The 44,388-nt window shown below is 57.6% G+C and carries 45 protein-coding genes and 1 pseudogene; 10 read left to right on the forward strand and 36 right to left on the reverse strand.

Annotated features, from left to right (window positions below):
• Positions 1-126 precede the first annotated feature (126 nt).
• The 7 genes from HB376_RS36775 to HB376_RS36805 form a co-directional block, all read right to left on the reverse strand.
• Positions 127-1,143: an alpha/beta fold hydrolase gene (locus HB376_RS36775; protein ID WP_213768607.1), complete on the reverse strand. Its 1,017-nt coding sequence runs from the start codon at positions 1,141-1,143 to the stop codon at positions 127-129.
• Between the two features lie 14 nt (positions 1,144-1,157).
• Entirely contained in the window at positions 1,158-2,861 is a 1,704-nt protein-coding gene (locus tag HB376_RS41660) for an amino acid ABC transporter permease/ATP-binding protein (protein ID WP_213768608.1), read from the reverse strand.
• Positions 2,862-2,920: 59 nt separating this feature from the next.
• Positions 2,921-3,772, reverse strand: coding sequence for an ABC transporter substrate-binding protein (locus HB376_RS36785; protein ID WP_255631785.1), 852 nt, complete (start codon positions 3,770-3,772; stop codon positions 2,921-2,923).
• A gap of 76 nt (positions 3,773-3,848) precedes the next feature.
• Complete coding sequence (locus tag HB376_RS36790) at positions 3,849-4,751, reverse strand: polysaccharide deacetylase family protein (RefSeq protein WP_213768610.1); 903 nt, start codon at positions 4,749-4,751, stop codon at positions 3,849-3,851.
• A 139-nt stretch (positions 4,752-4,890) separates the two neighbouring features.
• Positions 4,891-7,269, reverse strand: coding sequence for an acetamidase/formamidase family protein (locus HB376_RS36795; RefSeq protein ID WP_213768611.1), 2,379 nt, complete (start codon positions 7,267-7,269; stop codon positions 4,891-4,893).
• A gap of 140 nt (positions 7,270-7,409) precedes the next feature.
• A complete protein-coding gene (locus tag HB376_RS36800; RefSeq protein WP_213768612.1) occupies positions 7,410-8,441 on the reverse strand; it encodes an acetamidase/formamidase family protein in 1,032 nt (343 codons plus the stop codon).
• Positions 8,442-9,631: 1,190 nt separating this feature from the next.
• Complete coding sequence (locus HB376_RS36805; RefSeq protein ID WP_213768613.1) at positions 9,632-10,396, reverse strand: HNH endonuclease signature motif containing protein; 765 nt, start codon at positions 10,394-10,396, stop codon at positions 9,632-9,634.
• Positions 10,397-10,510: 114 nt separating this feature from the next.
• Here HB376_RS36805 and HB376_RS36810 point away from each other — a divergent pair, with 114 nt between their 5' ends.
• The 5 genes from HB376_RS36810 to HB376_RS41510 all read left to right on the forward strand — a co-directional run bounded on the left by HB376_RS36810 (position 10,511) and on the right by HB376_RS41510 (position 13,716).
• Entirely contained in the window at positions 10,511-10,903 is a 393-nt protein-coding gene (locus tag HB376_RS36810; protein WP_213768614.1) for a hypothetical protein, read from the forward strand.
• Between the two features lie 255 nt (positions 10,904-11,158).
• A complete protein-coding gene (locus tag HB376_RS36815; protein ID WP_213768615.1) occupies positions 11,159-11,893 on the forward strand; it encodes a nucleoside 2-deoxyribosyltransferase in 735 nt (244 codons plus the stop codon).
• Positions 11,894-11,956: 63 nt separating this feature from the next.
• The gene (locus tag HB376_RS36820) at positions 11,957-12,880 is read left to right on the forward strand and encodes a site-specific integrase (protein ID WP_255631786.1); all 924 of its coding nucleotides are present in this window, start codon (positions 11,957-11,959) and stop codon (positions 12,878-12,880) included.
• A 71-nt stretch (positions 12,881-12,951) separates the two neighbouring features.
• A complete protein-coding gene (locus HB376_RS36825; RefSeq protein WP_213768617.1) occupies positions 12,952-13,413 on the forward strand; it encodes a hypothetical protein in 462 nt (153 codons plus the stop codon).
• Between the two features lie 171 nt (positions 13,414-13,584).
• Positions 13,585-13,716: a hypothetical protein gene (locus HB376_RS41510; protein WP_255631787.1), complete on the forward strand. Its 132-nt coding sequence runs from the start codon at positions 13,585-13,587 to the stop codon at positions 13,714-13,716.
• Positions 13,717-13,798: 82 nt separating this feature from the next.
• Here HB376_RS41510 and HB376_RS36830 read toward each other — a convergent pair whose 3' ends face one another.
• The 11 genes from HB376_RS36830 to HB376_RS36880 all read right to left on the reverse strand — a co-directional run bounded on the left by HB376_RS36830 (position 13,799) and on the right by HB376_RS36880 (position 21,865).
• A complete protein-coding gene (locus HB376_RS36830; protein WP_213768618.1) occupies positions 13,799-14,077 on the reverse strand; it encodes a hypothetical protein in 279 nt (92 codons plus the stop codon).
• Positions 14,078-14,437: 360 nt separating this feature from the next.
• Complete coding sequence (locus HB376_RS36835; protein ID WP_213768619.1) at positions 14,438-14,827, reverse strand: hypothetical protein; 390 nt, start codon at positions 14,825-14,827, stop codon at positions 14,438-14,440.
• A 114-nt stretch (positions 14,828-14,941) separates the two neighbouring features.
• Positions 14,942-15,364: a hypothetical protein gene (locus HB376_RS36840; RefSeq protein WP_213768620.1), complete on the reverse strand. Its 423-nt coding sequence runs from the start codon at positions 15,362-15,364 to the stop codon at positions 14,942-14,944.
• Positions 15,365-15,684: 320 nt separating this feature from the next.
• The gene (locus HB376_RS36845) at positions 15,685-15,882 is read right to left on the reverse strand and encodes a hypothetical protein (protein ID WP_213768621.1); all 198 of its coding nucleotides are present in this window, start codon (positions 15,880-15,882) and stop codon (positions 15,685-15,687) included.
• Between the two features lie 240 nt (positions 15,883-16,122).
• Positions 16,123-16,692, reverse strand: a complete 570-nt coding sequence (locus tag HB376_RS36850; protein WP_213768622.1) for a hypothetical protein — start codon at positions 16,690-16,692, stop codon at positions 16,123-16,125.
• A 16-nt stretch (positions 16,693-16,708) separates the two neighbouring features.
• Positions 16,709-16,999 (reverse strand): DUF2471 family protein, encoded by a 291-nt coding sequence (locus HB376_RS36855; protein ID WP_213768623.1) that lies wholly within the window; start codon positions 16,997-16,999, stop codon positions 16,709-16,711.
• 17 nt (positions 17,000-17,016) lie between these two features.
• The gene (locus HB376_RS36860) at positions 17,017-17,304 is read right to left on the reverse strand and encodes an H-NS histone family protein (RefSeq protein WP_218627486.1); all 288 of its coding nucleotides are present in this window, start codon (positions 17,302-17,304) and stop codon (positions 17,017-17,019) included.
• Positions 17,305-18,035: 731 nt separating this feature from the next.
• Positions 18,036-18,260, reverse strand: coding sequence for a hypothetical protein (locus tag HB376_RS36865; protein ID WP_213768624.1), 225 nt, complete (start codon positions 18,258-18,260; stop codon positions 18,036-18,038).
• 11 nt (positions 18,261-18,271) lie between these two features.
• On the reverse strand, positions 18,272-18,448 hold the full coding sequence (locus HB376_RS36870) for a hypothetical protein (RefSeq protein WP_213768625.1): 177 nt from the start codon (positions 18,446-18,448) through the stop codon (positions 18,272-18,274).
• A 547-nt stretch (positions 18,449-18,995) separates the two neighbouring features.
• Complete coding sequence (locus tag HB376_RS36875; RefSeq protein ID WP_213768626.1) at positions 18,996-20,594, reverse strand: carboxylesterase/lipase family protein; 1,599 nt, start codon at positions 20,592-20,594, stop codon at positions 18,996-18,998.
• 371 nt (positions 20,595-20,965) lie between these two features.
• Positions 20,966-21,865 (reverse strand): alpha/beta fold hydrolase, encoded by a 900-nt coding sequence (locus HB376_RS36880; protein WP_213768627.1) that lies wholly within the window; start codon positions 21,863-21,865, stop codon positions 20,966-20,968.
• 444 nt (positions 21,866-22,309) lie between these two features.
• Between HB376_RS36880 and HB376_RS36885 the strand changes: the two genes are divergently transcribed.
• The gene (locus HB376_RS36885) at positions 22,310-23,272 is read left to right on the forward strand and encodes a prolyl oligopeptidase family serine peptidase (RefSeq protein WP_213768628.1); all 963 of its coding nucleotides are present in this window, start codon (positions 22,310-22,312) and stop codon (positions 23,270-23,272) included.
• Positions 23,273-23,405: 133 nt separating this feature from the next.
• Here the strand turns inward: HB376_RS36885 and HB376_RS36890 are convergent, their stop codons facing one another.
• Together HB376_RS36890 and HB376_RS36895 are read right to left on the reverse strand one after the other, a co-directional pair.
• The gene (locus HB376_RS36890; protein ID WP_213768629.1) at positions 23,406-23,930 is read right to left on the reverse strand and encodes an AAA family ATPase; all 525 of its coding nucleotides are present in this window, start codon (positions 23,928-23,930) and stop codon (positions 23,406-23,408) included.
• Between the two features lie 319 nt (positions 23,931-24,249).
• On the reverse strand, positions 24,250-25,125 hold the full coding sequence (locus tag HB376_RS36895) for a LysR substrate-binding domain-containing protein (RefSeq protein WP_213768630.1): 876 nt from the start codon (positions 25,123-25,125) through the stop codon (positions 24,250-24,252).
• A 102-nt stretch (positions 25,126-25,227) separates the two neighbouring features.
• Between HB376_RS36895 and HB376_RS36900 the strand changes: the two genes are divergently transcribed.
• Positions 25,228-25,800 carry a lipocalin-like domain-containing protein gene (locus HB376_RS36900; RefSeq protein ID WP_255631788.1) on the forward strand — a complete coding sequence of 191 codons (573 nt, stop codon included), beginning with the start codon at positions 25,228-25,230 and terminating at the stop codon, positions 25,798-25,800.
• A gap of 952 nt (positions 25,801-26,752) precedes the next feature.
• On the opposite strand, the gene HB376_RS36905 is transcribed toward HB376_RS36900, so the two are convergent.
• The 11 genes from HB376_RS36905 to HB376_RS36955 all read right to left on the reverse strand — a co-directional run bounded on the left by HB376_RS36905 (position 26,753) and on the right by HB376_RS36955 (position 38,788).
• The gene (locus HB376_RS36905) at positions 26,753-27,814 is read right to left on the reverse strand and encodes a maleylacetate reductase (RefSeq protein WP_213768631.1); all 1,062 of its coding nucleotides are present in this window, start codon (positions 27,812-27,814) and stop codon (positions 26,753-26,755) included.
• A 41-nt stretch (positions 27,815-27,855) separates the two neighbouring features.
• Positions 27,856-28,152, reverse strand: coding sequence for a Dabb family protein (locus HB376_RS36910; protein WP_213768632.1), 297 nt, complete (start codon positions 28,150-28,152; stop codon positions 27,856-27,858).
• A gap of 93 nt (positions 28,153-28,245) precedes the next feature.
• Entirely contained in the window at positions 28,246-29,454 is a 1,209-nt protein-coding gene (mmsB, locus tag HB376_RS36915) for a multiple monosaccharide ABC transporter permease (RefSeq protein WP_213768633.1), read from the reverse strand.
• On the reverse strand, positions 29,455-30,984 hold the full coding sequence (mmsA, locus tag HB376_RS36920; RefSeq protein ID WP_213768634.1) for a multiple monosaccharide ABC transporter ATP-binding protein: 1,530 nt from the start codon (positions 30,982-30,984) through the stop codon (positions 29,455-29,457).
• An 89-nt stretch (positions 30,985-31,073) separates the two neighbouring features.
• Positions 31,074-32,147: a multiple monosaccharide ABC transporter substrate-binding protein gene (gene chvE, locus HB376_RS36925; protein WP_213768635.1), complete on the reverse strand. Its 1,074-nt coding sequence runs from the start codon at positions 32,145-32,147 to the stop codon at positions 31,074-31,076.
• Positions 32,148-32,244: 97 nt separating this feature from the next.
• Positions 32,245-33,333: a Gfo/Idh/MocA family oxidoreductase gene (locus HB376_RS36930; protein ID WP_213768636.1), complete on the reverse strand. Its 1,089-nt coding sequence runs from the start codon at positions 33,331-33,333 to the stop codon at positions 32,245-32,247.
• Positions 33,334-33,357: 24 nt separating this feature from the next.
• A complete protein-coding gene (iolG, locus tag HB376_RS36935; protein ID WP_346730652.1) occupies positions 33,358-34,362 on the reverse strand; it encodes an inositol 2-dehydrogenase in 1,005 nt (334 codons plus the stop codon).
• A 14-nt stretch (positions 34,363-34,376) separates the two neighbouring features.
• Entirely contained in the window at positions 34,377-35,270 is an 894-nt protein-coding gene (locus tag HB376_RS36940; protein WP_213768638.1) for a sugar phosphate isomerase/epimerase, read from the reverse strand.
• An 81-nt stretch (positions 35,271-35,351) separates the two neighbouring features.
• On the reverse strand, positions 35,352-36,260 hold the full coding sequence (locus HB376_RS36945; protein ID WP_213768639.1) for an intradiol ring-cleavage dioxygenase: 909 nt from the start codon (positions 36,258-36,260) through the stop codon (positions 35,352-35,354).
• 198 nt (positions 36,261-36,458) lie between these two features.
• Positions 36,459-37,373: a LysR family transcriptional regulator gene (locus tag HB376_RS36950; protein ID WP_213768640.1), complete on the reverse strand. Its 915-nt coding sequence runs from the start codon at positions 37,371-37,373 to the stop codon at positions 36,459-36,461.
• A 221-nt stretch (positions 37,374-37,594) separates the two neighbouring features.
• Positions 37,595-38,788, reverse strand: a complete 1,194-nt coding sequence (locus HB376_RS36955) for a phytanoyl-CoA dioxygenase family protein (protein ID WP_213768641.1) — start codon at positions 38,786-38,788, stop codon at positions 37,595-37,597.
• A 113-nt stretch (positions 38,789-38,901) separates the two neighbouring features.
• Here HB376_RS36955 and HB376_RS36960 point away from each other — a divergent pair, with 113 nt between their 5' ends.
• The gene (locus HB376_RS36960; protein WP_218627487.1) at positions 38,902-39,942 is read left to right on the forward strand and encodes a LacI family DNA-binding transcriptional regulator; all 1,041 of its coding nucleotides are present in this window, start codon (positions 38,902-38,904) and stop codon (positions 39,940-39,942) included.
• 143 nt (positions 39,943-40,085) lie between these two features.
• Here the strand turns inward: HB376_RS36960 and HB376_RS36965 are convergent, their stop codons facing one another.
• The 3 genes and pseudogenes from HB376_RS36965 to HB376_RS36975 all read right to left on the reverse strand — a co-directional run bounded on the left by HB376_RS36965 (position 40,086) and on the right by HB376_RS36975 (position 41,940).
• On the reverse strand, positions 40,086-40,376 hold the full coding sequence (locus tag HB376_RS36965) for a hypothetical protein (protein ID WP_213768643.1): 291 nt from the start codon (positions 40,374-40,376) through the stop codon (positions 40,086-40,088).
• 301 nt (positions 40,377-40,677) lie between these two features.
• A pseudogene (locus HB376_RS36970) lies at positions 40,678-41,128 on the reverse strand (GNAT family N-acetyltransferase).
• A gap of 116 nt (positions 41,129-41,244) precedes the next feature.
• Positions 41,245-41,940 (reverse strand): hypothetical protein, encoded by a 696-nt coding sequence (locus tag HB376_RS36975; protein WP_213768644.1) that lies wholly within the window; start codon positions 41,938-41,940, stop codon positions 41,245-41,247.
• Positions 41,941-42,185: 245 nt separating this feature from the next.
• Here HB376_RS36975 and HB376_RS36980 point away from each other — a divergent pair, with 245 nt between their 5' ends.
• Positions 42,186-42,617, forward strand: a complete 432-nt coding sequence (locus HB376_RS36980; RefSeq protein ID WP_213768645.1) for a RidA family protein — start codon at positions 42,186-42,188, stop codon at positions 42,615-42,617.
• On the forward strand, positions 42,614-43,183 hold the full coding sequence (locus HB376_RS36985; RefSeq protein WP_213768646.1) for a hypothetical protein: 570 nt from the start codon (positions 42,614-42,616) through the stop codon (positions 43,181-43,183). Before HB376_RS36980 ends, HB376_RS36985 begins: the two co-directional genes overlap by 4 nt.
• A gap of 183 nt (positions 43,184-43,366) precedes the next feature.
• Here HB376_RS36985 and HB376_RS36990 read toward each other — a convergent pair whose 3' ends face one another.
• Together HB376_RS36990 and HB376_RS36995 are read right to left on the reverse strand one after the other, a co-directional pair.
• On the reverse strand, positions 43,367-43,957 hold the full coding sequence (locus HB376_RS36990; RefSeq protein ID WP_213768647.1) for a hypothetical protein: 591 nt from the start codon (positions 43,955-43,957) through the stop codon (positions 43,367-43,369).
• Positions 43,958-43,977: 20 nt separating this feature from the next.
• Positions 43,978-44,232, reverse strand: coding sequence for a hypothetical protein (locus tag HB376_RS36995; RefSeq protein ID WP_213768648.1), 255 nt, complete (start codon positions 44,230-44,232; stop codon positions 43,978-43,980).
• Positions 44,233-44,388 lie beyond the last annotated feature (156 nt).

Consider the following 44,388-nt stretch of genomic DNA (forward strand, 5'->3'; position numbering starts at 1 on the left):
TGAACGGTCTCTCAGAATCGATTCGGGAACGTCCGTTCATGAGAGGCGATCCGCCTTTCGCAAACTCGCGCCAAACCATGCCAAACGAATCTGGCGCAAGTAGGACCGAGCGCAAAAAACTGACCCTTACATAGCCAGAATTTCCCTCACCGCACTATCGATAAACTTGACGTCGACAGCGTTAGCCGCAGGCCCGCCCGCAAAATGCCCCCACACCGACTCGATAGGCCGCAACTGCGCATTAGGCATCTTGGAAACCTCATACTCGCTATCTTCCGGCGGAAAATACAGATCCGTGCGCCCTGGCATCACAATAGCCTTTGCAGTGATACTGTCCAACGCCCGATTGAAATCTCCCTCATAAAGCGAATTCGAGGAAATATCACCGTACTGCCAGCTCCACATCATCGACAAAATATTGTTCGCGTCCTTCTTCAGGAAATCGCCCTCCCAGAACTGGGTAATAAAGTCCTCAAGCGAGCCATATCCCATCGCTTCCATGTCCAGCCGTTGACGCAGAAACGCCTGCGAAAATCCCCACCCGGCAAACACGCGCGCAGCAGCGCGCATGCCGCGCGTCGGAGGTGTATCGTAGAAACCGTCCTTGAACGCGGGGTCCAGCAGCAACGGCGCCTTCAGGCCTTCGATAAACACAAAGTTGTGCCGCGAGCACCGAGCCGCCCCGCAAAACGGCAGAATGCGCTCGACCATCCCCGGATACATCGCGGCCCAATGGAACGCCTGCATCGCGCCCATCGACCAGCCCGTGACGAGTCTGAGCGACTCGACGCCGAACTTCTCGGTCACAAGGCGATACTGCATCGCGACGTTGTCGTAGAGCGTTACGTGCGGAAAGCGGCCACGATCATAGGGCGGCGGATTGTTGCTCGGCGAACTCGATACACCGTTGCCAAACATATTCGGCACGATGATGAAGTACTCACGCGGATCAAGCCCCATGTGCTCGCCAATCAGCCACTCATTGTCGACATGGCTGCCGCTATAGAACGTCGGATAGACAATCACGTTGTCGCGCGCCGCGTTCAGCCGGCCATACGTCTTGTAGCTGAGCCACATGTCAGGCAGCGTTGCGCCGGACTGCAGCACGACGCGGCCGAGATCGAAAGTTTCGAAGTCCGTCACTTGGAGCCTCACATTTAATTGATGACGACGTTAAGGAATTTTCGGGTGCGTTCGTGCGTCGGGTTGTCGATGACCTGCTCAGGCGGCCCTTGCTCGATCACTTCACCTTCATCCATGAAGACGACGCGGTCCGCGACATCGCGGGCAAAGCGGATCTCGTGCGTGACCACGATCATCGTCATGCCGGCATCGGCTAGCCCGCGCATCACGCCAAGCACTTCACCGACGAGTTCGGGATCGAGCGCGGAAGTAGGTTCGTCGAAGAGCATCAACTTGGGCTTGATCGCGAGCGCACGTGCAATCGCCACGCGCTGCTGCTGTCCGCCCGATAACCGATGCGGCAGAAAATCCGCATGCGCGGCCAGGCCCACGCTTTTCAATAGCTCGCGGCCGAGCGCTTGCGCCTCGGCGCGGGGCACGTCATAGACCTGTCGCTGCGCTTCAACGATATTGTCCAGCGCACTCAAATGACTGAAGAGATTGAAATGCTGGAACACCATCCCCACGCGCGCTTCGGCGCGGGCACGCGCGAGGTTATGCAGGGGGCGCACCGTGCCGCCGCCACCTGGTATCTCGCGATAACCAACATACTGCGAATCGACCTTTATCGTTCCCCAGTCGAGCGGTTCGAGATGGTTGATGAGCTTGAGCAGCGTGCTTTTACCGGAACCGCTCGGGCCCAGGATCACGACCACTTCGCCATGCGCGATCGACAGGTCGACGCCGCGCAGAATCTCGCGCTTGCCATACGATTTCCAGACGTTCTTGCACGCGACAAACGGTTCATCGGAATGTCGCGGCGTGCGGCTCCCGATGGGCAGAAGCGTCCCTATCCACGTATGATCGTTCGCGAGCGGCGGCTCTTTGACGGTGGCCGGCGAAACAACCGACGCTTCCGGTTTCGAATCGCGCGTCGATGCGCGCAGCCCGAACCATGAGAACGTGATCTTCTGTTCGCGCTCGTGATCGAAGAGACGTTCGAGCCACACCTGGACCAGCGAGATCCCGCTCGTCAGTAACAGATAAATAACCGCAGCCGCGCCGAACACGGTAAAGAACTTGAAGTTTTGCCCGACGATCTGTTGTGAGCGAAACGTCAGTTCGTTGACGAAGATCACCGATGCGATCGAGGTCAGCTTCAACATGCCGATGGTGTCGTTGGCGAGACCCGGGATCACCGCTCGCATCGATTGCGGCAGGATGATGCGACGTAACGTGAGCAACGGTCCCATGCCGAGCGCGGCGGCCGCGGTCGATTGTGAACGGTTCACTGACAGGATTCCGGCACGAAAAAGTTCAGCGCTGAACGCAGCTTCGTTCAATGCAAAGCCGATAACCGCGGTCGTGATCTCATCGAAACGCAAACCGATCAGCGGCAACGCGTCGAAGATGAACACGAGTTGCAGCAGTTGCGGTGTGCCGCGCACGAACCAGATATAACCCCACGCAACTGAGTTCAAGCTCTTGAACCGCGACAGCCGCATCAACGCGAGACCGAGCCCAAGCACCAGCCCGGTCGACATAGCAATCAGCGTGATCTTCACCGCGACCCATGCGCCGCCGAGCAGGAACGGCGAACCGACATAACCGGCCAACTCCCTGAAACCGTCGAGCACCTCAACGCCCGCGAGACCGGCAGCCCTGGCGGGGTGCCATACGAGCATGGCGAGCATGCCGATGGCACCGGCAATTTTATGTTTGATACGCAATCCATTCATTTCCGAACCCGATCCATGACGCTACCGGCACACCGGGCGGTGTGCCGCGCAGGCAGCCTTTATTGAGTAAGCAGCGTGGTCGGGGTTTCCAGCGAAGGATCGACTCCGTACTGTTGGAAGGTCTTCTTTTGCGTCTGGTTGGTCTGCATGATCTTGAGTCCATCGGATACGGCGGCGATCATATCGGTGTTACCTTTTTTCACGCCCACGCCGATCTTCATGCCGCTCGTTATCATGAAGCCGCGCATGTAAAGCTGCGGGTTCTGCTTTGCGAGACCATCGACGAGCGCGAGGTCGTACATCATGACGTCGGCGCGATGGCTTGCAACAAGGCGCGCGCCAGACGCGATATCGGCGGACGTCATGATGGTCACATCAGGCTTGCCTTCGGCCTTGCACTTGGCGGCTTGCGCTTGCGCCATCGTCAGTTCGACGGTGCCGATGCCTGCCGTGACCGTGAGGCCGCAGAGCTTGGAGATGTCATCGATCTTCTTGGGGTTGCCGGCTGTCACCAGACCGCCCGTGCCGGCCTGCATATACGTGAGGAAGCTCGTCTCCTTCGCGCGTTCCGGCGTGTAGTACAGCAGGTCCCACATCACATCGATCTGTCCGGCACGCAATGCGGGCAGCAAGCCCGGCCAGCCGGCGGTGAAGAATTCCGTCTTCACGCCCGCGCAGTCGAACACGGCACGGGCCATGTCGGCATCGGCGCCGATGATCTTGTTGAAGTCCTTGCTGTCACGAAACGCATAGGGCGGGGACTCCGGGTCCACGCCGATCCTGATGGTCTTGCCCGCAAGCGATGGATATTTCTGCGCTACCTTGGACGGTTCGCACGATTGCGCCGACGCGCCTTGTGCGAGGAGGAGGCCGGCGACTAAGCATAGCAACAGCTTGACTGTCTTTGACATGAACATGGCGAATCCTAATCAGGTTGAACGATGTAAAAACGAAAGAGCCGGTACAGGGAAACGGGAATGAAGTGAGCTAACGGCCGAGCAAGTCCATGTGGCTTGCAATCGAACCCGGCGTGGTAATGCAGATGCGGCCTTCGTCGCGTGCGCGGGCAATATGTTCAAGCACCCGCCGCAAATGGCACAAACGATGCGGCTGTCCCATCAGGTACGCATGCAACGCAATGCCCATCACCAGCGGCTGACACGCGGATTGCCGCAACATTTCGTCGAAGTGATCGATCACCAGATCGGCGAACGACTTCGCGTCCATCTGGCGCGCAAGTATCATCGGGATATCGTTGACTTCTTCCGGATACGGAATCGACCACAGCGGCTGACCGTTGCGCGTATGCATGCGCGTGGGCTGGTCGTCGTGACACCAGTTGAGCGTGTACTGGTAACCAGCTTCGGCTACCAGATCGCTGGTGACACGACTCTCCGAGAGCCACGGCGATAACCAGCCCGCGGGCTGCTGCGCGCTCTCCGCCGCAATCCGCTCGCGGCATGCCACGATCAGCGCGCGCTCGTCGTCTTCAGTGAGTGTTCCTTGCCGCTGCGAATTCGTATGGCCGTGCGCGACCAGTTCGTCGCCGCGCTGAGCGAACGCGGCGACCAGCTCTGGGCAGTGATCGTAGAGCGCAGTATTGATGATGGCCGCGGTCGGCAGCGCGAGTTCATCGAAGAGATCGAGACAGCGCCACGCGCCCACGCGCAATGCATACTCGCGCCACGCGTGATTCAGCACATCGGGCTCGGGCATCACCGGACCGATCGTCGGCCCCAGTCCTTCGCCGAACGCAAAGTGCTCGATGTTGAACCCGATGTAGACCGCGAGCCGCGAACCGTCAGGCCAGCGATAAACAGGGCGGCCGTTGATCGGCGAATATTGAAAGCGCCCGTGGCCGGGCAGCGCGCGATGTGCGGGGGAATTCATGGTTCAGTGAGTCCTGTCGAGCGGCGCGTACGCCTGTGTTCACGTCAGGAGTCATGGTAGGGACGCAAAAATAGCCGGATCGCGCTTGCTGCGAACAAACTCTTGTCCGCAGGCGCATCGACGGTCGTAATTCGCGGCTTCACGCGGTGAAGAGCGCCTTGCGGATGATCGCGTGCACCCCCCAGTTGCCGTCCACGACCTGCGTCACGCCGAAGTCGACCGCGACCGAGATCAGCGAGATCGCTTCATCTTCGGATAGACCCTTGGTCGTCATCAGGAAGCGCCGCGTTTTGATAAACGCATCGCGCATCGCGAGATCGAGCGTCGATTTTTCATACACGGCGCTTTGCGCGCTCGTGCCGAACTCGGCCAGATAGTTTGGATAACTGAAGCCCTGAAGGACCCATTCCTCGGCGGTTTCGACCAGCGGGTAGGTGAGATCCGCAAACGGCTGGCCGCTGAGCGTTTCTTTCTTATGAATCACCAGTTGGAAGTCACCGGTGAGCGAACACTCGATCGCGGTGCCGCACAATTCAGAGTCGCCTTGCGACGCATGCGGGTCGCCAATGGAGAGCAGTGCGCCGGCCACCCCGACCGGCAGGAACACGCTCGCGCCGCGCGTCACGCGCCAGTTGTCGAGATTGCCGCCGAAGGTGGATGGCGGGATCGAATCGATCAGACCGTCCTGCTGCGGCGCGACGGTGACCACTCCGAAGTGCGGACGCACCGGGATTTTGACGTTCTTCAGGATGTCGTGATTCTCGACCACGGTCGAATGATCGACTGGCACGCCGGGATAATCGATCGTCGGATGCATCACGCCGAAGGGGTCCCGCTGAGGTGTCCAGCGGAAATTATAGACGGCGCGCGCGCAGGCGGTTTCGCCCGCGGTGGCGTCGGCGTCGAGTTCATAGATGGTCACGACCTCGCGCGGTTTCGGCTCGGTCAATAACTCGCGATAGTGAAAGCCCCACCACGCAGCGGCATTGCTGCCGAACGCGCGTCCGGCGAATTTCGGATTGGCGCAAGCGCGCGGATGAATATCGACGATACGCACTTCCAGCACGTCGCCGGGTTCCGCGCCGTGTACAGCAATCGGTCCGGTGCAGATATGCACGCCGAAGCCTTCTCCCGCACCACGTCCGTAGATGGACGCGTCCATGGGGCCCGCGCCGCGGCGGTTGACGTTCTTGCGCTCGGCCGTCCAATGGAACACGCTCTCGGCGCCAGGATCGCCTTGCACCATGCGCTCCCAGTCATCCGCCGCGTGTTGTGTAAGCGTTTCGATAGTCACCGTGTCGCCGCTATTCACTTCGAGCACGGGCTTCAGGTCATGACTGAAGTAACCCCAATGAACCGTGTTGGCCGTTGCACGCAACAGATGATGACGCGGCTTGCCGGACTCGCGCGGCGGCGGTTGTGACAAGGGCGCTTCAGGCTGCCCGGCAGGATCGATCTCGTCCGTCATTTCATGAATCGCGCCCTGCTCGGCGAGCTGCGCATGCACGAGCAAACTCCCGGCATTGACAGGCAAGCCGCGCGAGATTCGCCGCACGAGATGGCGCGCCAGTTCGAGGCCCGCTTCATGCCGGAAGGTGCGCGGCGACGCGCCATATTGCTCGCGGAACGCACGGCTGAAATACGCGGGATCGTTGAAACCCCAGCGGAAGCAGACATCGGCGATCGAAACCCTTTCGTACAACGGATTAACCAGCTCCGCGCGGCAGCGTTCCAGCCTGCGCGAGCGCAAGTAGGTCGAGAAATTCTGTCCAACCGCTTCAAACAGCTTCTGCAGATAACGCGGCGAGACGCGCTCTTCCTTCGCTATCGATGTCAGCCCGAGATCGGGGTCAGCGAGATTGGCTTCGATGGTTCGACATACGCGCGAAAAGATCGCCGCCTGAGACGGCGTGAGGCCGCTGAAGCTGCCTTCCTTGTCGTGACCGGCGAGACTCGCGACCAGAAACTCCGCAAGCGCAAGTTCGAGGGGGCGCAACTCGTCCAGTGACAGCGTCTCCACGCTTTCGGCAATCGAGCGCAGAAAGCCGGAGAACACGTGACCGATACCGGTGTCTCCCGGCAAACGCCCGGCACGCAGCGAGAACGGTGTAAGAAGTCGTGCGTTGATGGCAGCGCGGGGCACGCGGATCACAAACGCACGGAAGTCGGACGTGAACGCCAGGTGCGCTTCCTCGCGCGACGACGCATAGACAATATCGCCAGTCGCAACCCGCGCGCGCACGCCGTCGGCGACAAGCGTCACGTCGCCGTCGAGATGCAGCACGATCACGAGACTGTCGGCGCCATCGACCTTGAGCTCGATGGTTTGCATGAACGCGGCCAGCGCGATCAGCTCGAAGCCGTTGCTGGACTTGTGCGACTTGATGGTTCCATGCAAATGGCGCGCGGCTGTCTGAGAGGGGCCGCAGCGCAGGCCGAGCCGGGCGAGCGCTTCGTTCCATGCGCGCATGCGATCGACTTCGGCATACGATTCGGTGGTAAAACGCAGTAATTCCAACCTAGGCTCCCGGACCCTGACGAACGTCAGTCGAGTAAGTCAAAGGCAATGTCCGTGCCATTGATAACAACGCCGTCGGCGCCGCCGTGCCGCGCTACAACGGTGCCTGGACGCACCGCTATAGCGCGCGCACACTCAACTCACACGCGAGGCTTTTTCCTCGGAGGAAAGATGCTGCGGGGGATCTTGCAGTGAATGCCCTGACGGCCATCCACGACTTGAGTCACGGAGAAATCCGCGGCGACGCTCATTAGCGAATACGCGTCGTCGCGCGACAGGCCTTGCTGCTCGGTAAGCAACAACAACATATCGCGTGAAGCATTTTTCGTCGCGATGTCGAGGTCTTCATCGAAGCCATGGACGATCCAGTAGTCTGGCGTTTCCAGCAACGGCGAGGGAAATGCGAAGTCGCGCCGCAGTACGATCTGGAACATCACATTGAGTGACGCCTCGATCGCGGTGCCGCTGATCTCGCCATCGCCTTGCGATACATGCGGGTCACCGATCGAGAACAGCCCGCCGTCCACGGCGACCGGGTAATACATGGTCGAGCCCGCGCCGATGCGCCAGTTATCGATATTGCCACCATGCGCGCCCGGCGGAACGGTGCTCACGCGGCCCGCCACATCAGGCGCGACGCCGGCTGTACCCAGATGCGGACGCACCGGCACGCGAATGCCTTCGAGAGCGAGTTCGCGGCAGCAGTCGCGAATCTCCGAGCGCTTGCCCGGCACGAGATACTTGCCGGGATAGTCATACGCATACAGCGCGTGAGCCGTGTTCGATGCCTGATCGAGTTCGTAGATAGTGACGCGTTCCTTCTCGAAATCGGAGAACAAATGACCCCAGTGCGCCGCGAGATTCGAGCCGTAGTTGAAGCGCGGAATCATTTGCAGGTAACGCACCTCAAGCAGGTCGCCGGGTTTCGCGTCCTTCACAAAGATCGGTCCCGTCATCAGATGCACGCCGGGCTGGCGATCGGATTCGGGAATCGTCTCGTAGAGCGCGCGCACCTGGTCATCCATCATGAGTTCCGGGGCGTCGCCTGCGTGATGCGTTATTGCTTCGGCGCGAACGAAGTCGCCGCTCTCGACAATCAGCGCGGGCGCTAGCGCCGCGTCGAAATATCCCCAATGAACATTTTTTCGGATGGCAGGCAGGTCGTGAAGCATGCTTTCTAAAGCTCCGTAAGAGTGTGCGATCGGCAACGCGACCGAAGACAGATCGTACGAGCGACAGAATAGAAGCAGTTGGGTGACTGCGTACAAAAGCTTGTACGTGGGCGAATTGGGTCGCAGCGTCACCCCGCTCGGCGAGGGTCTCGAGATGTCGGGGCTTAAGCGCAGCCAGTCAATTTCCCCGCGCACCACAAGACAGGCTTTCGTTCGCGTTTCAATCGGCCTCTCCGACGGTAGGAAGACGAGTGGCCGGCATTTGCGAACGTCAGATTTGCGTCGTCGCGCGGACGCTCGCTACTGCGGCTCGACAGTCCGTTCGGGGTCGGGAGCGGTCCCCAGTTGCTGAACGGTGACCGCATACGGTAGACAGACCAATTTCGCAGATCAGGACTAACGCAATGCGCGTACGCTCATATCCGTGCTTGCCAAGGCCGCTCACGTGGCATCGACTTTCTCGCGATGGATCGTACCGTGCGGCATCAGCCCCGATACGCATAGCCGTTACCACGAGATTCAAGGTTTCGGCGGCGCCTGTCGAATTGCCGAGTGCTCACGACGCGAATGCCTAACCGACCGCGTGCGGAAGACGTAGAGCCCACCCAGTTTCCGCGGTAGCGCATAGAACCGCTCTGGGCATTCTGCTCAGTCGCCAACCCAGCGAAGGAGCATCAAGCAAGGCTTCGTAGATTGAATTGCGCACGGCGCGATTCACCGATGGCATCAGCTGATCTGGAATGTGTTTCGTGTGCAGATCTTCAAGCGCGTTTCGAACCGAGTATGCAACGATGGTCGCCGTCCACCTGTACGCTTGCAACTGATGATGTGGCCAGGGAGGTTCGGATCTCGCCACAGGTGGCTCCCAATATGAAGGGAGCCCGAACAAGACTCTCCACAGGGTTTCATCGCGAATATCATCCGGATGTCTCAACAGAAATCGGCATGCACTGAGGAGGCCTGATTTGACCGCAGGAGCGATTTCTCCACGCATATGCAAAGGCAGGTGATCCGAGCAAACGTCGCTGACGATGGCGCTCAAGATTTCGACCAGGTCCGTCCTTGCAAGCTGTAGAACGCCGCTCGCGGTCATACCATCGATTTCCACCCATTCCATTTCCGCCTCCAAGCAAGGGACGGTTTAATCACTATCGACGTGATGGCTGTCCGTTCGCTAATTCAGCACATATCTATCGCGATTCGGTGCCAGTTGGTAGGAGGTCGCCGTACGCATCAACCAGTCTTTCATCCATCCAGCATAGGCGATAATTTTCATCCAAGGCAATCAAACCGGCATCGAGCGCACGATGCAAATCTGCCCGCAGAGGGATGCCGTCGGCCGCGGTGTTATGCCCGAGCTTCCAATCTCGACCCGGTAAATGGGCGGCATCCAGCAAGGCTGGTTCGACGCACCCGCTGATTTTGCAACGGACCCCGTGCCTTCCGAAAACGGCCTTCCTAAACGCGATCTGGTCAGGTCGAAGTCGGATTTCACCGAAGCGTGGATCTTGCAGAATGGGGTCAGTCGATGCGGCGATCGCAGCAGCCGGGAGCGGATCACCGAGGAAGGCAACAATACCGCCGCCCCGCACTTCAAAGCGAAAGATCGGATACAGATCCAGGCCTTCCGCCGGAGCAAGGTTCGCGTGTTTCGGACCCTCCTCTCCGAGCGCCATAAACATTCCGCCCGGATAGCTTTCTTTCTCAGCGATGATGCTCAGCACCCGCGAGCGCGCAGCCTTCAAATTGACGGGGTCGCGCTTGCTAGGTGGCTGGCTAACGTTAATAAACTGTACCTCCGTGCGCGCTGCATTAGCCTTCTTCACCCAAGACGTGAAAACGATGGTTTGCTTGCCCGCGTCCAATGCGTACCAAAACTGTGAACGTGTCCCCCCAGGGCGTACGAAGCCAATGTCCTCTAGAACACGCTTGGTCGAAGTACGGCTTTCGGGCATGAGATAACCTTGGTTGGTGACGCGGACGGCGAGACTGAGGCGGTCCGTCTTCGTTTCGCCTTCGTTTAATGATAGCGTGCATAGCTGCGTCTATTACACATCTCAGGACACGCCATGCCGACCACGCACACCCTGCGGCTGACTCTGGTCCGCGCATCAGACGACGACGCTTCCTTTAGTCCGAGCTATCAGCGCGAGTTGCGGCAGTTCTATCATCTCGCGCGCGCTGAGGGCGGCAAGATTGATTCGATCACGTTCCCGATGGTTAGTGCCGATGGAGTCGACAGGTTGGCGGGTGAATTCATCGTCCCGTTCACACCCGTCGCCGGCGCCATGCTCAGCGCGGCGGCCAGCGCCTGGTTGCAAGGGCGAGCTGGCCGTCGGCTGCGCCTAAAAATCGGCGATACCGAGGTCGAGGCAGACAGTCCGGGTGAACTGTACGGCCTTTTAAATTTGACGATAATGCTGGCCGAACGGGTCGGAAAACCCGCTACTGAACATGCCTGAGGCTTGGTTATTCAATCGTCGTTGCCCGCTCTAGTGACTCGCCATCGGCCAAATCGTGCCACACGAGCGCGCCGCGTCCCTGTGAGATCCGAGTCACACCGCGCGCCGATGCAAGACACCCGCGCTCGATCCGACTGAAGCTCGACAGTATCGGCACCTGGTCGAACGGCGTTGCCTTGACTTCGCCGCCGACTCGCTATGCTTCTCATAACGCTGTCCGGGAATTTGCACCGGCTGCGGCATCCGAGGAGAGCAATGCGCGAGCCAACGAAGAAACAATTATTGCTCGTCGAACTTGTCGACCAAGGATTGAGTGTCGAAGAGATCGCGAGCCGAACGGGAACGCTTGTGCCATCCGTCAAGAAGCAATTGGCCCGTATTCGACGCAAAGTGCGCGAGGGCCACTTTGCGCCCTCCCCGCTTCCTATCGAGCGAGCCGCGACGACGCCACGCGTGTATCTCGCTGGCTTCGACGTATTCAGGACGGACGCGGTGGCTCACGGCGAGCATCTGAAATTGCAATGCCGTATGCGTGGAATGGTCAGGTTATATCCGTTGGATGGTCAGGTGCCTGACGAGCTCGACCCGTCGGCCAAGGCGCAGTGGATTTGCAGGGCCAACATGGACCTGATCCGCTCGGCTGACGTCGTGATGGCCAATCTCAACGACTTTCGTGGTGTGGGCGAACCGGATAGCGGCACGGCGTTCGAGGTGGGCTTTGCCGTCGCACTCGGCAAGCGTGTCTGGGGTTATGTGAATGACGGCCACGCAGTGATCGACCGGATCGCCGTTCGCCGTGACGTAACGGCTTCCTATTGCGATCGGGGCTATATCGTCGAAGATTTTGGATTAGGCGTGAACCTGATGATCGCTTGCACCACTCGGATCGTCGTTGGCGATGCGAGTGAATGCCTTGACGCGATAAAAGACAGGCTTGCGTCCCTGAATGAGACAACCCCATCTCCCTATAGACTGGTGCGCGAAGCGTAGCTTCGCGTAGGATGGGAAATTCCGCCATTCCAGTATATCGATTTTATGCAAATCAGCCCTTGGTTGACCGACCCCGAAGCAGCCTATGCTGACTGGCAATCTCAGGAGGCCGCCGGCGCGGATCGCCGGCCCTTCGCCGAGCAGTCGATCATTCAGCACCGCGCGATGTTCGCCCGGTTTCTTCGCTATCTCAGCGCGCATCGACACACGGTGGCCACCTTTGGCGCCGAGCACATCGAAGGGTTCTTCACCCACATTGCGCCCGACTGCGCCGAAGGGACCACAACCGAGATTCGCTACCTGAAGCTCATTGCCCGACTCACGCGCCACCTGGTGGACGTCGACGCACGCAAGGACAACCCGGCCGACACGATGCTATCGACGCAAACGTGGCCGGAGGATGAGCCAACCCCGATCTATCTATCGCAGCACGACGACAAGCGCCTGCAACGGGCTCTCGCCGTCTCGGCGGATGCATCCTTCAAGCAAGCCCGCAACAAGGCCGTGGTGGCCCTCCTCCTGGCCACTGGCATCACGGCGGCCGAACTGAGACGGCTCAGGCGACCAGATCTCGTCACGGACGGCATTCGGCCCGATGTGTTCGTGGCGAAGAACGGCCCACGTCTCGCGCGAAAAGTTCCGATCGACGCGTTTGCCCTGGAGACACTGACCGCGTACCTCGACATGCGCGACGAGATGGTGTGCGAGACGGACTGGCTCTTTGTGGCCACCGCCGCCGGCAAGCCGTTGAAGGACGATACCTTGGGCCAATCGGTGCGGGCAGCACTTCTTGAAATCGACGTCGCGGCCGCCGACATGAGTCCTCGCCTGCTGCGCAACACGTATTGCCGCAGGCACCTGGCCACCGGTCAAACCAACGAGGAAGTGAGTACGCTCTTGGGGCTGTCGAGTCATCGCACCGCTGTGCGCATCAGACAGACGCTGGAACTCGAGGATGAATCGCCGGAGCCGTCTGCACTGAATTGACTTCTCTTAGGTCTCCGTAGGGTGGGTCGTGCGTTGAGCGCTTTGCTTATCGCACAACCCAAAGGTGACCTATGAGCTATAAAGGCAACTTCAAAGACATCTACTTTCCCGGCGTCGATCGGCAGCCCAGCGTCGCGCGTTATCGCATTGTCGTAGCGTGGGACCTCGCGAATCCGATCCCGCAAGCGATTCTTCAGCTCGTGCAACTCGACGCCGACCCCGAAGAAACCATCAACTTCCTCTCGGCACTCGACGTCATGCTGAACAAAATTGTCTCGACGGATCTCGCCGGCGTGCGCATCGATCACATGCGCCTCGTGGTCGAGTCGCTGGGGGCGAGCGTGGAGGTGCCGTTTGACTTCAGCACCGAGGACTTCGTGCATCGTGGCAATCCGGTGGTGATCACCGGCACGGGGAAGTTTGCCTCGGTTCACATCGAGGCGAACGACGTCATCGGCGGTTCGGCGGTGTTATTCGCACATTTTGAGAATCGCGAACCGTTGAGCCAATTTGTCGCGGCCGCGTTGACCTAATGCGGTCCTGGCTGCGGTAAGTCCGGGGTCAGGCCGGCTCTCTTAGTTTGTCGGCGCTTTGCGGAACCAGCAGACCACAAGATGGATTGCTGCAACGAGACCCAGGAGCAATACTCCACTCGGCAGTGTCACCAGCGCATACCAATGCGCGAGCGCGCCGATATAAAGCCTATGAGTGATGTCGACGCCGAACAGTATGCACGGCGCGGCAGCACCCTCACTGAGTTTGCAGTGAAGGGCATGCCCAAGACCGTTGGCGAGCAACGCACTGGCTATCGGCCAGAGGGTCCATACACCGAGTAGCGCATACAGTACGCGGAACAGCCGCCGCCTGATGAGCGCTCGTCTAAGCAGTATTGCCCAACGCATCGCAGTAGGTGCAGGGCTATTCGAACAACTCGTTGACCTCTAGATGTGCGTGGATTTCTGCCGCCCACTGCCGCTCATGGCCACCGAGGTTTTCAAGAAGTTCGGCGAAGTACATTTTATGTCCGGCTTCTGGCAATTGCTTTAAAACATCTCGCACTAGCTTGTGTCCGGTTCGCTGATGCCCCGTCATATGCAGCCAACAACCGAGCGCAAACAAGTCCTTGAATGCGCTCGCGTTCGCTCCATGGGTCGTTTCAATAACTTCTTTCAATTTAATGGCATCAATCGCTTTCATGATTCTCGCTCTTTTCCGATAGTTAGTCTGAGAACAAAGGAGAGCCAACGTCCCATGCCTTCTGGTATGACGGCTCATCGTAGTCTCTCACCCAAGGGTTGGTCCCGACACGATACGCTTCGGGCCGTAGGGCCTCGCTCAACAACTCTGCACCGCGTCAGTCAGGAAACCTGACTAGGGCGCCGCCGAGAACCTCTGGCACTTCATACCGTTTCTGTATTGCATGTCCGTGACCGAGCAATGCATCGAATTCGTGCCCGGGCATGCCGCACGCGACGATCCCTAGGGCCAAAGCGCACTCCGGATGTTTCACCGTGTTCTCAAACCATATGGCTAACGTACGCATCGTGCTTTCCCTTCTTATGCCGCGCGGGCAGTCTTCCGTTGTGTGCTTTCATCCAGCTCGATCATCGCTGCAATGAACTCAATGAATTCGACCTGCGGCAAAGCATCGAGCCAGTCACCGTATTCGTCCTCGGACATTCCGAAGAACGCCTCACCCATTCCCTTGATCTTAGCCATCACACGATCCTGCGCGTCTCGATCTAAGTGTGCTGCTGGGAGCGCACGCCGACGATGCAACAGTGACGCATGCGACCGGCGCAGACGAAATCCAGTGATACCCTTCATCGCAATGTTTTCCCGTAGTGGCTGGCGTATTCGATTGTAGAGGCACAGCACGCCGTACATCACACCGACCGCAACCCACGGGACAGCGACGTACAACGTTCCGACCTGGTCGTAGCTCATCTGCTTTTCCGTGCTATGCCAAATGCGCGCGTATCGCGTTGCGAACTAACGCGAAGATCATCGCGGCAATCCCACTGCGTAATCCGATTCTCATACTTGTCCTTCGCTGTTTTCCTACTTGCGCTGTCTGAATTCTTTGGGGTTATAAACCGCTTTCCGCCAATCACCGTCGCGCAGCAAGAACTGGCGTGGACCAATTTCAACCAAGCGACTTGCAGCAAAAAGGGCCATCCCAACGGTTGCGGCCAAGATGACGCAGACGCCAGCGCCAGTGAAGTAATACAAACCCGTGCCGATCATGTGCATAAAGCTGCCATCGGCCGCTACATTCGTTCCCGAAACCAAATTGCTTACGAACCCTCCACCTACCCTCGCGATCAAGCAAGCGCCGGCGTCGATCGTGTTCACGATCGGGGAGCTTGTTTGGCCACTGATGAAGAGAACAAATTGATAGAGCACGTATAGAACAGCCAAGGGCGATGCGAGGCGTAGTAGACTCGCAAGCAATCCCCGTGTTGCCGATGTTTGATTTGTCATGTTTGTTTTCCTATGCCGTTGGGATCGGCCGATTCTTACGCGTCAGGCGGTCATAACGAGAGGCCGAGAACGCGATATAAACGCGGCCCACGGCGCGGCCGATGAACGTGTTCGAACGCAAAGCCGTGAAAGAATAGTGATCGTGCTCCTGACCATCCGCTTCCAGAACCTTTCTGCACTCGACAGCCGTAGAAAAATGCACCCCATACCAACGATTCAGTAGCCCAACGCTCAGCGCGGCCAGTGACGTAAGTAACGCTGCTATCGATATAACCGTTGTCATTGTCGTCATCTCGTTATCCCTCTCTTTTCCGATTCAATTAGCGCTGCCATGGAAGCGACCGACCACCCATTAGAAAATGGATGCCCAAAGCTATCAAGAGGAGCATTCCACCCGCAAATGCCTGCTTGTCCAGAGGGATGCCCATTTGCTCGATAACGGTCAAATGGGCGATCAGTCCGGATGCAAAAAGGACGCCACCTATGAGCGATAAAACCGAGACAATCACTTTGTTCATGGTGTTTTCCGTGGTCCGAGTTGAGTCAGTCAACAAGCCCGAGTTCGCGACACTCTTCCTTCACATCCGCCCACATCTCGCGCTCGATCAGCCGGTACGTGTCGTCAATGTCGCGGGCGTCTGGATAAGACCGCAAGACGTGATGTCGTCACAACTCACGTTGACGTTTTGAAACGTCGACTCTGATGAACCCGACAATTCTAGGACGGATTGATACGTCACTTACCAGCGAAAGAGATACTAAAAACAACCTCTTTCGAGAGATTGTTGATCGATCGGATGCATGGTTTCGCGCAATGCGTGTCCATGCGCCGTTCGATGCGAATCGGTTTGATAGCCGCGATTTCGACCGACAACACACGGAAGGCATAGACGTCGGACGCCGGCGAATCGGTCAAAGGGCCGGTCAGTTTGCTCGGATAATTGGGGACCGGCCGTGCGGGGCGCTTGCGCCAATAGGAACGCCATTGCAACACCTGTCGCGAATGCCGCAAGCGTCAGAACTACTTCCACCGTCATCACCTGAAAGCCAAATGGATTGGTTTCCGAAGAAATCCAGGCAAAGAGCCAAAGCACGCTCCAGCGCAGCGCAAAGACTTTCGCCTGCGGCCGCAGACACTCGCGGTTATTCGCTCGCTTCATGTTGTCGGAATGACGCACCCACACATCGACAGCATTCCGGTTGGTTTGGCCGATCTGCTTGCGCCAAACGCCAGCGGCTTTCCGATCTGCACGCAGAGCGTCCGCCGATTCCTCAGAGAGTTGCGCCGGGAGCGACGGCCAAAAAAGCCTTTGCGGTCCTTGAAACATGGTCGCTCGATGTTTCTTAGTTGACTCGACGCCAAGCGTCCTCGATCGCACCAAATACGATAGGGACGAAGTCGTGTCCGACAAACGATGCCGGCCGGTCGTCCTTCGGGTAACCCAGCGCTTCGGGAGCGCGGATCATGCCCAGTATCCGCTTGCTGTGGTTACCGGTCGCCGCGACTTCGGCCAGGACTTCGCCCTCGATCTTGTGAAGCAAGGCCCAGGTCAGCACGCCAGCCGAACGGTGTCGCTGTACAACGCCCGGCACGGCTTCACAAACAGCCGCATCGGCGGCAAATAACACGTCCATATATTTCCCAATTTCGCTCAGTTATCGCCGGCAATGAACGTTGCGCGATCCTTGCCCTTGATCCAGCCAGGTTCCCGCCCCATTCCGCTCCAAGTAGCGCCCGACGCCGGGTCTCGATACGTCGGGCCGCTACGCTCGCGTTGCTTTCTTGCCTTTTTGGTTGAAAACACATCTTCGACTGTAAAACCGAACTCGGCGATTTTTGCCTTAATCTCGGCTATAGCGTCCGCTGCTTCGACTGCGCGGGCCGAGACAATCTGGCGATCCAGTTCGGCGGCCTGAGCCAATAAATCTCGATAATTCAAAACTATTTTCCCTTATGTAAGTGCTGCGATTGCTCGCGTGTTTTCCTAGTTACGTTCCGCCCCGAAGTGAGCAGGAGTAACCAACTCGGTCGGCCAGCTTAAAGGTAACGCCGCTCATTATCGCCCCAGTAGTTAACAAGGATGCGCCGTGTGCCATTCTCTCGATCCTCTATTTCGAAGTCGTCGACTTCCTTAAGACGAACGACGTGCATCAGTCGATCGATTCCTTGGACGCCCGTGAATGATTTGTCATTAACTCTCGCCGACACGGTCCATCCGGGGTCGGCGAGCACCCGCTTGCGCAGCAACGCTAGCAATGCGCTAGCCGATCTGCGCGTGACTACGAAAATTTGCACCAAAGATACCGTATTAAAGAGGATTTGCTGGGGCACAAACCGGCGCTAAACCCGGGGATTGGCAAAGCACCGGTCTGAATGAAACCGCGCGGATTGTCCGGTGTTACCGTGCAGCTTTCTACTTAGCCCCAGCTTGCAAGTCGGACGTGCGCTTCGTAGTCGCCGCTTCGTTCAATATCTTCTTGTGTGCTTCGACACACACTTGATAGGCCGGCGACGTCCGCGATGTCCCTGCGCACTCCGACGCGGCGACCAATAAAGCGATATCGACCGTTCCCCGAACGACTGAGGTTTGCGCGTTGGCGCCACTGTGGACGGATGCAGCGGCCAAGGCACAGACCCAGATTGTGAAACGTAGTGTCATGTGTTTTCCGGTTAATGATCGTGTGCATCGAGCGCGTCATTCCAGAGCTTCATCATTCGAGCAGCGTCCGCGCGAGACTCGGGGCTATCCGGTCCCATAAGGGCGACAGTTAGCCCGCTGCCGTCTTCAGCCTCCAGCATCACCCAAGGCGTCGCAGGGTCAGCAACCGGAAACCGCGGAAGCCTTGCCGTGACGATTACGCGCGTGCGGGTGAACTTCGATTCGTCAATCTGCATGGCCGCTTTTCCTACTCGTGATCACCAAGGTTCGACAGGAACTCTTCAAGGGTCTCCGCAGCGTCGAGGTGCAGTTGCACGCTGGCGGCATCCAAAGGCTCGCCTGACGGCATCCTGCGCGATTCGGCCGAATCACGCAGCACGTTAATCGCAGCCCGCAGCGCGAGCGATGTGGTCAATGCAGACATTGTCTTTTCCGTGGGTTAAACGTTAAGGGCTTCGACCCGACGCGGGTCGGTCCCAACCGAGCGAACCAGAATCCAAACCTGCCTGCGATCATCCCGGTCAAAGTCTGAGCCGGCCAAATCCACCGAAGGGCTGTACAAGCGCCCATACGCCAGGCGCAACAGGCAGCGCACCCTTTCTCCTCGGATTCGCCCTCAACGTCGCGGTAAGCGTGTCCAGAAAGCGCTTGCGCGACCACTCGACGGGCATCGACGCGGTAGCCGAATGCGGCAGCTCGCGCAGATGCGCTACAGCGGCATCATGTGAACGAACAATAGAGTTTGACACAACGAACACCATAAAATCAGACGCCTAGCGACGCGCTTGATCAACCCCGACGAAATAGAGATTGACACAAACACAACCCAACTCAATTCGCATAGGCATCTTGCGACAAAAGAGTTTGACACAAGTGGTAGCGCTACAACGGCCCCGCTCATGTCGCACCGATGTCGGATGGCCGTTCCCGACCCGCAAGCGACATTCAACAAACTCCGAAGCGGACCACTGCTACTGCAATCCCAACCGCTGTAACTCGCTACAATCGCGAGCCTCTGGATTCGTTACTTGTTTTTCCTGAAGTCCGATTTCCTGGACTTTATCCGACGCCGGATCGTAGCTATCCCATTGGGTCGAACCGGGTGTATTGGGATTGCCGGTCGCAGCGAAACGGCTCCAGATGCCGATCAGCTCGTCTGAAAGCCGAACGTCATCAGGACCATAGCCCGGACTGTTCGTTTGATTGAGATTCCCAAAAACATAGGGGAGCTCCACCGCGTGGAATGAGCCGATCTTCAGTTCCTTTCCGCGCTCCGGAACATAGGTAAACAGGTAAAGATAGACAGGTGCACCGTTCGTTGCGATAGCCTGAGCGGTGCTTACAGCTGAACAACCGAATACCATTTCAGTGGATGCACGCACGACTGCTGTGTATGCACCCGCGTCAGTAGTCGCGGGATAAAGAGCAAGGATCTCGGTGGCACGTTTCGGCCAACGCTTGCGCACGTAGTCAATCCAACCTTGGCTCGTGGAAGTCGGCGGCACGAAACGGCTGGCGTCGTCGAGCGTTGAGCCAATCATGACAGGTATTTTGTTTGCCTTGCCGTCAACGATCAATTGCCGTGCAGAGCCGGGTAACACATAACCATCTTGATCCGGCCGATAGTTCACAGATGATCGAAGATTTGCCGAATTGGGAAGCGCAGAAAGTACATCCGCAGTGGATTTTTGCCTCAGACAAGCTAATACGTCGGGCACTTCTTCGCAGTGGACTTTTTGGGATAGCTGAACACCCTGTTGCTCCGCGCGCTGCGCCAGAGGCGGCCCTCCAAGGTCACAACTTCCCGACTGCATGATTGCCGCTTGGAACAACCCTTTCGTAAGCGGCGACGCAAGAAGATAGCAGACACTGTAGCCGCCAGCGGATTGGCCGAAGACGGTCACTCGATCCGGGTCGCCGCCGAACGCCTTGATATTATTTTGTACCCATCGAAGGGCCGCGATCTGATCGAGTAACCCGTAGTTGCCAGAACTGTGGTGCGGTGATTCGGCTGTCAAGAGTGGATGCGCGAGGAAACCAAATGGACCCAGCCGATAATCGATCGTTACAACGAGGACGTTTCCCTTTTTGGCGAGCTGACCACTTGGATATTGCCTAGAGAAGCCCCGCGAAAACCATCCACCGTGTATCCAGACCATGACAGGAAGCTTTGCATTCGCGGCATGCGCTGGAGACCAAACGTTAAGCCTCAGGCAATCCTCGCTCTGGTCCTTTGGAGCAGCTATGTTCAACGCATCGCCGCCCAGCGCATTTTGTGCACAGGCCGATCCATATCTAGTAGCGTCAACGATACCGGCAATTCTCTCCGGCGAAATTGGCGGTTTCCAGCGCAGATCACCGATTGGCGGACGCGCATATCGAATGCCTTTGAACACGGAAAGACCCGGTTCGACGGTTCCCTGATAGACAGCGTCGGGAGCATAAATGAGCGCTTGAGAAAAGCCGCTTGTGTGAGCGTCGATTTCATCGGTGCGGTTCTCCGACGGAAAAGCAGCGTTAGCGAAGAACAGGCTTAGGAGCAGCGGCACAAGTAAGCGAAACGCATGCATTGGACTCTCCATCACACACTCACAGATGTAGTTCTCAAGCTCATAAAGCTTGTGTCTTCGAGGAAGTCGCGGGTCGGTTAGCTGAACTTTGCGTCGTACGAGTCCGCGTCTTTGACACTGTTGGTCTCGCTGGCGATCGTGACCTCTCTTTAACGCCGCTCAACGGTAAATCCGTCGCCGATTTCCGAACTTTTGCAATATAGACACGAAATGAGTGATCTTGCGCGGCGGGGCGAAGTCGCGACGAGGTCCGATTGTCAACGAGTTGGGTTTCGCCCTTGAACGTCTCAAATTGGCCGTCGCCAGCCTAAAGGCCGAATGGCGGGATGCATCAGCATACCCGTCCCGCGACTGGCTTCTTAAGCGTCAAATCACAAGAGATTTTCGGCCGGACGTATCTGTTTCATCGGCACCAGCGGAGTGAGGAATTGCTCGAAGTGTGGCAACCAGATTGGAATTGAGTCCTTGACGGCGAACATGCCATGGCCGTTTCTGCCGAAGGGCGGTTCGACGATCATTTGACCCTGACCGCCTGCCGCCTGAAACGCCGCAAACCATGTCGCTACGACTTCGGGCTCAAAGAACATATCGTTTTGAACGTAGTGCCAGAGCACTGGAACTCGTGTTGTCGACGCGAAATGTGCGATCGTGTTAGCCATTTGCTGCGGGCCGCAGGGCATGCCCGGATGTTTCGACGGGTTTCCGCCTCGACCACCCGAAAAGTTGACGACCGCGACTAGCCCCTTCGGCGCAAAGCTTGCCGCTGCAAGAGACGCGAATCCACCTGCTGACTGTCCCACCAGGACGACGTGATCCGGATCAACCTGGGGCAATGTCTGGGCATAGGCGAGGGCTGCGAGCACATCTAGCGCCGCCTGCTTGCCTGCGGCCGTATAGTCAGGAGTCTTGCATGAACCGGCGTCCTCCTCGTAGGTGCCTCCCGTGGCGCCGAAGCCCCGGCGGATCGGCACGATTACTGCGAAGCCGAGTTGGACGAATGTTCTGATCTGCGGCAATTCGCGGTAGCGGCCGACCTTCGGACGATCCTTTGAATCAGGCGGGCTGCCATGACTCAAAACGATCAACGGAAACGGTCCGGGGCCATCAGGCATATAGGTGGTCGCGACTATGTCACGTTCGTGATCGCCAAATAATCCGTGCTCGTCCATTGGCACTTTGACGATAGTTTCGTGAAGGTCAGCTGCAATAGGCTCCGCATCGTCGGCTGCCAGTGCGACTCCGGTGATAGAAGCGATCAATGCGGCTGACATCACCAGCCTCGTCAGGTGGACGAAAATCCGTTTTCGGCGAGTAATCGATCTCATGCGTGATTTCTAATTTATCTTGCGCCAGGATCGTTGCTCAAGCGACATATGAGTGATTAGCGGTGGCTGGATCACCGGTTCTTATCGGACCGCTGGCACCTCGATATTAACCTATGCGCGGGGATGTCGATACCGCGCAGATCGTCAATTATCTAGTCGAGGATGTCGATTAACCGTTCATGACGGGCTTTTGTCTGTCAGCTATCGGCTGAAGTCGACCCACAACGGCCCTTCGATGGCCCGCGAAGGAGACATTGGAGACAAGCCCGTACTCCATAGTTTCTCCCCCCTAGCGTTCTCGGCTCAGGGGGATCAAACTGTCGTCCGCAATCACTTATGTAACATTAAGGCTAAAGTCGAGCGAGTTGTATTTTAAAATCAGGAAGAAAAATGATCCGTTTCGGCTTTCTTGCCGCTGCCTTAGGTCTCGGGACTTCGTTGGCCCATGCGGCCGGTTTTCAATTTATCGAGATCCCGGGCAATGGGCTTCAGGCTCTCAAAGGAGCCGTTTGGTATCCGTGTAATCAACCGCCGAGCAAGGAGAAATTGGGCCCGTTCGTGCTATCTGTTGCCAAGGATTGCCCAGTTACGGGCGAGAAACTATCACTTGTCGTTATATCCCATGGTAGGGGCGGCACTTTCCTCGACCATAATGACACGGCCGAAGCTTTAGCAAATGCGGGTTTCGTGGTCGCTGCGATAAACCATCCTGGTGACAATGCGATGGATAAGTCCCACACCGATGATTTCTCGGTATTCGTTGAGCGGCCAGTGGATATCAAGCGTCTGATCGACTTCATGCTCGGCTCATGGACCGCCGCAGCCAGAATCGACGCGAGCGAAATCGGCATCTTTGGTTTCTCCCGCGGCGGATACACTGGCCTGGTCGCCGCCGGTGCTAACCCTTACTTTAAAAGAAGTTTGCCTTTATGCGACGGGGTGAAGACTCCGCTTTGCGAACAGGTGCACAAAGGAGAGCTCCCTGAACTCGTTCATGACACGCGTATCAAGGCGGCGGTGATTGCCGATCCTGTCAGCATCTTCTTCACGAGAGACAGCTTTTCCAATGTGAAGATATCTTTGCAACTTTGGAGGTCCGAGTTTGGCGGGGGCGGTGTGACGCCAGAGAGCGTGGCGAACATCATCGGCGACATACCGACGAAACCGGATGTTCACTTCGTGCCCAAATCTCAGCATTTTTCCTTCATGGCGCCCTGCTCGGCCGATTTCATGCAGTCTGCACGCGAAATTTGTATTGATGGACCGGACTTCGACCGTATCTCGTTTCACAGAGAATTCAACGCTGAAGTGGTCGCGTTCTTCCGTAAGCACCTGACAGACGAATTGCCGTGAGTACAACACTTACCGCGCGGCCACGATGAAGCCGCGTCAGGTGTTGATTGTCAGCGAATTCGGTGCCGATGCCGAACGTCCCAAATTGGCCGAACGCCGTCTCATGCAATCGGCATGTTCGGCGTGTCGTACGCTAAACTATTCCATTCTCCGGAGGTGCCGGCGACAGGCGCTGCATGATTGCTTCGACGGCCTGATCGACCGAAACCTTTGCGGTGTCGACGACGAGGTGCACTGATTCCCATGGTTCGTATTGACGTTCAAGCACGCTCTTCCATGTCGGCAACTGAAAGCCTAGGATGTCGGCCTTTCGCCCCTCGACCCTCTGACGGTGCATCGCGGCGTCCGAACAAACCAACTCGATCTCGAAAATCTGCACACCTGCATCGAATGCCACATTTCTCCAGGCGCTACGTGTAATGTGCAACGAATTGACCGAGTCCGCGACGACGGTCAACCCAAGCCTTAAGTTATCGCCCGCAACTGCATATGCGGCCAAGTAGCCGGCAGGTCCGATATCCGCCTGGCCGCTCTTGCACGCCATGAGTGCCTGTTCCAACGTATCTATGCGCAGATAAACGGCAGCGAGCTTGCGTGCGAGCGTTTGCGCTACTGTTGTCTTTCCGGTGCCCGGTAGTCCGCCGAAGGCAATCAACATTTACGATGCTCCCTGTATAGCAAGGTCTGTTTAATTCTCTCCGAATTCCCGAGGCGACCTTAATGGGTCAGTGTTGGTCTGCCACTGGCTCATTCGTTAGGCATGGCTGACCATGAACTGCGACGAAAGTCTTGCGCCCTATTTCAGCCATTTAAGGATCACTTGCGGGTGCTGAATCGGAGCAGTAGACGCAGGCGCGCGCGAGAGATTGTTACCGATCTACGCAGCAACGTCGACTGTCTCCTTGTGGCCGGGTTGGGTCTGATGGCGGCCTTTCTTGCGAAAAAACGACACATCTGCGGACATTAATTCTAATGTTTCACGACGCCAGATTGCTTCGCGCAGTCTCAGTCACGACCCGCTTAAGTTGAGCCAACGCCGAGGGCGTGCCGACATCTGCGGCATGCAGACATAGCTCGACCGACGGAAGCGAAGGAAGACCCTCTCTCGCGCCGAGTCTTCTCAGCGTAGAGGGCAAGCCCGCGGCAGTCCTCAGTGTGATCCCGAGACCTGCTTCCACCCCGGCCCATAAACTTTGGAGGCTGGAAGTTGTGTAAGCAAGCCGCCATGGAATGTTTGCACTGTCGAGCGCATTGACGCCTGCCCGACGAAAGAAGCAAGGTGCGTTATAAAGCGCCAAGTCCAGGGGTGCGCCGACCATGAAATGAAGATCGATTCCACTCGGCCCGATCCAGGTCATAGGGAGAGTCGCGAGATGTTCCGCGTCCGGACGGCTTTCATAGCCCATGACGAGAGCAAGATCTAGCTCTCCGCGGTCCAGTCGCTCTAGCAGAACACCGTTGCGCTCTACTGTGACTTCAACTCGAACTGCCGGATGGGTTCTCTTGAACTGTCCGAGCGCGGCGGGAAGCCATGTTTCGGCGAAGTCCCCGGGAAGACCAAAGCGCACGGCTCCTGATACGCGAGACCCCCGAACCGCCCGTACCGCTTCATCATTGAGATCAACGATACGGCGCGCATATGAGCAGACCAGTTCCCCTGCCTCAGTGAGGACCAGGCCTCGTCCCTTTCTGCGAAACAAAGGCTCTCCCATCTGCTCCTCAAGCTTACGCATCTGCTGGCTTACCGCCGACTGCGACCGGCCTACGCGTTCAGCCGCACGGTTCAGACTGCCAAGCTGCTGAGCGGCCAGCAATGTCCGCATGACATCTATATCCAGATTCGGCAGCGACATAGTTCAGCTTTTCTAATAGGTCGATGCAGAATTATCGCATTTGTTACAGGGAGTTCTCGATAAGATCGGCTGCAGCCACCCGTCACCCCCGTGGCCCTCTCGATGGAAATCCTTTTGTTCGCGATCTCGTTTGAGAGTTCGCTGGAAGATCAAACCATGAAAGCTTGCCGATTATTTTTAGGGGGATCCGTCTCGCTGCTCTTCCTGACGAGCGCGCTATCAAGCTCCGTCCCGTCTGCCGCCAACATCACTGCCGTAACCTCGTTGGCCGGCACATGGAAGCTTCTAGCCGCAGACGTCCAGCATCGTGATGGGTCGCGGACGTCAGACTATGGCGCAGCACCGGAAGGCCTGCTAGTAATCGATGCCCAAGGGCATTATTCACTCCAGATCTTCAAGTCCGAACGGCCACGTTTTGCCTCAGCGGACAAGCAGGCAGGTACGCCTGCCGAGTATAGAGCGGCGGTCATGGGTTCAAGTACCCACTTCGGTACCGTTAGCGTCGGCCAGGACGGAAGCACTTTGACCTTTCATATCGAGCGCGCCTCCTTTCCTAACTGGGAAGGGGCGGATCAGCAGCGGAGGTTCGAGTTAAAAGACGACCAGCTCAGCTACCGCGTGGTGCCTAGACCCAATGGCGATGTGCCTATCTCGGTCTGGCAACGGCTTAAATGACGGCAAACCGAACTCGGCCTCCGACGCGGGTGAGTAAGTCAAAATTTGAGTCGGCAAGTGGTTGATGCTCGTTAGCTGATCGTCAACGATCCAGCTCGCTGTCTCGAACGACGGCTCGTGGTCGATCCCAGTCCGACATTGGTCACGCGATGGGGTTCGCCGTTCATCTATTCGCATCCGGCAGAAGTCGACCCTCAGCGGCCCGTCGACCCGCCGTGCCGCTAACGGCGGCTTCCGAGGTACAACCGCCACTCGCTTGATTGAGTTGGCCTCTTATGATCGTCCATCTCCGAGAAGACTTACCGAGTGCCTTCGACTCCGGGCGCGTGTTTCTTAATAGCGTTGTCACTTCTAGCCATCGACTTGACCGCACTACCAATGTCGTTACCGCGTCGCCGATGCCCGTTGTCGAACTCCTCGGCGAAGACCGTGACGAGTACACCTACTCCGTCGTGGCCGTCGGTGCAACAGGCTAAACTGCTCCGTCGTGACCCGCAGCGGAGGTCCCACTGAAGCCGTAGACCTGAATCGAAAGGAATGACACCGCTACTGTCTCGAGGCAATTCGTGAAAGAATCAAGCCTTTCGGTGAATGCCGCAACGTGTTGAGCGACACAATGTAACGTTCTGCCAGTGCTATTAGTGATACTTGTGTGCGCGTCGTGCATCAAATTTCGGGCACGAATTCACCTCACATCAGGAGTTGCCGGCTGAGCCTCAGGATGTCAGAAAGTCCGAATTCCGCGACGTCTGGAATTTTCCGCCCCTTGGAAATCGCAACGCCTGCCGCAATTTTGAACGCATTGGAGCGCTCGCGAAGTAGCGAAGACAATGCTTCCGTAAGGAGCGCGCGGTCCGTCACTGACAAAGCGTGTGTGAAAATCGATTCTTTGGCTGACATTCGCTTCTCCCAAGGATGGCGTTGCGTTCGGTTTAAGCACTTTCTGTCCGGACTACGCTAGCGGCCTTGCGCCCTCCCATGCCCGCTGCAGCAACGCACGCAACGGCTCTGCCTCGATCGGTCGGGGATTCCAGTACGGATTCGAAAGTGCTACTTCGCATGCTCGGTCAAGTTCCGCCTCCTTGAGGCCAAGGTCCCGCAGCGCTGAAGGGACACCTAACTCCCGTTCAAGTTCGAATATCCCGTCGGGGCCGTTCGGAGCATCGAGCGCCCGTGCCACCTTCGCCATCGCGTCGGGGACCGCAGCGCTGTTGTATGCCAGCGCGTGCGGAAGCACGATTGCGTGCGTCTCCGCATGCGGCAGGTTAAATGTGCCGCCCAAGGTGTGACAGAGCTTGTGGTGAATGGCCATCCCGACATTGCCGAGAACCATCCCGCATAGCCAGGCTCCATAAAGACACTCGCTTCTCGATTTCATGTCTCGCGGGCTTTTCTTGATTCCACGAAGTCCTTTCGCCATAGCACGGATGCCTTCTTCCGCCATCAGCGCCATGACGGGATTTCCGTCTTGAGCGTAAAGTCCCTCAGCCGCATGAGCGATAGCGTTCAGGCCACTCACGTAGGAAAGACTCATGGGCAGCCCGACGGTGAGTTCCGGGTCGTACAACACCGTGCGCGGCAGCACACGGGCATCGCGGCCGGTGCGCTTCTGGCCGCCTTCCGTGATGCCGTAAATCGGCGTCATTTCCGACCCCGCATACGTTGTCGGGATCGCGATGATCGGCAGCGACGATTCAAGCGCAATCGCCTTGCCGAGCCCGATGGTCGAGCCTCCTCCGATTGCGACAGCACAATCGGCGTTTGCCGCCTTCGCATGCTCGCGAGCCCGACGAGCATTCTCGACTGGCACATGCATCTGCGCACCATCGAAAACCCCCGCACTTGTCGGGCCAAGCAATGCTGATACAACTTCCGCCTGCTCCCGCTGCTCTGGCGTGCAGAGCACGAGCGCACGACGCGCGCCAATCGCGTCGACCTCATTTTGAACCAGCTTCAGACTGCCTGCGCCGAAGACGACCCGCGCTGCATGAGTGGTGTATGTGAAGTCGTACATAGCTCGCTACCACCTTTCAGATGTGCCGTTTTTGAACGGTATTAGAGATAGTCGACCTGGTGCCGCGCAATACGGCAATCACCAAGTTCTTGTTTGACCCGAACGTGTTCCGGGTGGGTCGCGTAGGCCTCCAGTGACTCACGGCTTTCGAACTCGGTATAGAGGACGACATCGCACGCATAGTCGACCTTGCTCACATCCATGCCAACCTCGAGCCGGTTCATGCCGGGAATCTTTCCGGACAGTCCTTCGAATCGGCTTTTGACGAACAGCGCCATCTCCTGCTTTTGCTGAGGCGTATCGCCGCGAACGTCCCACATCACGATGTGTTTAATCATTTGATTCCATTCCTTTGCGACTGGTAAGGACAAAAGCGAGTGGCGTACGTTGAAGAGAATCCTGTATGCCGCGGCGGTCACGGCAAACATCATTTAAGCCTTGTTCTTGTTGTACACATCGACGAACACCGCGGCCAGCAGGACAAGGCCCTTGATTACCTGCTGGTAGTCAACGCCGATACCCATAATCGACATGCCGTTGTTCATCACACCCATAATGAAAGCACCGACGACGGCTCCCATCACCTTGCCAACGCCGCCGGAGGCAGATGCACCACCAATGAAACATGCCGCAATCACATCCAGTTCGAAGCCAGTTCCGGCCCTCGGCGTACCGCTGTTAAGGCGCGCGGCGAAGATAAGCCCCGCGAGTGCGGCAAGAACCCCCATGTTCACAAAGGCGAAGAAGCTCACGCGCTGAATATTGACGCCAGAAAGCATGGCTGCCTTCGCGTTGCCCCCCACCGCATAGACCCGCCGGCCAATCGTTGTCCGGTTCATCAGGAATGTGTACGCGCCAATCAGCACGCCCATGATGATGAGAACAGTCGGCAAGCCGCGATAAGAGGCGAGCAAGTAACAGAGGAAGACAATCAGGCCGGTCAGGATGACGTTCTTGACGACGAACATCGAGAACGAGCCGCTGTCCATTTCATGCTTCGCGGCACTGGCACGTTGGCGAAGTTCGACGATGAAGAAGAGTGCCCCCACAAGAACGCCCAGCAAAATCGACGTGATGTGAATGCGCTGACCGTGGAACACGTCTGGCAGGAACCCAGAGCTCACCGCGGCGAACGCATCAGGAAATGGACCGATGGATTGCCCTTGGAGAACAAGGTTGGTGAGCCCGCGGAAAACGAGCATCCCAGCAAGCGTCACGATGAACGACGGCATCTTCCAGAACGCAACCCAGTAGCCCTGCGCGGCCCCAATGAGTGCCCCTGCGACAATACAGATGATTGTCGCGAGGATGTAGTTGACGTTGAACTGCACCATCAGGAGCGCTGCCAATGCGCCCACGAGGCCTGCGGTCGAGCCAACGGAGAGGTCAATGTGGCCGGCTACGATGACCATCAGCATACCCAACGCCATGATGACGATGTAGCTGTTCTGAAGAACAAGATTCGTCAGATTGAGCGGCTGCATCAGAACGCCGCTGGTCGACACCTGGAAGAACGCCATGATGACGACGAGGGAAAGGAGCAAACCGTATTCGCGCGCGCCGCGCTTAATTGACTTCATGAATTCGCTATGCCGGACTTCAGAGCCTTGAGGCGCGGTCGGGGACAGTACTTTACGCATTTAGATATCTCCATTTCGCATGATTGCCCGCATGATTTTTTCCTGTGTAGCCTCTTGCGCAGTGAACTCCCCGACGAAGCGGCCTTCATTCATCACGTACACGCGGTCACACATGCCCAGAAGCTCGGGCATCTCAGACGAAATCATGACGACACACTTACCAGCCCCAACCACCTGATTGATAATGCTGTAAATCTCGTATTTCGCTCCCACATCAATTCCGCGGGTCGGCTCGTCCAGGATGAGTACATCCGGATTCGAAAATAGCCATTTGCTCAAAACGACTTTCTGCTGATTACCGCCAGACAGATTCCCGACAACGTGCATTACCCCCTGGCTACGAATGCGTAGCTTCTTGAGGAAGTCGGTGGCAACCGCAACGTCCTCGTGCTCGTTGACGACGCCAAATTTCGATACACCGCCCAAATTCGCCAACGAAATGTTCCGCTGGATGTTGTCGTCAAGGAGCAACCCATTGCCTTTCCGGTCTTCCGTGACATACGCCAGTCCACACTTGATAGCCTTCTGCACGGTTGACACGTCTACCGGCTTGCCCTTCATCAGCACTGTCCCGGAGATGTCCTGTCCGTACGTGCGGCCGAAGATGCTCATCGCTAGCTCTGTGCGCCCGGAACCCATCAGCCCGGCGATACCGACAATTTCGCCACGGCGTGCCGTGAGGTTGACGCCCTTGATGACGGCTCGGTCTCGCTGGGTCGGATGTTGAACGCGCCAGTCGCGTACCTCAAAGACCACTTCGCCGATCTCCGGTGTCCGCTTGGGATAACGGTCCGACATTTCACGGCCAACCATGGCCTTGATGATTCGGTCTTCACTGATCGTCTCTGCGTTGCAGTCGAGTGCGTCCACCGTCGAGCCATCGCGAATGACAGTGATTGAATCCGCGACCCTCGAAATCTCGTTCAGCTTGTGCGAAATAATGATTGATGTCACACCACGTTCCTGCAATTCCAGGAGCAGGGTTAGAAGCGTGTCGCTATCCTTGTCGTTCAGGCTCGCCGTGGGTTCGTCCAATATCAAAAGTCGGACTTCTTTCGATAGTGCCTTCGCGATTTCTACGAGTTGCTGCTTGCCAATGCCGAGCGTTCCAATGAGCGTATTGGGTGGGTCTGAAAGTCCTACTCTCGCCAGCAACTCCTTCGCCTTGGCGAACGACGACTGCCAGTCGATGACGCCTCGTTTTGACTGCTCGTTGCCTAAAAAGATATTCTCGGTTACGGACAACATCGGAACCATTGCCAGTTCCTGGTGGATGATGATGATGCCAACGGCCTCGCTGTCATGGATGCCGGCGAATTGCCGCTGGTCTCCGTCGTAGACCACCTCACCGTCGTATGAACCGTGCGGATAGACGCCGCTCAAAATCTTCATCAACGTAGATTTGCCGGCGCCGTTCTCGCCGCAAATGGCATGGATTTCGCCCCTTCGCACTTTCAGATTGACGTTATTCAGCGCTTTAACTGCTCCAAAGCTCTTCTGAATCCCGCGCATCTCCAAAATAGTTTCCATCGTGGATTCCTTCGTTGGCTCACGTTATGTGCGCGCCGACGAAGTGCCGGACCGCTTTCACGTGACCCGGCACCGCCGTCTCGACCGTGTTACTTCAACTGTGCTTCCGTGTAGTACCGGCCCTGAGTCACCAGGATGGTCTTCCAGTTGCTGGCGTCTACGAGAACTGGCTTGACCAGGTAGGTCGGGATGACCTTAACGCCGTTGTTGTAGCTGGTGGTGTCGTTCACCGGAACGGCTTTTCCCGACAACGCATCGTCGACCATCGTGGCTGCCATACCTGCAAGCTGGCGCGTATCTTTGTAGACCGTTGTGGCCTGGTCACCACGAATGATTGCCTTGACGTTCTGCATCTCGGCGTCCTGCCCGGTGATCGCCGGCATCGGTTGCTGCGACGTGCCGTATCCGACGCCCTTCAGCGATGAGATAACGCCGATTGCGATGCCATCATTTGGGCACAGAACAGCGTCAAGACGCGCATTTCCGTAGTTCGCGCTTAGCAAATTGTCCATGCGTGATTGAGCAGTCGCACCGTCCCAGTTGTGGGTAGCGACCTTTTCGATGGTGACCTGCTTGCTACGCACGACAAACTTCCCGCTGTCGATATAAGGTTTGAGCACGGATATGCCACCGTTGTAGACCATGTGTGCATTGTTGTCGTCAATCGAGCCCGCGAAAATCTCGACATTGAAAGGCGTTTTGCTTCCCTTCTTCTGCCAGACGTCGACAATACTTTGAGCCTGAAGCGCACCGACCTGGAAGTTGTCGAACGTCGCGTTGTAATCGACGTTCTTCGTATCGCGAATCAGACGGTCGTACGAGATGACCTTGATGTGTCGCTGCGCAGCCAGGTTCAACACATCCGAGAGGGTCTTCCCGTCAATCGGCGCGATGACCAGGGCCTTCTCGCCCTTCGAAATCATGTTTTCGAGCTGGTTGACCTGCGTCGGAACGTCGTCGTTCGCATACTGGAGGTCGGCGGTGTAACCCTTCTCCTTCAAAGCGGCCACCATGTTGTTGCCATCCGTAATCCAGCGGGACTGCGTTTTGTTCGGCAGTGTGATGCCAACTACACCCTTGTCCTGGGCATAAGCGGTGCCCGCTACCGACGACATCGAAACTGATACCGCCATCGTAATGGCAAGGCTTTTGAGGATGCTCATCTTTGTCTCCTTGATAGGACTACGAATTAGGTAACCGACTTTTTAGTCGATTTTCCCGTGGCCGTTGATACCGGGATGGTATCAACGGCTGGTCTTGTCACTCGATGAATATTTCCGCACCCGCCTTCTGCGACGACGCGAACATGGCTTCAATGACCCTGTTGATGTTGTAGGCTTGGGTCGCTGAGACAACCGACGGCGTGCCGTTGCGCAGTGCGTCGACGAAAGCGGTTGATTCGCGGTCGAAATAGACGGGATTGCCGATTTCAGCGATTTCGGGCGAATACTCTGTTTTCTTCGTCGCCCAGATTTCCGGGAAGCTGGTTTCCCGCCACTCGGTCCACCCCTTCGGATGAGCACCGCTGCCCGAGTCGTAAATCTTGTAGCTTGAGGGCAGCGAGCGGGAAGACATGATTCCTTCAGTTCCGTACGCGGTGAAGTCCCATGTTTCCGTCCACGGCAGGACATCCCACGCCATGAAATCCAGGACGACAATCTTGTCCTCGTAATTGAGGACAGCACCTGCTGCATCCTCCCGAGATTCGTCGCCGTGAAAGTTCTGGAATTTGGTTATACGGGCGTTGACCGAACGCGGCACGCCGAAGTGAAAAAGGATACGGTCTACCGTGTGACAACCGATGACGAACACGGCGCCACCAATGTCGCCTGGCTGCGTCATATGCGCGGTTGCTGCTTCATTGTGAGAACAGCCTGCGTGAGCGCGCACCTGCACCACCTTGCCAAGGCGTCCTGCTTGCAGTGCTGCCTGCATGGCATCGATTGATGGTGCGAATCGCCAGCAGTAACCGACCTGCACAAGGCCACCGGTGCGCTCTACCGCATCGACGATTCGCTTTGCATCTTGCGAGCTGCGGCCAGCGGGCTTTTCGACGAGAACCGATTTTCCTGCTTCCAGGGCCTCGATGGTCAGGTCGGCCATCTTCTCGCTCTTCGAATGCACGAGGACGACATGCACGTTATCGTCAGCGAGGATATCTTCTTTCGAGCGCGCTTGTAAGCCAAGGGCATCCACAAACGGATTAAGCAGCGGGCTGGCATCCCACGCGCCGAGCATCCTGGCATCGGGGCGACGTTGAATCGCCTTCACCCGACCGGACGTGTGCGGGTGGGTAATGCCAAGGCAAGCAACGCCGACCGTATCGTTGGCAGCAATTTTTCGTGTCATGGTCTATCTCCTCTTGAGTCCTGGTTACACCTTCACCGATTTGCCGGACATCGCTGACTCAAGCGCGCAGTCCGCCAGACGCAAAGCCTTCAGGCCATCCTGCACCGAGGTCGGGAAGGCTGATTTTGTACGCAGCGCCTCGACAAACGCCGTCAGCTCCGTCTTGTATGCTGTTTCGTACCGCTCCAGGAAGAAGTTGAGAAGAGGTTCGCGAGCATCGGTCGCGCTATCCGTCCAGCGGCGAATTGTCGAAGGCCGAAGATTGTCCTGCAGCAGCATCCCCTTCGAACCAAACACTTCCATGCGCTGGTCGTAACCATAGACAGCTTCACGGCAGCAATTGATGTGGCATTGCTTTCCGCTTGCCGTGCGCAGCTGCAGCATCACCGTGTCGAAGTCTGGGACCTCAGAGAGACTCGGTTCGACGAGGCAACTTGCCATCGCCATGACTTCGACCGGCTCTTCGCCGAGATACCAGCGCGCGAGGTCGAGGTCGTGAATGACCATGTCACGGAAGATTCCGCCGGAATGCTTCACGTACTCTCGGGGAGGCATGCCCGGGTCGCGACTCGTAATGACGACCTGGCGGACTTCGCCGACCTCGCCGGCATCAATCGCTTTGCGGAACGCCTGCGACGTCGGGTCAAAGCGGCGGTTGAACGCAAGCATCACGCGACCATCTAATCGCTCGACCTCGTTGGCGGCCGCGACGGACTTTGCCATATCAAGGTCGATGGGTTTCTCGCACAGCACGGCCTTGCCTTTGGCGATCGCGTGAAGCATGAACTGAATGTGCGTGTCGGTGGGCGTGCCGATAACAATTGCGTCGACGTCGTCGCGCTCGATTGCGGCAAGGCAGTCGGTCGCCGCGTGGCAGCCCAGACGCTTCGCCAGCGACGACGCGGCATCCCCAAACGGGTCAGCGACCACGATGAGCTTTGCATCCGGGTTGGCGGCAACGTTAGCCGCGTGAATCTTGCCAATGCGGCCCGCACCGAGAACAGCGATTCGAATCATGTTTGTCTCCATATATTTCGTTGTGGTCAGGCCGCTGCGCGACCTTTCGACTTTGCCTCGGACGAGAACTGCGCAATGGTCGTGTCGTATGCGCGCTTGGCCATCTCGTCCAGGGGAAGCTTGCGAAAGGTCTCCGAGATGAGTTCGACGCCGTAATACGGAACGGGCATGCCGGCGGCCCACACTGCGTCGATGAAGGCCGGACAGTCGAACGTGCCTTCTCCGCACAGGCGACGCTGAAAACGCGTGTCCTCAAACAGGGTGCCCACGACTTGGGCGTCGCCGTCGTCTAGCTCAATACCCTTGATGTATTTGGTCGGAACCTTCGCGATTTCGCTGTAGTCGCACCCACTTCTCGCAACATGCCAGATATCAAGCATCAGCCCGCCGTTTGGCTGGTCCGCGCCTTCGACGATTGCCAGACCGTCCTGCAGGTTCTTCACAATCGAGAAGGGCATGAATTCGAGGGAGACAGTCGCATCGATTTGCGCGACGTCTTCACATAGACGGGCGAACGCGTCGGCGATTTGCGGCAGGTCCGCCGGACCTTCGTCCAGGTGACTCGCGCCAATTTTCAGGTTGCGCATTCCCAACGCACCGCCGAGCTCAATGAAGTCGCGGCGATGCTGGTCGGACAAGGCGCGCTCGTCGCCGGTCCTGTACCAGTCAACCAGAATTTCGAGTTCGAAGTACTTCATGCCGGTGTCTTCGAGAATGTGCTTCACGCCCGAGAGGCCGAACTTTTCGACGTTGTATTTGAGGTCAGGAAGGATAAGCCCGACGCCATTCCATCCTGCACGCGACGCCGCTTCGGCGCGCTCGCGCAACGAGAACGGACTGATTTCATTGGGGGCGCAGGGATACACATCACCTGCAATCGTCCAATACGCTGCCAGAAGCTCGATGTTTGCTGTGCTCATGTCTGGGTGTTCCAAAGTGCGGTTCGATGAAGGTGCGCTAGCTCTGAAGGCGCCGCGCGGAAGCTGTATCTGTCAGGGTGACTACACGGTCTTCGCGGTAGCTAGCGTGAAATCCCACGCCACGGACCAATAGGGTGCGCGCAGACCGACCCGCTCAGCGACGGTGACATCGTCGACCTTCCTGAAATCCGCTATTAGTTCGCGCTTGACACCGAATACGGCGTCTTCAGGTAGATAGGGACAGTCGGGCGTGAAGATGTGGGTGATGACGGGGTCGAAGCCTGGGGCCGTCACGATGAAGTGCAGGTGTGCCGCGCGGTTGGGATGACGCCCCATCGCACCGAGCAGCTTGCCGACGGGGCCGTCCGAGGGAATCGGGTAATGACGGGGCTTCACCGACTTGAACCAGTACTTGCCTTCAGCGTCCGACGTGAATATGCCGCGCAAGTTTGAATCGGGTTGAATACCTTTTTGCTGGACATCGTAGAAGCCATCGTCGTTCGTCTGCCAGACTTCGAGTTTGGCGTTCGGGATGGCATTACCGTTAATATCTGCGACACGACCTGCAACCACGAGCGGTTCGCCTTTTCCGTCAAGGCAGATGTTCGCGCCGCTCGGATACTCCGGTGCGCCAGCAACGTAGAACGGCCCGAGGATGGTGTTGGGGGTAGCGCCGCTGGGGCGACGATGATTGATGGCATCGACGAGCATCGACACGCCGAGGATGTCAGAGAGAAGAATGTATTCTTGGCGCCAGTCGGTGCACATCTGGCCTGTTTCGGTGAGAAACCGGATCGCCGCGAACCATTCCTCGTGCGTCGGTTCGATTTCCTTTATCGCCGCGTGAAGATGCTTGACAAGCACAGACATGACCTGACGAAGCCGCTCATCTGTCTGCTCGCCCATTCGTGCATTGACGACATCGGCAGAGCGCGCCTCGTCGAAATAGGGAAGCGCGGCTGTTTGGGCTGACGCGAAAGTGCTTTGCATTGCAGTGTCTCCATCGATGTTTTCGTACAGCTTTGAACCAAGTCTATAGCCATCAAACTTGGCAAACCAGAGCTAGAAAAAGAATCTCTTTTGCACTAAATGGGAAACTCAATGACCCGCGTTCCGTTTGGCTGGATGGCAAGGTCGTGCGGAGGCATCGGAGCGTGAAGCCCCATTACATGACGGTACTTGCGGGTACTACGCGGTCCAGAGACGCTCAAAATCGTGCTGCTGGAATCGCTCAGTCAGCGCATCAACAAAGAGACGGACTTTGACGGGCATGTGCGCGCGGGTCTGAAAGGCGATGTTCATCGTCAGGCGTGGAAGGTCCCAATCATCAAGAACGGGGACGAGTCGACCAGCAATCAGGTCGTCGTACACGATGTATTTGGGCTGAACGAGTACGCCCATGCCGTTTAACGCAGCGACGCGCAATATCTGACCGTCATTCGCTTCGAGCAAGGGTTTAACCTTGACGACAATGCACTCGCCGCCACGCTGGAACGACAGTTCTCGCGGGTTATCTGCGAGACCGTAGTTGAGCACGTGATGCCTGACGAGTTCAGCGGGAAAACAAGGTGCCCCGTGAACCTCTATGTATGCGGGGGATGCCGCGAGTATGCGGCGCGTTGAAGCCAGGCGCTTTATCGTGATGTTGCTGTCTGCCTCCAGCACCTTGGTGCGTACCGCCACGTCAATCCCGTTCTCGATGATGTCGTAGTAACGATTGGCCGCCACCACATCAACCGTAATGTCGGGATAGCGTGCCGTGAACTCCTGCAGCAGGGGCGCGATGTGCAGCGTGCAGAAAGATAGGGACGCCGTCACGCGCAGCACGCCGCTCGGCTTTACCACCGCCTCCCTGGCTACGGACTCTGCTTCTTTGAGGTCGGCCAGAACAGATTTGCACCGCCGATGGAATTCCGCTCCTGCTTCCGTCAAATAGAGGCTGCGGGTATTGCGACGTATCAACTGCACGCCGAGCCGCGTCTCAAGCGAGGCGAGATAGCGGCTCGCGGCAGATATCGAAAGGTCCAGTGCTTCGGCCGCACGACTGATATTTCCCGACTCTGCGACTTCTATGAAAAGCTCGATTTCCTTGAACTGGTCCATGACGGCCCATCACCTGCTGAGGTATTCGAGCAGTGCGGCCATCTGCGGCGCTCGCTGCCTGAGATTTAAACTCATCTTTGTACGTCAGATCCAAGTTTTTGGGGTCCAATCATAGCAACGTTCCGGCTGTTTGGCAGAGGAGAAAGACATCAAAAATACCTCAATTCTGGTCGCGGCGATTTGGCGCAAATGTGGCGGCCTCGGCCTTTTAATAGAAGACCCTATGCCTCGCGTCGCTCGACTTGCTCACGAATTGCGGCCATGAATCCGTCCGTGTCCCAAAACTCTGCCAGCGCCCGACGGAATAATTGCTGCTGACTTTCTGGTGCGAGGCCGCCCTGCGGCGGGTCCCTGTCCAGATTCGTTGGAAACGGATAGCCCTCGGCACACGACGCAATCACCGCGTCGGCCTCTTCTCGCGTGATGGTCGCCGTCCGCACTCGTTCCAGCAAGACCGGATATAACGCCTCGCACATCTTTGTCCGATTCAGCGACTCCATTGCACGACCGTAGGCCGAGGAAATCTGCAAGAGGTTGGCCATGCGGTGAATAGAGGTCGTCCGGTTCGAACCGGCTGCATGGAAGAGTGCGGGATTGAAGAACAGCGCATCACCTTTTTCGAGCGGCAGTTGGATATAGTGAGTTTCAAAATAGTCGCGGAAGTCCTGCCGACGCCATGCGAGGTACCCTTCGGCATAGCGCTGCGAGAAAGGCAGCAGCTTGGTTGGCCCGCTTTCCACTGCCATGTCGCTGTGAGCAATCGCCCCTTGCAGGGTGAGATAGCGGGACATTGTATGAACGTGTGCCGGATAACGCTCGGCTTCCGCTACGGTTTGAAAACCAAGGTGATAGTCCCGGTGCGCCTGTTGCGCGTGTCCGCCGGGACGTACGACGTTGACCTGCGACGTCATCTGGAAGTGAGGCCCCAGCCACGCCTCGGCCATAGCGCGTAGTGCCTGGCTCGCGAAGTAGCGGGCGAACACCGAGGGCGCGCGTAGGCAGAGCTTTTCCTGCGCATTCCAGATGCGGTCATTCGCACCTGCCTTGGCGAAATGGTCTGCCCCGGTGACGCCAGCTTCGCGCTCCTCGCGGATGACTGACTCAAAGACCCTGGTCGCGTCGTCAATCGGCGCTGTGTCGGCGTGAACCCGTTTCAGCACCAACACACCCGCGCCCGTGTTCAATACGCTCGCCCACTCGGCTTGCACGTCCGCGCGCCGTGGGGCATCGTCGAAGGCACCGGCAAGCTCGCGGCAGTCGTACACGGGAACGTCGTCGACTGTTTCAGCGGCAAATCGAAGTCTGCCAGCATCGGGACGGGGCTGAAGCGCAGCGACGAAGTCTCGAAGCGAACAATCCTGCTCCCGATACCAAAGGCGTACGCGCGCTTTGCCACGCGGTTCAGTTGCGGTCATGGTGTCTCCTCTGTTCTTGCCCGACGATAGCCCTCTTGCGGACCCTTGCGTTACTATAAAAACCTCAACAACACCTCATCTAGGTTGCACCGATAGTGGCTCATCGATTTCTCATGAAGGAAATCGCCCTTCAGGCGGGCCTTGGGCTCGCCACAGTCGACCGGGCGCTGAACGGGCGGAAGCATGTCCGTGAACACACTCGCCAGCGCGTGCAGCATGCGATAGAAGAACTGGAGAAGCAGCAGTTTCAGTCGGCCACTAGCGGGCGCAAGCTCGTTGTCGATGTTGTCGTCGAAGCACCCCGCAGGTTTTCCGACGAAATACGCGAAGCATTGGAATCGGAACTGCCGGGACTACAGCCAGCCGTGTTCCGGCCTCGCTTTCTGATGCAGGACACGATGACGACGGCAGACGTCGTCGGCGCGCTGAAAGCAATCGGACGAAGAGGCAGCCACGGCGTATTGCTCAAGGCGCGGGATGTCCCTGAGGTTGCCGACGCCGTCGCGGAGCTGCAGCAACGCGGTGTACCCGTCATCACCATCTTTACGGACATTCCGCAGTCCGTGCGTATTGCCTACGCGGGTCTCGACAACCGGATGGCGGGCGCGACAGCCGCTTACCTCATTGGTCAATGGCTCGCTCGCCGGGAAGGTGATGTCCTCATCACGATGAGTAACGAGCGCTTCAGAGGCGAGGAGGAGCGCGAAATCAGCTTTCGCGATGAGTTGCAGCGGCGGCATCCGAAGCTCACCCTCGTTGATGCGAGCGGCGGTCACGGTCTTGACGCCCAGACCGGGGAGCGGGTAAAGCGGGCCGTTGGTTCGGGCCGGAAAATCGTCGCGGTGTATTCGATGGGCGGGGGAAATGTCGCGATACTGCGCGCGCTGAAGTCGATAGGCCAGACGCCGAAGTGTTTCATCGGGCACGACCTGGATAGGGACAATGTTGAGTTGCTGCATGATGGAAAGCTCAGTGCGGTCTTGCACCACGACCTGCGACAAGACATGCGAACCGCGTGCCATTACATCATGCACTTTCATAAATTGCTGCCGGCTTCTGCAGTCGGACCGTCGTCGTCGGTGGTGGTGGTCACCCCGGCAAACATTCCGCAATCTGTCGAACAGCGATTCAGCAGGCGGTCTCGTCCGCGCTGACCGTGTCCGGACTTGTCTCTTCGATTGGTCGGGCCAATCACGACTTGGAAACAATGACGCGAATGAAGGACAAAGTTCCAGAGGCCACATTGACGCGCGCTTCTATTCGGCTCTGAAATCAGGATAGCGCTCAAAGGTCCGTTTTATGAGCTGACGGAACCAGATGTTTGCTGCGTCGTTGTGGAAGCGCGGATGCCCGTGTTGCCGGAGCGCGAATTGAGGAAGCGCAGCCGGCGGCGGCAAGATTCGGACGGTACCAGTTTGACGAAGACACTCCCAAGCTCGATCGACACCGTTGCTGTCAACCCGAGATGTTCGCCGATCAACAGTGGCAAAACGAGGAAGTGAGGATTTTTGCGATAGACATTGCGGCCCAGCCCATACTGATCGAATGCCCTGTCGTACGCAGCGCTCGGGACGACAATCCGAGGCATCGTTTCGAACTGATCGCGTGTACTCGAACGCCGAATCAGGTGGCAACGAGCATTTAGTTTTCCGATAGCAGCTACGAATGATGAGCTTGATCGTCGCTGAATGACGGTAATGGCCGATGTGCGGCTCAACACGGTCTAGCGTGAAGGTTCGCTGTCTGAGCGTTAGCAGCCGCTCGAATAACCGCATGACGGCAATGGCGAACGTCTCAAACTGGCCGGCTTGTGCCTGACGCGGCGTGGCGCGGGTCGCCCCTCGTGAACGCGTCGAAATGCGTGTACCGTATGCTCGCCAGACCGCCGATTACATGGCAGTTCGCGGACGCCATAGCAACTTGACGTCGCTAGGGGTCTCGCCGGCATATTCGAAGCCAAGTCGCTCGTAGAGGCGCCGCGCTGGGTTGTGGTGCATGACACTCAGCGAGACGGCGACGTTTGCCTCCTCTGCTTCCGCCAGCACAAGGCGCAAGACCGCTTCGCCAATTCCGGCGCCCCTGACATTTCGGGGAGATTTGAAGCTGATGCACGTGCCACTCCGAATCCGCACGGCTGAGCTTGAGAATCTCAACGTCTTCGTCACCCGCACGAACAAGCCTCGCGTCTTCGAAATTTGCGCGGATGCGCTCAAAGTGAGTGCCGTCGTCAGTCGCCACACCGGCCTTTTGCAAATGCTCGGTCATCGACGATTTTCGCAGTTGCAGGAGGAACGGTTCGTCGGCGGTGGACGCCGGCCGAAGCTCGATTGTTAGTTTCATCGGATTGTGTCGCTGAGTCTGTGCAGCCTCGATTGTTGACCATCTTGCAGCGATAGTCGATGGTCTCTTGCTGGCCGAAGCAGGTCGTGCAGTTGACTAGTGTCAGTTTTAACGTCTCACTGAAGACGACGCCGGAGTCGATAGACGCCGTCAAAGTTCACATTCATTCCTCCGCACTGCCCATTGTCGGCAGCAACAAGGAATTTTCCGGCGATGTGTAAAGCCACCGTACAACCGTTGCTGAACTCCGGGACCTCATTTGTCAACATTCCGTTTTTGGGAGTTCCAATGAAGTCGAAATCGCCAAAATCCGGTCCACCAGAACCTCCATCAAAGATGGCATTGCCCCTGACAGCGAGAGCTTGTGCATCAGATGTGCGAATCTCGATTTTTGCGTGGTCGTTTTGCCAAACACCAAGCCATTGATCCGCAAACGTCTGGCTAGTTGCTATCGCTTTCCACCGCCCACGCGGTACCCACCCATACCATACATCGAGTGGCCGCTTGCCAGGAATGCCCACGCAGATCCATGACTGATCGTGTGCAAGTTCGACACCTTGTCCCGCGCCAGCAAGTACGGGCGCTCCTCGCACGCGACAATCCTGCCGAGCATCACATTCTGTCTTGGGTACCATCAGCAGCGATACGGGGATGCCGGTCGTCAATGTCCCGGCCGTGACCCGTTTCAAGCTTGACAAGCCTTCAGACGCGCCAGCCCTCTGCGAACAGAACACGGATGCCATCGCGTTGCTCCCGTAGAAAGCGAGTGCTATCCAGAGCAAAACTAGTGGTCGACGCGCGGTCTTTTTCATGGTGTTTCAATTTTCGTTCACTTAAATCGGGTCGCGATTTGCATCGCACTCGATGTTTATCGCATCCGATTGTCAATGATTCAGGAGGTGGAGTCGATTGTCTCCTGTTGGCCGCACTCTGCCTGCCGGAACCGATGCTACCCGACCCGAGGCAGTGTCCCGACCGGCCTCCACTGCGGACCGTCGATGACCGCGTCACGAGCGTTGCATAATGCACAGAGACAACTCATCACGGGAGTTCGGCAATGGTAGATGCAGTGAACCCGCCCGATGTTTGGCCGCCGTTCGGGGCCTTCTCGATGGCCGTCATCCAAGGCGATGGCCACGTCGTTCACCTTAAAGGTCAAGTGTCACTCGATCGGCACGGGCAGGTTGTCGGACAAAACGACATCCGGGTGCAGGTGCGAAGGGTTCTGGAAAATATTCGTGACGTTCTGGCGACGATGGGTGGGCAAATGTCGGATGTGCTTTCGGTCGTTCACTATGCAACGGATATTGACGCGTTCATGAGCACCGGGGACATCCGTAAGGAATTCTTTGCCGCACCATATCCAGTCACCACAACCGTTCAAGTCGAACGTCTATATCGCCCCGAATTGATGATCGAAATCGCTGCGATTGCAGAAATTCCTCGTTCCCGGTTTCGCCGCCCGCAGGCGGAGGTGACCGCGCCATGACATTTGAGACAGCCGAAACCACGATGTGGCGACTTGTGCAGCTCTACACGGGTCGGGTCGGATACCAACTAGGCGTGAAATCCGAAGGACTGTCGGCCGACCCTCCGGTCATTGACTGCTCGGGATGGACCAGACTGCTTCTCACGAAAGCGATGCGAGCAGAGAACGAGGCTGCTGGTCGCGCAGTGTTTGGTGCTGAAGATGTGGAAGCCCTGCAAGTGTGGTCCGATCGGATCATCCAGGAGATTGAGACCCGCACAGGGTTCGTTCTTGAGGGGCGAGAGATCACAGCCCTCAGCCTCCCGCGTTGCGCCACCATCGGGCTGAAAATGGGAGACCCCTCCTGGGCGAGTAACCATCCGCGTCCACGCGGCATCACGCACATTGTTCAGGTCGTTCGTCGTCCGGAGGATGACGCGCCGTTTGTCTCCGAGTCCTTCGGCGGTTCAGTTCCACCCGGAATAAGTCTCACGCCGCTCGGGGAGTGGCTTGCCCTTTCACAGCCGCGTCTCCGCGCCGGCGAAATGTGGGCCGTCGACCCATTCCGGTTGCCCTCAAAAAATTGAACGACCTCCTCGAACGTCTCTTGGTGGCCGAACCCGGCCGTATGCCGGTCGCGGCCACGCGAGCTTGTGTCAAACTCTATTGTTTTGTGTCAAAGTCTATTGTCTTGTGTCGAACTCTATTGTTCGTTCACACATCAATGTCCGGTTCGCTGATAACAATTTGCGACATGCCTCTTTTCCGTGTTACGGGTAGCGGCCATCAATCCAACTCGGGCGCTGCTCGTCGGGCTTCGCGTCGATCGGTCGGCCGCCGCTGCGATCCCATGCGAAGCGATGAACGTCCCTTATGTGGCTGACAATCCTCTCGCCATCTTCCGGTCGGATGCTGATGCACGTGCGAATGGTCGTCCTGGGTCCTTCGCCAATCGGTTCAAGGTCGAACGTGAAACGCACTTCGCGATAGCCTGGAGCGTCGCCAAAGGTGACGAGCGTAGCGGAGAAATCCATTTTCTCGTCGCCCGCCTCTTGGGCGATGAACTGCGCGAGTTTGGCTTGCCGTGCCTTCTCTGCCGCCGCATAGGCGGTTTCGTCCTGCTCGCGCCTGAACTGCCGTGCCGCTGCCGGAATCAGGCGCAGCCAGTCGGGGCCGACCTTTTCCATCGCTTCGGCGATCGTGCAGCTCATGGCCGCAAGCCAGTCTGGACGATCGAGGATCAGCGCGACGGCCAGTTGCTCGCCCGTAGACATTCCGTTGGGGCCTCTGCTCGCAGCGTCGTGAGCCTTCCCGAGAAGGTGCGCGAGGTCAGCGTTGCCGATGGTCGATACGTTGGTCATGGCCTTTCCTCTTTCCGTTATTACGCTGGCGTAGGCTCGGAAAAGACCAACCCGTACAGCCGCGCAAAGTCGGCCGCATAGGACGCTCGCCTGAGCGCGTCGAGGTGCTGCAACGACAGCGTTTGCCAGAGATCGAAAGCACCGCTTGCCGCGCCCCGCTCGTAACTCGCGCCGAGAGCGTTGCCAGCTTCTACCTCTTTCGCGGCCGCGTCGAGATGAGCGCGGATCGCGCCTTCGGCGCTCTGCGTGATCTTGGTGTAACTGACTGACGTCAATTTATTTTCCGCTCAATTTGCCGACAAAATTAGGGTTGAGACTCGAGAATGGCTCGCACCCAATCGACGCTCCTGCTCACGCCGTCAACCATCCACGAAAAACTATCGCACTCCGCGTCATACAGGACGTCGATCACGCTGTCCCCGACTACCGCG

Source organism: Caballeronia sp. dw_19 (assembly GCF_018449515.1).
Classification (GTDB): Bacteria; Pseudomonadota; Gammaproteobacteria; order Burkholderiales; family Burkholderiaceae; genus Caballeronia.

Excerpts from the sequence above, each read along its gene's own strand:
- HB376_RS36945 (WP_213768639.1), bottom strand. The coding sequence starts at position 36,260 with ATGCAAAGCACTTTCGCGTCAGCCCAAACAGCCGCGCTTCCCTATTTC.
- HB376_RS36940 (WP_213768638.1), bottom strand. The coding sequence starts at position 35,270 with ATGAGCACAGCAAACATCGAGCTTCTGGCAGCGTATTGGACGATTGCA.
- HB376_RS36980 (WP_213768645.1), top strand. The coding sequence starts at position 42,186 with ATGGTAGATGCAGTGAACCCGCCCGATGTTTGGCCGCCGTTCGGGGCC.
- HB376_RS36785 (WP_255631785.1), bottom strand. The coding sequence starts at position 3,772 with ATGTCAAAGACAGTCAAGCTGTTGCTATGCTTAGTCGCCGGCCTCCTC.
- HB376_RS36810 (WP_213768614.1), top strand. The coding sequence starts at position 10,511 with ATGCCGACCACGCACACCCTGCGGCTGACTCTGGTCCGCGCATCAGAC.
- HB376_RS36955 (WP_213768641.1), bottom strand. The coding sequence starts at position 38,788 with ATGACCGCAACTGAACCGCGTGGCAAAGCGCGCGTACGCCTTTGGTAT.
- HB376_RS36930 (WP_213768636.1), bottom strand. The coding sequence starts at position 33,333 with ATGACACGAAAAATTGCTGCCAACGATACGGTCGGCGTTGCTTGCCTT.
- HB376_RS41510 (WP_255631787.1), top strand. The coding sequence starts at position 13,585 with ATGAGTGATGTCGACGCCGAACAGTATGCACGGCGCGGCAGCACCCTC.
- HB376_RS36910 (WP_213768632.1), bottom strand. The coding sequence starts at position 28,152 with ATGATTAAACACATCGTGATGTGGGACGTTCGCGGCGATACGCCTCAG.
- chvE (WP_213768635.1), bottom strand. The coding sequence starts at position 32,147 with ATGAGCATCCTCAAAAGCCTTGCCATTACGATGGCGGTATCAGTTTCG.
- mmsB (WP_213768633.1), bottom strand. The coding sequence starts at position 29,454 with ATGCGTAAAGTACTGTCCCCGACCGCGCCTCAAGGCTCTGAAGTCCGG.
- HB376_RS36835 (WP_213768619.1), bottom strand. The coding sequence starts at position 14,827 with ATGAGCTACGACCAGGTCGGAACGTTGTACGTCGCTGTCCCGTGGGTT.
- HB376_RS36855 (WP_213768623.1), bottom strand. The coding sequence starts at position 16,999 with ATGGACGTGTTATTTGCCGCCGATGCGGCTGTTTGTGAAGCCGTGCCG.
- HB376_RS36965 (WP_213768643.1), bottom strand. The coding sequence starts at position 40,376 with ATGCCTCGGATTGTCGTCCCGAGCGCTGCGTACGACAGGGCATTCGAT.
- HB376_RS36800 (WP_213768612.1), bottom strand. The coding sequence starts at position 8,441 with ATGCTTCACGACCTGCCTGCCATCCGAAAAAATGTTCATTGGGGATAT.
- HB376_RS36960 (WP_218627487.1), top strand. The coding sequence starts at position 38,902 with ATGAAGGAAATCGCCCTTCAGGCGGGCCTTGGGCTCGCCACAGTCGAC.
- HB376_RS36990 (WP_213768647.1), bottom strand. The coding sequence starts at position 43,957 with ATGACCAACGTATCGACCATCGGCAACGCTGACCTCGCGCACCTTCTC.
- iolG (WP_346730652.1), bottom strand. The coding sequence starts at position 34,362 with ATGGAGACAAACATGATTCGAATCGCTGTTCTCGGTGCGGGCCGCATT.
- HB376_RS36985 (WP_213768646.1), top strand. The coding sequence starts at position 42,614 with ATGACATTTGAGACAGCCGAAACCACGATGTGGCGACTTGTGCAGCTC.
- HB376_RS36875 (WP_213768626.1), bottom strand. The coding sequence starts at position 20,594 with ATGCATGCGTTTCGCTTACTTGTGCCGCTGCTCCTAAGCCTGTTCTTC.
- HB376_RS36850 (WP_213768622.1), bottom strand. The coding sequence starts at position 16,692 with ATGTTTCAAGGACCGCAAAGGCTTTTTTGGCCGTCGCTCCCGGCGCAA.
- HB376_RS36825 (WP_213768617.1), top strand. The coding sequence starts at position 12,952 with ATGAGCTATAAAGGCAACTTCAAAGACATCTACTTTCCCGGCGTCGAT.
- HB376_RS36840 (WP_213768620.1), bottom strand. The coding sequence starts at position 15,364 with ATGACAAATCAAACATCGGCAACACGGGGATTGCTTGCGAGTCTACTA.
- HB376_RS36870 (WP_213768625.1), bottom strand. The coding sequence starts at position 18,448 with ATGTCTGCATTGACCACATCGCTCGCGCTGCGGGCTGCGATTAACGTG.
- HB376_RS36815 (WP_213768615.1), top strand. The coding sequence starts at position 11,159 with ATGCGCGAGCCAACGAAGAAACAATTATTGCTCGTCGAACTTGTCGAC.
- HB376_RS36880 (WP_213768627.1), bottom strand. The coding sequence starts at position 21,865 with ATGTCAGCCGCATTGATCGCTTCTATCACCGGAGTCGCACTGGCAGCC.
- HB376_RS36885 (WP_213768628.1), top strand. The coding sequence starts at position 22,310 with ATGATCCGTTTCGGCTTTCTTGCCGCTGCCTTAGGTCTCGGGACTTCG.
- HB376_RS36950 (WP_213768640.1), bottom strand. The coding sequence starts at position 37,373 with ATGGACCAGTTCAAGGAAATCGAGCTTTTCATAGAAGTCGCAGAGTCG.
- HB376_RS36805 (WP_213768613.1), bottom strand. The coding sequence starts at position 10,396 with ATGCCCGAAAGCCGTACTTCGACCAAGCGTGTTCTAGAGGACATTGGC.
- HB376_RS36845 (WP_213768621.1), bottom strand. The coding sequence starts at position 15,882 with ATGAACAAAGTGATTGTCTCGGTTTTATCGCTCATAGGTGGCGTCCTT.
- HB376_RS41660 (WP_213768608.1), bottom strand. The coding sequence starts at position 2,861 with ATGAATGGATTGCGTATCAAACATAAAATTGCCGGTGCCATCGGCATG.
- HB376_RS36890 (WP_213768629.1), bottom strand. The coding sequence starts at position 23,930 with ATGTTGATTGCCTTCGGCGGACTACCGGGCACCGGAAAGACAACAGTA.
- HB376_RS36975 (WP_213768644.1), bottom strand. The coding sequence starts at position 41,940 with ATGAAAAAGACCGCGCGTCGACCACTAGTTTTGCTCTGGATAGCACTC.
- HB376_RS36830 (WP_213768618.1), bottom strand. The coding sequence starts at position 14,077 with ATGAAAGCGATTGATGCCATTAAATTGAAAGAAGTTATTGAAACGACC.
- HB376_RS36895 (WP_213768630.1), bottom strand. The coding sequence starts at position 25,125 with ATGTCGCTGCCGAATCTGGATATAGATGTCATGCGGACATTGCTGGCC.
- HB376_RS36900 (WP_255631788.1), top strand. The coding sequence starts at position 25,228 with ATGGAAATCCTTTTGTTCGCGATCTCGTTTGAGAGTTCGCTGGAAGAT.
- mmsA (WP_213768634.1), bottom strand. The coding sequence starts at position 30,984 with ATGGAAACTATTTTGGAGATGCGCGGGATTCAGAAGAGCTTTGGAGCA.
- HB376_RS36905 (WP_213768631.1), bottom strand. The coding sequence starts at position 27,814 with ATGTACGACTTCACATACACCACTCATGCAGCGCGGGTCGTCTTCGGC.
- HB376_RS36865 (WP_213768624.1), bottom strand. The coding sequence starts at position 18,260 with ATGCAGATTGACGAATCGAAGTTCACCCGCACGCGCGTAATCGTCACG.
- HB376_RS36790 (WP_213768610.1), bottom strand. The coding sequence starts at position 4,751 with ATGAATTCCCCCGCACATCGCGCGCTGCCCGGCCACGGGCGCTTTCAA.